Origin of the sequence: Stappia indica, from assembly GCF_001696535.1 — a bacterium.
GTDB classification, from domain to species: domain Bacteria; phylum Pseudomonadota; class Alphaproteobacteria; order Rhizobiales; family Stappiaceae; genus Stappia; species Stappia indica.
The window spans coordinates 337,428-395,098 of the sequence record NZ_MBQE01000001.1 but is presented as its reverse complement, the minus strand read 5'-3'; the positions used below and the strand labels follow the sequence as shown (position 1 = coordinate 395,098).

At 67.1% G+C, this 57,671-nt stretch carries 49 protein-coding genes (2 of these 49 cut by a window edge); 45 read left to right on the top strand and 4 right to left on the bottom strand.

What is annotated here, in order from left to right; translation table 11 throughout:
- From BBX35_RS01800 to BBX35_RS01725, 16 genes are all read left to right on the top strand, one after another.
- On the top strand, positions 1-70 hold the final stretch of the coding sequence (locus BBX35_RS01800) for an NADH-quinone oxidoreductase subunit D (protein WP_067215343.1). The gene continues 1,115 nt to the left of window position 1, outside the view; the window shows 70 of its 1,185 coding nt (coding positions 1,116-1,185); the start codon falls outside the window, past its left edge; its stop codon occupies positions 68-70.
- Positions 70-1,323 carry an NADH-quinone oxidoreductase subunit E gene (locus BBX35_RS01795; protein ID WP_067215341.1) on the top strand — a complete coding sequence of 418 codons (1,254 nt, stop codon included), beginning with the start codon at positions 70-72 and terminating at the stop codon, positions 1,321-1,323. Before BBX35_RS01800 ends, BBX35_RS01795 begins: the two co-directional genes overlap by 1 nt.
- A 15-nt stretch (positions 1,324-1,338) precedes the next feature.
- Positions 1,339-2,643, top strand: coding sequence for an NADH-quinone oxidoreductase subunit NuoF (gene nuoF, locus BBX35_RS01790; RefSeq protein ID WP_067215338.1), 1,305 nt, complete (start codon positions 1,339-1,341; stop codon positions 2,641-2,643).
- A gap of 87 nt (positions 2,644-2,730) precedes the next feature.
- Complete coding sequence (nuoG, locus tag BBX35_RS01785) at positions 2,731-4,830, top strand: NADH-quinone oxidoreductase subunit NuoG (RefSeq protein ID WP_067215337.1); 2,100 nt, start codon at positions 2,731-2,733, stop codon at positions 4,828-4,830.
- A gap of 12 nt (positions 4,831-4,842) precedes the next feature.
- Positions 4,843-5,901, top strand: a complete 1,059-nt coding sequence (gene nuoH, locus BBX35_RS01780; protein WP_088946048.1) for an NADH-quinone oxidoreductase subunit NuoH — start codon at positions 4,843-4,845, stop codon at positions 5,899-5,901.
- A 42-nt stretch (positions 5,902-5,943) separates the two neighbouring features.
- The gene (locus BBX35_RS01775) at positions 5,944-6,180 is read left to right on the top strand and encodes an NADH dehydrogenase (protein WP_067215332.1); all 237 of its coding nucleotides are present in this window, start codon (positions 5,944-5,946) and stop codon (positions 6,178-6,180) included.
- A 145-nt stretch (positions 6,181-6,325) separates the two neighbouring features.
- On the top strand, positions 6,326-6,814 hold the full coding sequence (nuoI, locus tag BBX35_RS01770) for an NADH-quinone oxidoreductase subunit NuoI (RefSeq protein WP_067215330.1): 489 nt from the start codon (positions 6,326-6,328) through the stop codon (positions 6,812-6,814).
- Positions 6,815-6,942: 128 nt separating this feature from the next.
- Complete coding sequence (locus BBX35_RS01765) at positions 6,943-7,557, top strand: NADH-quinone oxidoreductase subunit J (RefSeq protein WP_067215328.1); 615 nt, start codon at positions 6,943-6,945, stop codon at positions 7,555-7,557.
- Between the two features lie 85 nt (positions 7,558-7,642).
- Positions 7,643-7,951: an NADH-quinone oxidoreductase subunit NuoK gene (gene nuoK / locus BBX35_RS01760; protein WP_067215325.1), complete on the top strand. Its 309-nt coding sequence runs from the start codon at positions 7,643-7,645 to the stop codon at positions 7,949-7,951.
- A 7-nt stretch (positions 7,952-7,958) separates the two neighbouring features.
- Complete coding sequence (nuoL, locus tag BBX35_RS01755) at positions 7,959-9,920, top strand: NADH-quinone oxidoreductase subunit L (RefSeq protein ID WP_067215323.1); 1,962 nt, start codon at positions 7,959-7,961, stop codon at positions 9,918-9,920.
- Complete coding sequence (locus tag BBX35_RS01750) at positions 9,920-11,431, top strand: NADH-quinone oxidoreductase subunit M (RefSeq protein ID WP_067215322.1); 1,512 nt, start codon at positions 9,920-9,922, stop codon at positions 11,429-11,431. Before nuoL ends, BBX35_RS01750 begins: the two co-directional genes overlap by 1 nt.
- A 22-nt stretch (positions 11,432-11,453) precedes the next feature.
- A complete protein-coding gene (gene nuoN, locus BBX35_RS01745; RefSeq protein ID WP_067215319.1) occupies positions 11,454-12,908 on the top strand; it encodes an NADH-quinone oxidoreductase subunit NuoN in 1,455 nt (484 codons plus the stop codon).
- Positions 12,905-13,717: a biotin--[acetyl-CoA-carboxylase] ligase gene (locus BBX35_RS01740; protein ID WP_067215318.1), complete on the top strand. Its 813-nt coding sequence runs from the start codon at positions 12,905-12,907 to the stop codon at positions 13,715-13,717. Before nuoN ends, BBX35_RS01740 begins: the two co-directional genes overlap by 4 nt.
- Before the next feature lie 168 nt (positions 13,718-13,885).
- Positions 13,886-15,589: a ribonuclease J gene (locus BBX35_RS01735; RefSeq protein ID WP_067215315.1), complete on the top strand. Its 1,704-nt coding sequence runs from the start codon at positions 13,886-13,888 to the stop codon at positions 15,587-15,589.
- 119 nt (positions 15,590-15,708) lie between these two features.
- Entirely contained in the window at positions 15,709-16,113 is a 405-nt protein-coding gene (gene mce, locus BBX35_RS01730) for a methylmalonyl-CoA epimerase (protein WP_067215313.1), read from the top strand.
- A 49-nt stretch (positions 16,114-16,162) separates the two neighbouring features.
- A complete protein-coding gene (locus BBX35_RS01725) occupies positions 16,163-16,432 on the top strand; it encodes a DUF1467 family protein (protein WP_067215312.1) in 270 nt (89 codons plus the stop codon).
- Here BBX35_RS01725 and BBX35_RS01720 read toward each other — a convergent pair.
- Positions 16,378-16,722, bottom strand: coding sequence for a hypothetical protein (locus BBX35_RS01720; protein ID WP_067215309.1), 345 nt, complete (start codon positions 16,720-16,722; stop codon positions 16,378-16,380). The two genes, BBX35_RS01725 and BBX35_RS01720, sit on opposite strands and share 55 nt — an antisense overlap.
- A gap of 396 nt (positions 16,723-17,118) precedes the next feature.
- Between BBX35_RS01720 and BBX35_RS01715 the strand changes: the two genes are divergently transcribed.
- The 5 genes from BBX35_RS01715 to BBX35_RS01695 all read left to right on the top strand — a co-directional run bounded on the left by BBX35_RS01715 (position 17,119) and on the right by BBX35_RS01695 (position 24,053).
- Positions 17,119-17,781, top strand: a complete 663-nt coding sequence (locus tag BBX35_RS01715) for a protein-L-isoaspartate O-methyltransferase family protein (protein WP_067215307.1) — start codon at positions 17,119-17,121, stop codon at positions 17,779-17,781.
- A 400-nt stretch (positions 17,782-18,181) separates the two neighbouring features.
- Positions 18,182-19,564: a TolC family outer membrane protein gene (locus tag BBX35_RS01710; protein WP_083205961.1), complete on the top strand. Its 1,383-nt coding sequence runs from the start codon at positions 18,182-18,184 to the stop codon at positions 19,562-19,564.
- Positions 19,565-19,862: 298 nt separating this feature from the next.
- Complete coding sequence (locus BBX35_RS01705) at positions 19,863-20,504, top strand: PopZ family protein (protein WP_341871201.1); 642 nt, start codon at positions 19,863-19,865, stop codon at positions 20,502-20,504.
- A gap of 143 nt (positions 20,505-20,647) precedes the next feature.
- Positions 20,648-23,491 (top strand): valine--tRNA ligase, encoded by a 2,844-nt coding sequence (locus BBX35_RS01700; RefSeq protein ID WP_067215302.1) that lies wholly within the window; start codon positions 20,648-20,650, stop codon positions 23,489-23,491.
- 28 nt (positions 23,492-23,519) lie between these two features.
- Complete coding sequence (locus BBX35_RS01695; protein ID WP_067215300.1) at positions 23,520-24,053, top strand: DUF2155 domain-containing protein; 534 nt, start codon at positions 23,520-23,522, stop codon at positions 24,051-24,053.
- 31 nt (positions 24,054-24,084) lie between these two features.
- Here BBX35_RS01695 and BBX35_RS01690 read toward each other — a convergent pair whose 3' ends face one another.
- Both BBX35_RS01690 and BBX35_RS01685 read right to left on the bottom strand, forming a co-directional pair.
- Positions 24,085-25,119 carry an alpha/beta hydrolase family protein gene (locus BBX35_RS01690; protein WP_208979738.1) on the bottom strand — a complete coding sequence of 345 codons (1,035 nt, stop codon included), beginning with the start codon at positions 25,117-25,119 and terminating at the stop codon, positions 24,085-24,087.
- 132 nt (positions 25,120-25,251) lie between these two features.
- Entirely contained in the window at positions 25,252-26,148 is an 897-nt protein-coding gene (locus BBX35_RS01685) for an ATP-binding protein (RefSeq protein ID WP_067215296.1), read from the bottom strand.
- 254 nt (positions 26,149-26,402) lie between these two features.
- Here BBX35_RS01685 and yajC point away from each other — a divergent pair, with 254 nt between their 5' ends.
- The 6 genes from yajC to BBX35_RS01655 all read left to right on the top strand — a co-directional run bounded on the left by yajC (position 26,403) and on the right by BBX35_RS01655 (position 32,849).
- Entirely contained in the window at positions 26,403-26,738 is a 336-nt protein-coding gene (gene yajC / locus BBX35_RS01680) for a preprotein translocase subunit YajC (RefSeq protein WP_067218035.1), read from the top strand.
- A 77-nt stretch (positions 26,739-26,815) separates the two neighbouring features.
- Positions 26,816-28,426, top strand: coding sequence for a protein translocase subunit SecD (gene secD / locus BBX35_RS23840; protein WP_067215293.1), 1,611 nt, complete (start codon positions 26,816-26,818; stop codon positions 28,424-28,426).
- A 17-nt stretch (positions 28,427-28,443) separates the two neighbouring features.
- A complete protein-coding gene (secF, locus tag BBX35_RS23835) occupies positions 28,444-29,418 on the top strand; it encodes a protein translocase subunit SecF (RefSeq protein WP_067215291.1) in 975 nt (324 codons plus the stop codon).
- 24 nt (positions 29,419-29,442) lie between these two features.
- Entirely contained in the window at positions 29,443-29,841 is a 399-nt protein-coding gene (locus BBX35_RS01665; protein WP_067215288.1) for an Mth938-like domain-containing protein, read from the top strand.
- Positions 29,842-29,923: 82 nt separating this feature from the next.
- Positions 29,924-30,802 carry a phytoene/squalene synthase family protein gene (locus tag BBX35_RS01660; protein ID WP_067215287.1) on the top strand — a complete coding sequence of 293 codons (879 nt, stop codon included), beginning with the start codon at positions 29,924-29,926 and terminating at the stop codon, positions 30,800-30,802.
- Between the two features lie 172 nt (positions 30,803-30,974).
- On the top strand, positions 30,975-32,849 hold the full coding sequence (locus BBX35_RS01655; protein ID WP_067215284.1) for a mechanosensitive ion channel family protein: 1,875 nt from the start codon (positions 30,975-30,977) through the stop codon (positions 32,847-32,849).
- A gap of 174 nt (positions 32,850-33,023) precedes the next feature.
- Here BBX35_RS01655 and trmFO read toward each other — a convergent pair whose 3' ends face one another.
- Complete coding sequence (trmFO, locus tag BBX35_RS01650; protein WP_067215282.1) at positions 33,024-34,436, bottom strand: methylenetetrahydrofolate--tRNA-(uracil(54)-C(5))-methyltransferase (FADH(2)-oxidizing) TrmFO; 1,413 nt, start codon at positions 34,434-34,436, stop codon at positions 33,024-33,026.
- A 171-nt stretch (positions 34,437-34,607) separates the two neighbouring features.
- Between trmFO and BBX35_RS01645 the strand changes: the two genes are divergently transcribed.
- The 18 genes from BBX35_RS01645 to BBX35_RS01560 all read left to right on the top strand — a co-directional run.
- Positions 34,608-35,222 carry a hypothetical protein gene (locus BBX35_RS01645; RefSeq protein ID WP_067218033.1) on the top strand — a complete coding sequence of 205 codons (615 nt, stop codon included), beginning with the start codon at positions 34,608-34,610 and terminating at the stop codon, positions 35,220-35,222.
- 600 nt (positions 35,223-35,822) lie between these two features.
- Positions 35,823-37,151 (top strand): proline--tRNA ligase, encoded by a 1,329-nt coding sequence (proS, locus tag BBX35_RS01640; RefSeq protein WP_067215280.1) that lies wholly within the window; start codon positions 35,823-35,825, stop codon positions 37,149-37,151.
- 104 nt (positions 37,152-37,255) lie between these two features.
- Complete coding sequence (locus BBX35_RS01635; protein WP_067215278.1) at positions 37,256-38,560, top strand: lipoprotein-releasing ABC transporter permease subunit; 1,305 nt, start codon at positions 37,256-37,258, stop codon at positions 38,558-38,560.
- Positions 38,557-39,279 carry an ABC transporter ATP-binding protein gene (locus BBX35_RS01630; protein ID WP_410176306.1) on the top strand — a complete coding sequence of 241 codons (723 nt, stop codon included), beginning with the start codon at positions 38,557-38,559 and terminating at the stop codon, positions 39,277-39,279. Before BBX35_RS01635 ends, BBX35_RS01630 begins: the two co-directional genes overlap by 4 nt.
- A gap of 1,243 nt (positions 39,280-40,522) precedes the next feature.
- On the top strand, positions 40,523-43,963 hold the full coding sequence (dnaE, locus tag BBX35_RS01625; protein WP_067215273.1) for a DNA polymerase III subunit alpha: 3,441 nt from the start codon (positions 40,523-40,525) through the stop codon (positions 43,961-43,963).
- 692 nt (positions 43,964-44,655) lie between these two features.
- The gene (gene rpsB, locus BBX35_RS01620; protein ID WP_067215271.1) at positions 44,656-45,450 is read left to right on the top strand and encodes a 30S ribosomal protein S2; all 795 of its coding nucleotides are present in this window, start codon (positions 44,656-44,658) and stop codon (positions 45,448-45,450) included.
- 125 nt (positions 45,451-45,575) lie between these two features.
- The gene (gene tsf, locus BBX35_RS01615) at positions 45,576-46,499 is read left to right on the top strand and encodes a translation elongation factor Ts (RefSeq protein ID WP_067215269.1); all 924 of its coding nucleotides are present in this window, start codon (positions 45,576-45,578) and stop codon (positions 46,497-46,499) included.
- A 121-nt stretch (positions 46,500-46,620) separates the two neighbouring features.
- Complete coding sequence (gene pyrH, locus BBX35_RS01610; protein WP_067215266.1) at positions 46,621-47,340, top strand: UMP kinase; 720 nt, start codon at positions 46,621-46,623, stop codon at positions 47,338-47,340.
- A gap of 140 nt (positions 47,341-47,480) precedes the next feature.
- Complete coding sequence (gene frr / locus BBX35_RS01605) at positions 47,481-48,044, top strand: ribosome recycling factor (RefSeq protein WP_067215265.1); 564 nt, start codon at positions 47,481-47,483, stop codon at positions 48,042-48,044.
- 41 nt (positions 48,045-48,085) lie between these two features.
- Entirely contained in the window at positions 48,086-48,856 is a 771-nt protein-coding gene (locus tag BBX35_RS01600) for an isoprenyl transferase (protein ID WP_067215262.1), read from the top strand.
- Entirely contained in the window at positions 48,853-49,716 is an 864-nt protein-coding gene (locus BBX35_RS01595; RefSeq protein ID WP_067215260.1) for a phosphatidate cytidylyltransferase, read from the top strand. Before BBX35_RS01600 ends, BBX35_RS01595 begins: the two co-directional genes overlap by 4 nt.
- Before the next feature lie 25 nt (positions 49,717-49,741).
- Positions 49,742-50,962 (top strand): 1-deoxy-D-xylulose-5-phosphate reductoisomerase, encoded by a 1,221-nt coding sequence (gene dxr, locus BBX35_RS01590; RefSeq protein WP_067218030.1) that lies wholly within the window; start codon positions 49,742-49,744, stop codon positions 50,960-50,962.
- Between the two features lie 60 nt (positions 50,963-51,022).
- Positions 51,023-52,159 (top strand): RIP metalloprotease RseP, encoded by a 1,137-nt coding sequence (gene rseP / locus BBX35_RS01585; protein WP_067215258.1) that lies wholly within the window; start codon positions 51,023-51,025, stop codon positions 52,157-52,159.
- 191 nt (positions 52,160-52,350) lie between these two features.
- Positions 52,351-54,711 (top strand): outer membrane protein assembly factor BamA, encoded by a 2,361-nt coding sequence (gene bamA, locus BBX35_RS01580; RefSeq protein ID WP_067215255.1) that lies wholly within the window; start codon positions 52,351-52,353, stop codon positions 54,709-54,711.
- Positions 54,712-54,781: 70 nt separating this feature from the next.
- Complete coding sequence (gene lpxD / locus BBX35_RS01575) at positions 54,782-55,840, top strand: UDP-3-O-(3-hydroxymyristoyl)glucosamine N-acyltransferase (RefSeq protein ID WP_067215253.1); 1,059 nt, start codon at positions 54,782-54,784, stop codon at positions 55,838-55,840.
- Positions 55,841-55,882: 42 nt separating this feature from the next.
- A complete protein-coding gene (fabZ, locus tag BBX35_RS01570; RefSeq protein WP_067215250.1) occupies positions 55,883-56,347 on the top strand; it encodes a 3-hydroxyacyl-ACP dehydratase FabZ in 465 nt (154 codons plus the stop codon).
- A 7-nt stretch (positions 56,348-56,354) separates the two neighbouring features.
- The gene (gene lpxA, locus BBX35_RS01565; protein WP_067215247.1) at positions 56,355-57,164 is read left to right on the top strand and encodes an acyl-ACP--UDP-N-acetylglucosamine O-acyltransferase; all 810 of its coding nucleotides are present in this window, start codon (positions 56,355-56,357) and stop codon (positions 57,162-57,164) included.
- A 32-nt stretch (positions 57,165-57,196) separates the two neighbouring features.
- Positions 57,197-57,671, top strand: partial view of an LpxI family protein gene (locus tag BBX35_RS01560; RefSeq protein ID WP_067218028.1) — the 5' portion only. It continues 437 nt past the right edge of the window; 475 of the gene's 912 nt are visible here — the first part of the coding sequence; its start codon is at positions 57,197-57,199; its stop codon lies beyond the right edge, outside the window.

Below are 57,671 nucleotides of genomic sequence, written 5' to 3'. Positions count from 1 at the left end.
ACACCAGCTGGCCGACGTGTCGGCTGTCCTCGGCTCCCTCGATATCGTGTTCGGAGAGGTGGACCGGTAATGGCCGTTCGTCGCCTTCACCCTGAGCAGCCCGAAAGCTTCGCCTTCACGGCGGCCAATCTGGACTGGGCAAACAAGGTCATCTCGCGCTACCCGGACGGCCGCCAGGCCTCCGCGGTGATCCCGCTTCTGTGGCGGGCGCAGGAACAGCACGAGGGCTGGCTGCCCGAGCCTGCGATCCGCTATGTCGCCGAAATGCTCGGCATGCCGGATATCCGCGTGCTCGAGGTCGCGACCTTCTACACGATGTTCCAGCTGGCTCCGGTCGGCAAGAAGGCGCATATCCAGGTCTGCGGCACGACGCCGTGCCAGCTGCGCGGCTCGGAAGACCTGATCCGGGTCTGCAAGTCGAAGATCGCGGCCCATGCGCACGAACTGTCGGCCGACGGCGACTTTTCGTGGGAAGAGGTCGAGTGCCTCGGCGCCTGCGTCAACGCGCCGATGGTGCAGATCTTCAAGGACACCTACGAGGACCTGACGCCGGAGAGCCTGGAAAAGCTCATCGACGACATTTCCGCCGGGCGCGAAGTGACGCCGGGCCCGCAGAACGACCGGCGCTTCGGCGCGCCGGAGGGCGGCCCGACCACGCTGACCGGCCTGTCCGACAAGACCCGCGGCGGCGATCCGCTGCCGCATGTGGTCAAGGGCGCGGAAGCGGCTTCGCATGCCTTTGCCGGCGCCTCGATCAATGGCGGCGGCAACGACTTCAACGGCATCCCGGCTGCTGCCGAGGCCGCCGGCACGACGGCGAAGGCGCCGGCGCCGCGGGCCGGCAAGCCTGCCGATCTCGCCAAGGCCGAGGCCAAGCCCGAGACGAAGACCAAGCTGCCGGAAGCCCCGGCTGCCAGCGACCCGGGTCCGAAGCCGTCGGAGGCTGCAAAGCCGGCGGCTCCCAAACGGACCAAAGAAAGCGCCCAGGCGAGCCTCGATCTCGCCGCGGCCGAGACTTCGGCCGAGGAGACCGAGCCCGAGCTGCTGACCGGCGCGCGCGGCGGCAAGGCGGACGACCTCAAGCGGATCAAGGGCGTCGGCCCGAAGATCGAGGGCATCCTCAACGAGCTCGGCGTCTACCACTTCGACCAGATCGCCTCCTGGACAGACGAGAACAAGGCCTGGGTCGACACCCGGCTGAAGTTCAAGGGGCGTATCGATCGCGAAGACTGGATCGCACAGGCCAAGGTGCTGGCGTCCGGCGGCGAAACCGATTTCTCCAGGCGCGTCGACGGTGGCGACGTGCCCACGAGCAAGTCCTAAGGGAAGGGGATCGCGATGCTGCAGGATCAGGACCGGATCTTCACCAATATCTACGGCCTGCATGACTGGGGCCTGGATGGCGCGCGCCAGCGCGGCCATTGGGACGGCACCAAGGGCCTTATCGACAAGGGCCGCGACTGGATCATCAACGAGATGAAGACGTCGGGCCTGCGCGGGCGCGGCGGTGCGGGCTTCCCGACCGGCCTCAAGTGGTCGTTCATGCCGAAGGAGTCGGACGGTCGTCCGGCCTATCTCGTCGTGAATGCGGACGAGTCCGAGCCGGGCACCTGCAAGGACCGCGAGATCCTGCGGCATGACCCGCACACGCTGGTCGAGGGCTGCCTGATCGCCGGTTACGCGATGGGCGCCATCGCCGCCTACATCTATGTGCGCGGCGAGTTCATCCGCGAGCGCGAGCGCCTGCAGGCGGCCATCGACCAGGCCTATGAGGCCGGGCTGATCGGCAAGAACAACAAGAACGGCTACGACTTCGACATCTATGTCCACCACGGCGCCGGCGCCTATATCTGTGGCGAGGAAACCGCGCTGCTGGAAAGCCTGGAGGGCAAGAAGGGCCAACCGCGGCTGAAGCCGCCGTTCCCGGCGAATGTCGGCCTCTACGGTTGCCCGACGACGGTGAACAACGTGGAGTCCATCGCCGTTGCCCCGACCATCCTGCGCCGGGGCGCTGCGTGGTTCTCGGGCCTCGGCAAGCCGAACAATGCGGGTACCAAGCTGTTCTGCGTCTCCGGCCACGTGAACCGTCCCTGCACGGTCGAGGAAGAGATGGGCATTCCCTTCCGCGAGCTGATCGACCGCCATTGCGGCGGCATCCGTGGCGGCTGGGACAACCTGCTCGCCGTGATCCCGGGCGGCTCGTCCGTGCCGTGCGTGACGGCGGAGAACATCATCGACTGTCCGATGGACTTCGACAGCCTGCGCGGGCTGGGCTCGGGCCTCGGCACGGCGGCGGTGATCGTGATGGATCGCTCCACCGACATCATCAAGGCCATTGCCCGCCTCTCGTACTTCTACAAGCACGAGAGCTGCGGACAGTGCACGCCGTGCCGTGAGGGCACGGGCTGGATGTGGCGCGTGATGGAGCGCATGGTGGCGGGCAACGCCTCCAAGGAAGAGATCGACATGCTCTTCGACGTCACCAAGCAGGTGGAAGGCCACACGATCTGCGCCCTCGGCGACGCGGCCGCATGGCCGATCCAGGGCCTGATCCGCAACTTCCGGCCGGTGATCGAGGAACGCATCGACCAGTATGTGGCCAAGAGCCGCAAGCCGGCGCAGTCGCTGGCAGCGGCACAGTAAGGCGGCCGCAGAGATGGTCGCAGGAAACAGGACGACACGTTCGCGCGCGCCAAGGGCGCTGCGGGCAAGCCGCGAGGGCAGCAAGGCATGAACAAGACGATCTTTGTCGACGGCAAGGAGATCGAGGTTCCGCAGGACTACACGCTGCTGCAGGCTTGCGAGGCGGCGGGTGCCGAGGTGCCGCGCTTCTGTTTCCACGACCGTCTGTCGATTGCCGGCAACTGCCGCATGTGCCTCGTCGAGGTGAAGGGCGGACCGCCGAAGCCGGTGGCCTCCTGCGCCATGAACGTGCGCGACCTGCGCCCGGGGCCGAACGGCGAGCCGCCGGAGGTCTTCACCAAGACCCCGATGGTCAAGAAGGCCCGCGAGGGCGTTATGGAGTTCCTGCTGATCAACCATCCGCTCGACTGCCCGATCTGCGATCAGGGCGGCGAGTGCGACCTGCAGGACCAGGCCATGGCCTATGGCGTCGACGCGTCCCGCTATGCGGAGAACAAGCGCGCTGTCGAGGACAAGTATATCGGCCCGCTGGTGAAGACGATCATGACGCGTTGCATCCACTGCACGCGCTGCGTCCGCTTCACCACGGAAGTCTGCGGTGTCGCCGACCTCGGCCTGATCGGTCGTGGCGAGGATGCCGAGATCACCTCCTATCTGGAGAATGCGCTGTCCTCCGAGATGCAGGGCAACGTCGTCGACCTGTGCCCGGTCGGTGCGCTGACCCACAAGCCCTATGCCTTCCAGGCCCGCCCGTGGGAGCTGAAGAAGACCGAGACCATCGACGTGATGGATGCGGTCGGCTCGGCGATCCGCGTCGACACCCGCGGCCGCGAGGTCATGCGCGTGCTGCCGCGTCTCAACGAGGCGGTCAACGAGGAGTGGATCTCCGACAAGACCCGCTACATCTGGGACGGCCTGAAGACCCAGCGCCTCGACCGCCCCTATGTGCGCGTCGACGGAAAGCTGCGCCCGGCCAGCTGGGGCGAGGCGTTCGCCGCCATTGCCTCCAAGGTCAAGGCGTCGAGCCCGGAGAAGCTGGCGGCGATCGCCGGCGATCTGGCGAGCGTCGAGGAAATGTTCGCGCTGAAGAGCCTGATGACGGCGCTCGGCTCGGCGAATATCGACTGCCGCCAGGACGGGACCGCGCTCGATCCGGCGCTCGGCCGCTCCTCCTATCTGTTCAACGCGACCATCGAGGGGATCGAGGACGCGGACGCGGTGCTGATCATCGGCTCCAACCCGCGTCTCGAGGCTCCGGTGCTGAACGCGCGCATCCGCAAGCGCATGCGCATGGGCCCGCTGCCCGTCGGCGTCATCGGCCAGCAGGCCGACCTGACCTATCCGGCGACGTATCTGGGCGCCGGTGCCGAGACGCTGGCCGATCTTGCGGCCGGCAAGCACGGTTTCGCCGACGTTCTGAAGAATGCCGAGCGTCCGCTGATCATCGTCGGCCAGGGCGCGCTGTCGCGCGCTGACGGCGCGTCGGTCCTGTCGGCCGCTGCTGCGCTCGCCCGTTCGGTCGGCGCGACCGGTTCCGACTGGAACGGCTTCTCGGTGCTGCACACCGCGGCCTCGCGCGTCGGCGGCCTCGACATCGGCTTCGTGCCGGGCGAGGGCGGCAAGGGCACGGCCGAGATCCAGCAGGCGGCAGGCGAGGGCGCGATGGATGTCGTGTTCCTGCTCGGCGCCGACGAGATGGACATGAGCGCCTTCGGCTCGGCCTTCGTGGTCTATGTCGGCACCCATGGCGACCGCGGCGCACATCGCGCCGACGTGATCCTGCCGGGGGCTGCCTATACCGAGAAGTCGGGCACCTGGGTCAACACCGAGGGCCGCGTGCAGCTCGGCGACCGTGCGGCCTTCCCCCCGGGCGAGGCCCGCGAGGACTGGGCGATTCTGCGTGCGCTGTCGGCGCAGCTGGGTTCGGCGCTGCCGTTCGACTCGCTGCAGGACCTGCGCAAGGCGCTCTATGCGGCGCATCCGCTGATGGCCGGCATCGACGCCATCGAGAATGACGGCGGCGAGGGCACCGCGAAGGCGGCGGACCTCGGCGGCAAGATGGCCGGCGAGGCGTTCCAGCCGGCGATCACCGACTTCTACCTGACCAATCCGATCGCGCGGGCCTCCGCGACGATGGCCGAGTGTTCGGCCCTCGCCAAGGCACGCGCGGCAGAGGCCGCGGAGTAAACGGGGGCAATGATGGCGGACTTCTGGGCGGATTATCTCTTCCCGCTGATCATCATGGTGGCACAGAGCGTGCTGCTGCTGGTCGCACTGCTGCTGATCGTGGCCTACATCCTGTACGCGGACCGCAAGGTCTGGGCGGCGGTGCAGATCCGTCGCGGCCCGAACGTCGTCGGGCCCTGGGGCCTGCTGCAGTCGTTTGCCGACCTTCTGAAATTCGTGCTGAAGGAGCCGGTGATCCCGGCCGGCGCCAACAAGGGCCTGTTCCTGCTGGCGCCGCTGGTCACCGTGACGCTGGCGCTGACCGCCTGGGCGGTGGTGCCGGTGGCCGAAGGGTGGGTGATCGCCGACATCAATGTCGGCATCCTGTTCATCCTCGCGATCTCTTCGCTCGGCGTCTACGGCATCATCATCGGCGGCTGGGCCTCGAACTCGAAGTACCCGTTCCTGTCGGCGCTGCGCTCGGCGGCGCAGATGGTCTCCTACGAGGTGTCCATCGGCTTCGTCATCGTGACGGTGCTGCTGTGCGTCGGCTCGCTGAACCTCACGGACATCGTCCTGGCTCAGAAGACCGGCCTTGCCAGCGCGCTCGGGCTGCCGTGGCTGACCTTCCTGAACTGGTACTGGCTGCCGCTGTTCCCGATGTTCGTGATCTTCTTCATCTCGGCGCTGGCGGAGACCAACCGTCCTCCGTTCGATCTGGCCGAGGCCGAGTCCGAGCTGGTCGCCGGTTTCATGGTCGAGTACGGCTCCACGCCCTACATGATGTTCATGCTCGGCGAGTATGTGTCGATCGCGCTGATGTGTGCGCTGACGACCATCCTGTTCATGGGTGGCTGGCTGCCGCCGCTGGACGTCGCACCCTTCACCTGGGTCCCGGGCTTCGTCTGGTTCCTGCTGAAGTCGCTGTTGGTGTTCTTCATGTTCGCGATGGTCAAGGCGATGGTCCCGCGCTACCGCTACGACCAGCTGATGCGCCTCGGCTGGAAGGTGTTCTTGCCGCTGTCGCTGGCCATGGTGTTCGTCGTCGCGGTTGTGCTGATGGCCATGGGCTGGGCGCCGACCGGCGCGTAAGGGCCGGGCAGGCGAGGGCCGGGCACATAAGGAGAGGGCGGCATGTCGGTCTCGATTGCAGGACTGATCGGTGCCGCCATCGGCCTCTATGTGGGCTGGATCGACTACAAGATCGTCGTCGGCGTCCTGAGGGCGGCGGCGGAACGGCAAAAGAAGCAGAGCGGGCGTGAAAGCCTGCTCGGGCGATACATGGGCCAGCTCCAGATCCTGGTGATGGCCTTCTCGCTGGTCGGGTTTCCGGTGGTCGGGTACCTGGCAGGCAGTTCGCTCGCCGGATAGGCGGGCGGGGAATTCCGGGTCGGCGGCCAACGGGCGGCATGCCGGCACAGTTCAAGGATTTGGCCGCTCGCGGTCCGCGCCCTTGTCGGGGCTTGCGGGACCAGCGGGCGAGCCAGAGGAAAACGTAACCACGGGGCTAGACGCCATGGCACTGCAACAGGCGGCAAAATCGCTTCTGCTGAAGGAGTTCGTCTCCGCCTTCTTCCTGGCGATGCGCTACTTCTTCAAGCCGAAGCCGACGATCAACTACCCCTTCGAAAAGGGGCCGGTGAGCCCGCGGTTCCGCGGCGAGCACGCGCTGCGCCGTTATCCGAACGGCGAGGAGCGCTGCATCGCGTGCAAGCTGTGCGAGGCGATCTGTCCGGCTCAGGCGATCACCATCGAGGCCGGCCCGCGCCGCAACGACGGCACGCGGCGCACGACCCGTTACGACATCGACATGGTCAAGTGCATCTACTGCGGCTTCTGCCAGGAGGCGTGCCCGGTGGACGCGATCGTCGAGGGGCCGAACTTCGAGTTCGCCACCGAGACGCGCGAGGAGCTGTACTACGATAAGGAAAAGCTGCTGGCGAACGGCGACCGTTGGGAGCGGGAGATCGCCAGCAACATCGCCATGGACGCGCCTTATCGCTGAGGCGGCGGGAGTGGACGGCGCGCGGCCCGTGGTCTAAGACGAGGCCGCTGCGCGCCGGAAGCGCCCAATTCATCTGGAGCCGCGACGCGGCTGCGACTTAAACGGGGACGACGGGGGCACACCGCGACATGGTCCTGCAAGCCATCTTCTTCTATCTCTTCGCCGCTGTTGCGGTCGCGTCGGCCTTCATGGTCATCGCGTCCCGCAATCCGGTGCACTCCGTCCTGTTCCTGATTCTCGCCTTCTTCAACGCCGCGGGCCTGTTCATTCTGCTCGGGGCGGAGTTCCTGGCGATGCTGCTCGTCGTCGTCTATGTCGGCGCGGTGATGGTGCTGTTCCTGTTCGTGGTGATGATGCTCGACGTCGACTTCGTCGAGATGCGCCAGGGCTTCCTGCAGTACATGCCGGTGGGCGGCCTGATCGGCCTGATCCTCCTGGTCGAGCTGCTGTTCGTGCTCGGCGCCTGGGTGATATCGCCAGAGATCGCCGGAACGACGGCCGCGCCCGCGCCGCTGCCTGCGGACATGTCGAACATCCGCGCGCTCGGCGAGCTCGTCTACACCCGCTACATCCTGTTCTTCCAGACGGCCGGCCTCGTCCTGCTGGTGGCGATGATCGGCGCCATCGTGCTGACGCTGCGCCACAAGGAAGGCGTGCGGCGGCAGAACATCTCTGAGCAGGTTGGCCGCACGCGCGAAGCGTCGGTCGAGGTGCGCAAGGTCGAAACCGGCAAGGGTATCTGAGGATACCGCCGCTCACATTCACGGTGCGCGCCCGCCCGGGCCGCGCACCGCAAGGTCTCACTCGGGGGAGCATCACGAGGCGCCCATGGAAATCGGTCTGTCACACTATCTGGCGGTCGCCGCGATTCTGTTCACCATCGGAATCTTCGGCATCTTCCTGAACCGCAAGAACGTGATCGTCATCCTGATGTCGGTGGAGCTGCTTCTGCTCTCCGTCAACATCAACCTGGTCGCCTTCTCGGCGTTCCTCGGCGATCTGGTCGGGCAGGTCTTCGCGCTTCTGGTGCTGACCGTCGCGGCCGCAGAGGCGGCCATCGGCCTTGCGATCCTGGTGGTGTTCTACCGCAACCGCGGCTCGATCGCGGTTGAAGACGTCAACATGATGAAGGGGTAAGGGCAGGATGTACCAGCTTATCGTCTTTCTGCCCCTGATCGGCTTCCTGATCGCCGGCATCTTCGGCCGGGTGATCGGTGCCAAGGCCAGCGAATACGTCACCTCCGGCCTGCTGATCGTGGCCGCCATCCTGTCGTGGATCGGGTTCTTCTCCATCGGCTACGGCGAGACCGCCGTGGTCAAGGAGCCGGTGATGCGCTGGATCACGTCCGGCACGTTCGATGTCGAGTGGACGATCCGTGTCGACACGCTGACCGCCGTCATGCTGGTGGTGGTCAACTCGGTGTCCGCGCTCGTGCATGTCTACTCCATCGGCTACATGCACCACGATCCGCACCGTCCGCGCTTCTTCGCCTACCTGTCGCTGTTCACCTTCGCCATGCTGACGCTGGTGACCTCCGACAACCTGCTGCAGATGTTCTTCGGCTGGGAGGGCGTCGGTCTCGCCTCGTATCTGCTGATCGGCTTCTGGTACCAGAAGCCGTCCGCGAACGCGGCGGCGATGAAGGCCTTCGTGGTCAACCGCGTCGGCGACTTCGGCTTCATTCTCGGAATCTTTGGCGTCTTCGTGCTGTTCGGCTCTGCCGACTACGACGCGATCTTCGCCAATGCCCAGGGCTTTGCGGAAGGCGAGCCGAAGGTCGTTCTCGACTTCCTCGGCTACCAGCTGACCCAGGACGCGGCGCTGACCGTGACCTGCCTGCTGCTGTTCATGGGCGCCATGGGCAAGTCGGCGCAGTTCCTGCTGCACACCTGGCTGCCGGACGCGATGGAAGGCCCGACGCCGGTCTCCGCGCTGATCCACGCCGCGACCATGGTGACCGCGGGCGTGTTCATGGTGGCGCGCCTGTCGCCGGTCTTCGAGCTGTCGCACACCGCGCTGACCGTGGTGACGTTCTTCGGCGCGACGACGGCGTTCTTCGCGGCGACCGTCGGCCTCGTCCAGAACGACATCAAGCGCGTCATCGCCTACTCGACCTGCTCGCAGCTCGGCTACATGTTCGTCGCGCTCGGCGTCGGCGGCTATTCGATCGCGATCTTCCATCTGTTCACGCACGCCTTCTTCAAGGCGCTGTTGTTCCTCGGTGCCGGCTCGGTGATCCATGCCGTTTCGAACGAGCAGGACATGCGCAAGATGGGCGGCCTCGCAAAGCACATCCCGCTGACCTACTGGATGATGGTGATCGGCACGCTCGCGCTGACCGGCTTCCCGCTGACCGCCGGCTTCTTCTCCAAGGACGGCGTGATCGAGGCGGCCTATGTCGGCCACAACGCATTCGCCATGTACGGCTTCTGGCTGACCGTGGCGGCTGCCGGCCTGACCTCGTTCTACTCCTGGCGCCTTGCCTTCATGACCTTCCACGGCAAGCCGCGTGCCTCCGTCGACGTGATGAAGCATGTGCACGAGAGCCCGCTGGTGATGACCGTGCCGCTCATGATCCTTGCGGTCGGCGCGCTGTTCGCGGGTCTCGTCTTCGCCGGCGTCTTCATGGGCGAGGGCTACGAGGGCTTCTGGAAGGGGGCGCTGTTCACCTCCGAGGAGAACCACATCCTGCACGACATCCACGAGGTGCCGCTGTGGGTGAAGGCTTCGCCCTTCGTGATGATGGTGCTCGGCTTCGCGTTCGCCTGGCTGTTCTACATCCGCTCGCCCGAGATCCCGCGCCGCCTGGCGGAGCGTCACGACGGCCTGTACCGCTTCCTGCTGAACAAGTGGTACTTCGACGAGCTGTATGACGCGATCTTCGTCCGGCCCGCCATGTGGCTCGGCCGCCAGCTCTGGAAGAAGGGCGACATGGCGACCATCGACCGGCTCGGACCGGACGGCATCGCCGCCCGCGTCCAGGACGTCAGCTCCTGGGCCGTGCGCCTGCAGACCGGGTATCTCTATCACTACGCATTCGCCATGCTGATCGGCGTCGCCGCGCTGATCACCTGGTCCATGTTCTCCGTCGGGGGCGCTCACTGATGAGCAACTGGCCGCTTCTTTCGATCACGACCTTCCTTCCGCTGGTCGGCGTCTTCTTCATCCTGCTGGTCCGCGGCGAGGACGAGGGGGCGAAGGAGAACATGCGCCGCGTGGCGCTGATCACCACAGTGTTCACCTTCATCGTGTCGCTCTTCATCTGGGGCGGCTTCGATGCGACAAATCCCGGCTTCCAGTTCCAGGAAAGCGGGGAGTGGCTGGGCGCCAGCATCGGCTATCGCATGGGCGTCGACGGCATCTCCATGCTGTTCGTCATCCTGACCACGTTCCTGATGCCCTTCTGCATCCTCGCCAGCTGGCAGAGCGTGCAGCTGCGGGTGAAGGAATACATGATCGCCTTCCTGGTGCTGGAAACGCTGATGATCGGCGTGTTCTGCGCGCTGGATCTGGTCATGTTCTACGTGTTCTTCGAGGCCAGCCTGATCCCGATGTTCCTGATCATCGGCGTGTGGGGCGGCAAGCGGCGCGTCTATGCCAGCTACAAGTTCTTCCTCTACACGCTGCTCGGCTCGCTCCTGATGCTGATCGCGCTGATGGCGATGTACTGGAACGCCGGCACCACCGACATCCCGACCCTGATGTCGCACGGCTTCCCGGAAGGCATGCAGACCTGGCTGTGGCTGGCCTTCTTCGCCTCCTTCGCGGTGAAGATGCCGATGTGGCCGGTCCATACCTGGCTGCCGGACGCGCACGTGGAGGCCCCGACGGCCGGCTCGGTCATCCTGGCGGCGATCCTGCTGAAGATGGGCGGCTACGGCTTCCTGCGCTTCTCGCTGCCGATGTTCCCGCTGGCGAGCGAGATGTTCGCGCCGCTGGTCTTCACCCTCTCGGTGGTGGCCATCGTCTACACCTCGCTGGTGGCGCTCGCCCAGGAAGACATCAAGAAGCTGATCGCCTACTCCTCGGTGGCGCACATGGGCTACGTGACCATGGGCATCTTCACCATGACGGAGCAGGGCGTGCAGGGTGCGCTGTTCCAGATGCTCTCGCACGGCATCGTCTCCGGCGCGCTGTTCCTGTGCGTCGGCGTGATCTACGACCGCATGCACACCCGCGAGATCTCCGCCTATGGCGGCCTGGTGAACCGGATGCCGTTCTATGCGGTGGCCTTCCTGATCTTCACCATGGCCAATGTCGGCCTTCCGGGCACCAGCGGCTTCGTCGGAGAGTTCCTGACGCTGATGGGCGCGTTCCAGGTGAATACCTGGGTGGCGCTGATCGCCACCACCGGCGTCATCCTGTCGGCCGCCTATGCGCTCTTCCTCTACCGGCGCGTCGTGTTCGGCGTGCTCGACAAGGAGAGCCTGAAGTCGATCACCGACCTCACGCTTCGCGAGAAGGTGATCCTGGTTCCGATGATCATCCTGACCATCCTGTTCGGCTTCTACCCGGCGCCGATCCTGGATGCCACGGCCGCCTCCGTGGGCGCGCTCGTCACGCAATACCAGGCCGCGATCGAGGCGGCCCAGTCGACCGCCATGCTGGCGCAGTAAGGTCCCGAGGACGAAAGACGCCATGAACGCCTATTCCCAACTCCCGGATCTCTCGCCCGCGCTGCCGGAGCTGTTCCTCGCCATCGGCGCGCTGGCGCTGCTGATGATCGGCGTGTTCGGCGGCCGCAGGATCACGCCCTACGTCACCGCGCTGTCGGTCGCGCTGCTGGCGGTGGCGGCCCTGCCGCTGCTGCTGCCCGCGCAGTTCGGCATCACCGAGACGCAGAGCTTCCACGGCGCCTTCGTGCTCGACGGCTTCGCCCGCTATCTCAAACTGCTGACGCTGATCGGCTCGGGCTTCGCCATCGCCATGTCGGTGGCCTTCGCCCGCAACGAGAATTTCGAGCGGTTCGAGTATCCGGTGCTGATCGTGCTGTCGACGCTCGGCATGCTCCTGATGCTGTCGGCCAACGACCTGATCACGCTCTATCTCGGCCTCGAACTGTCCTCGCTGGCGCTCTACGTCATCGCGGCGTTCAACCGCGACAGCGTGCGCTCCACCGAGGCGGGCCTGAAGTACTTCGTCCTCGGCTCGGTGTCCTCGGGCATGCTGCTCTACGGCATGTCGCTGGTCTACGGCTTCACCGGCCAGACCGGCTTTGCGGCCATCGCCGCGGCGGTCGCTGCGCAGGGCGGCTCGTCGCTCGGCCTGATCTTCGGCCTCGTGTTCATCCTCGCCGGCCTTGCCTTCAAGATCTCGGCCGTGCCGTTCCACATGTGGACGCCGGACGTCTACGAGGGCGCGCCGACCCCGGTCACGGCGTTCTTCGCCGCCGCGCCGAAGATCGCCGCCATGGGCCTGATGACCCGTGTCGTCATCGAAGCGTTCGAGCCGGTGACCCACGACTGGCAGCAGATCGTCGTCTTCATCTCCATCGCCTCGATGGCGCTCGGCGCCTTCGCCGCGATCGGCCAGAAGAACATCAAGCGCCTGATGGCCTATTCGTCCATCGGCCACATGGGCTTTGCGCTGGTCGGCCTTGCCGCCGGCTCCAAGGCCGGTGTCGAAGGCGTCATGATCTACATGACCGCCTATCTGGCGATGACGCTGGGTGCCTTCGCCTGCATCCTGTCGATGCGGCGCAAGGACGGCATGGTCGAGGAGATTTCCGATCTCGCCGGCCTGTCGCGCACCAACCTGCCGATGGCGGTGCTGCTCGGCATCCTGATGTTCTCGCTGGCCGGCATTCCGCCCTTCGTCGGCTTCTTCGCCAAGTTCTACGTGTTCCTGGCGGCGGTCGAGGCGGGTCTCTATCCGCTGGCGGTGATCGGCATGCTGGCCTCGGTGGTCGGTGCCTACTATTACCTGCGCATCTGCAAGGTGATGTTCTTCGATGAGCCGGCGCGCCAGTTCCTGCCGATGCCGGTGGAGCTGAAGTTCACCCTCGGCCTGTCCTCGGCCTTCGTGGTGTTCTTCGTGGTCTTTGCCGGCTCCATCGTCGAAATGGCCGGCACTGCGGCGGGGACGCTGTTCTGAGCACGCTCGCCTTCGACGGCCGGGTCCGCGAGGTTCCCGGCGTCGCTGGATACCGCGTTGCCGCTCACGCGGAACTGGGATCGACCAACAGCGCCGCCCTTGCAGCGGCCGGAGAGGGCGATCCGGGCAATCTGTGGATCGTCGCCGGCCGCCAGACTTCCGGGCGCGGCCGGCGCGCCCGCCCTTGGGTTTCCGAACCCGGCAACCTATATGCCTCTCTGTTGACCATCGATCCGGTGCCGCCCGTGCGGATCGGCCAGTTCCCGCTGGTCGCCGCGCTTGCCCTTGCCGATGCCGTCGACACGATGACCGGCACCTACGGCCTCGTGCGGCTGAAATGGCCGAACGACCTGCTGGTGGACGGCGCCAAGATCTCCGGCATCCTGCTGGAGGCCACCATGCTTGCCGACGGTCGGCGCGCGGTGGTATGCGGCTTCGGGCTTAACCTTTCGCATCATCCGGACCTTCCGGACTACAGGGCTGCGAACCTGGCGGGCCTCGGCTTTCAGGTGACGCCGGACCGGGCCTTCGCGGCGCTCGCCGCCAGCATCGCGCAGCAGATGACGCGCTGGCGCGAGGCGCCGTTCTCGCAGGTGCTGGACGACTGGCGCCGCCGTGCGGTCGGCATCGGCGCGCCGATCCGGGTGCGGCTCGAGGACCGCGAACTGAACGGAATTTTCGCCGGGCTCGACCCGGAAGGGCGGCTGGTGCTGGAGACCGGCGACACGAGGCAGACCATCGCCGCGGGCGATGTCTTCTTCGATGGCGCGGCCCTTGGCGCCTCCGCCCCCGGCAAGACCGCCGGCTGACGACGAGATTGCAGGCGGGCATGTCGCGGATGCCCTGCCGGTGACCACAAACGCGACGCGAGGCTGTCCGCATGCGGCGGACGGCCCTTATTGGCATTCGAGATGACCGGGCCGCAGCAGGATCCGCGAGGATCGCTGCTGCCTGTCCGGTCGATACAGGAGCATTCAATGGCCACCAGAAAAAGAGCCGGCGGCAAGGGCAAGGGCTCGGGCGAAAACGAGCTCGTATTCGTCGCGCTCGGCGGCCTCGGCGAGATCGGCATGAACATGGCGCTCTACGGTTACGGCCCGGAGCACGACCGACGCTGGCTGATGGTCGATTGCGGCGTCACCTTCGCCGGGCCGGACCTTCCCGGCGTCGACATCGTCGTCCCCGACATCCGTTTCATCGAGGAAGAGCTGGACCGGCTCGACGGCATCGTCATAACCCACGCGCACGAGGACCATTACGGCGCCATCGTGCATCTGTGGCCGCGGCTCAAGGCGCCGCTCTACATGACGCCGTTCACTGCCGGCTTGCTGGAGGCCAAGGCGGCCGGCGAGCCGGGCGTCGGCAAGATCCCGGTGACGGTGGTCGAGCAGGGCGCCCGCGTCGAGATCGGCCCGTTCGAGGTCGAGTTCGTCGCCATGTCGCACTCGATCCCCGAGCCTTGCGCGCTGGCGATCCGCAGCCCGGCCGGCACTGTGCTGCATTCGGGCGACTGGAAGATCGACCCGACGCCGGGCATCGGCAAGCCGATCGACACCCAGCGGCTCGCCGAAATCGGCGACGAGGGCGTGCTGGCGCTGATCTGCGACAGCACCAATGCCCCGCGCGAAGGCTCCAGCCCGAGCGAGGCGGACGTTGCCAAGGGACTCGCCACGGTCATTCGCAAGGCCAAGCGCCGCGTTGCGGTGACCACCTTCGCCTCCAACGTGGCGCGCATCCGCTCGGTCGCGCTGGCCGCGAAGGAGGCCGAACGCGACGTCGTGGTGATGGGCCGCTCCATGCAGCGGACCATCGAGGTCTGCCGCGAGCTCGGCTATCTCGACGACATTCCCGCCTTCCTGTCGGAGGATGCCTATGGCTACCTGCCGCCGGAGCGCGTCGTGCTGCTCTTGACCGGCAGCCAGGGCGAGGAGAGGGCGGCGCTCGCCCGCATCGCCGCCGGCGACCACCGCAATGTCGCGCTGTCGAAGGGCGACATGGTGATCTTCTCCTCCCGCACCATTCCCGGAAACGAGAAGGCGGTCGGCAGCATCATCAACAAGCTGGCCGAGTCCGAGGTCGACATCGTCACAGACCGCGACGCCTTGGTGCACGTGTCCGGCCATCCGCGCCAGGACGAGCTGCTGCAGCTCTATGATCTGCTGAAGCCGCAGGCCCTGATCCCGGCGCATGGCGAGGCGATGCATCTGAAGGCGCATCGCGACCTGGCGGTCCGTCACGGCATCAAGGATACGCTGATCGCCCGCAACGGCGACATTGTGCGACTTGGAACCGGCAAGCTGACGGTGGTCGACGAAGTGCCGGTCGGCATCACGGTCAAGGACGGCCTTCTCTACGGCGATGTCGAGGAGATGGGCGTCAACGAGCGGCGCAAGCTCTCCTTTGCCGGGGCGATGACCGTGTGCGTCGTCATCGACGCCAAGGGCATGGTGATCGGAGAGCCGATGGTGTCGATGTTCGGCCTGCCGGAGACCGACCGCGAGGGCGACGACCTCGAGGATATCGTCATCGACGAGGTGATGTCGGCGCTGGACAGCATTCCGAAGAACCGGCGCCGGGACGACGATCTCGTCGCCGAGGCGGCACGGCGGGCGGCGCGCGCTGCGGTGCGCGACTGCTGGGGCAAGAAGCCGCTGACCGAGGCGCTGGTCCAGCGCGTGTGACCAAATGACGGGTGGCGGGCGCGCCCGCCATGCGTCATGACTTCGGGTCGTGATTGGCGGATAGTGACTGGCGCACCGGGCGGATCGCCCCGGTCGCCGTTTCTTGAGGAGGGAAGCTGATGATCGGACGCCTGAACCATGTGGCCATCGCCGTGCCGGACCTTGAGGCCGCAACGGCGACCTATCGCGACACGCTGGGGGCGCGGGTTTCGCAGCCCCAGCCGGAGCCGGACCATGGCGTCACCGTCGTCTTCATCGAGCTGCCCAACACCAAGATCGAGCTGCTGGAAGCGCTCGGCGAGAATTCGCCGATCAATGCCTTCCTGGAGCGCAACCCGTCGGGGGGCATCCATCACGTGTGCTACGAGGTGGAGGACATCCTTGCCGCCCGCGACCGGCTGGTCGAGACGGGCGCGCGGGTGCTGGGCACGGGCGAGCCGAAGATCGGCGCGCACGGAAAGCCGGTGCTGTTCCTGCACCCGAAGGATTTCAACGGCACCCTGGTGGAGCTGGAGCAGGTCTGACGACCTGCTTTTCGTCTGCGTGCAACGTTCTCGTTAAAAAGGCAAAGCGGTGTCTCTCGTTTCCTCGGTCGCGATCTATTTCGTCATCTGGTGGATCATCCTCTTCGCGATCCTGCCCATCGGCGTGGTGACGCAGGAAGAGGGCGGCGAGGTGATTCCCGGCACCGAATCCAGCGCGCCCCAGCGGCCGCAGCTGCTCAAGAAGGCGCTGATCACCACGCTCGTCGCGGCCGTGGTGTTCGCCGGGGTCTACTGGCTGAAGGTCTATTCCGGGCTGACGCTGGACGATCTGCCGTTCAAGCCGCCCAGCAGCCGCTGACGCCGGCGCGGTCGCTGGCGCGTCAGCCGCTTGGCCGGCCGGGGCGCTGCGGGACTGTCGTCCAGCGCGATGGCGATCGCCAGTTCCTGCTCGCAGTCGGAGATGAACTGCGCCTTCTGCTCTCCCGTAAGCAGGGAGAGGTCGTCGCTGCCGAACCGGCGCCCGGCGAGCCCGCGGGCCAGCGTCATCTGGTCATAGCGCCCCAGCTTCATCAGCAGCTGGTCGAAGCGCCAGTCGACGGACCAGCCGGACTGGGCCGGTGTCTTATCGTTCGGATCGCCAAACAGCATTGCACACTCCCTTGGCAGGCCGATGCCGCTGTTTTCCGCCGTCGATGCCTTGCGCCATCGGCACCGTCTGGCTGCCGGTGCCTTGCCTGTGGCCGCCATCGCCGGCGCCCGGTGTCGTCTCGTCGCCGGCGGCGGTCCGCCACCGGTGGTCTTGCGTGAGCGCACCGGCAATCGCCTGCCATCCCGTCACCCCCGAGCCGATCCTTCAATGCACGCCGTGATTGCATCGTTATCTCACCATTCGGACCTTGCGGGGACTTGCGCATGCGTGCGGCTTGTCAGGCGCGCCGGACCCCGGTAAGGAACCGGATGAGGGTTTGCAGGTCCGCCTTGCGGACCGGCGCAAGACCGGGCCGGGGGGTGCCGGACCGGAGCAAGAACGCAAAGAGGCGTGCAATGGGCGATTACGAGCAGGTCCGCACCCACATGGTGGACAACCAGCTGCGGACCAACGACGTCACGGACCTGAGGGTGCTGGACGCGATGGAAAGCGTGCCGCGGGAGCGGTTCGTGCCGACCCCCAAGCGCTGCATCGCCTATAGCGACCAGGACATCGTCGTGGCGAGCGGGGAGACCAGCCGCTACCTGATGAAGCCGCATGTCTTCGGCAAGCTGGTGCAGCTCGCCGCCGTCAAGCCGGGCGAAGTGGTCCTGTGCGTGGGCTGCGGCACCGGCTACAGCGTCGCCGTCTTCGCGCAGCTGGCCGGCTCCGTCGTCGGCATCGAGTCGGATCCGCAGATCGCGGCCGCCGCATCGGAGCTGCTGGTGGAGCTCGGCATCGAGAACGCGGCGGTGATCGAAGGCGATCTCGCCAAGGGCGGCGCGTCCGAGGGGCCGTATGACGTGATCTTCGTCGACGGCGCCGTCGAGGTGCTGCCGGCGTCGCTGACGGCGCAGCTCAAGGACGGCGGCCGGCTGGTCGTCGTGCGCGGTCTCGGCGGTGCGGGCCAGGCCGAGCTCTATGTGCGCTCGGGCGATGCGGTGTCCGGCCGCTTCGCCTTCAACGCCTCGGCGCATCTGCTGCCGGGCTTCGAGCGCCCGAAGGAATTCGTCTTCTGACGGTTTTCCCAAGCTTTTTCGCAGTTTCAGAGGCCGCGCCGGACCGCCATCCGCGCGGCCTCTTGCGTTTCCCCGACGTGACTTTCGGGCACAGGTGTTGCCGAGAGGTCGCAGCCGGTTCCGAATGCGAGCGCCGTTACCTTTGAAAGGTTGTGTCGCGACCGGCGGGAGATAACAGTACCGGAGCCGTGGACTGTCCGTTGGAGGACGGGCAACCGGCATGGCGCAGCGGAACCGTCCGAAGCGCTGACCAAGGGATCAAAAAGCGGCGGGCGCCCCTGGGGCGGACCGGAAAACCGCGGATCCGCACAGGCAGGATCATGGGTCACAGGGACCCGCGTCAAACAGAAGTCGGCCGCCGGTGATTCTGCCGAAGCGGCTGCTCCGGAGTTGTACAGGGGTGTTCAAGGTGAAGCGGACGGGTTCATGGCTCTTTGCGACCGCGCTTGCGGTGGCGGTCGCTGGCGTGCCCGCGACGGGACGCGCGCAGTCGATCGACCAGGCGTTGGCTCAGGCCTATTCCGACAATCCCACGCTGAATGCGGCCCGCGCGGCGCTGCGCTCGGTCAATGAGTCGGTGCCGCAGGCGCTGTCGGGCTGGCGCCCGCAGATCTTCGGCCGCATCGATGTGGGCTCGCAATATTCCCGGACCGATCCGGGCCGCTCGAATTACGGCAACACGGCCTCCGTCGGCCTGTCTCTGTCGCAGGCGCTGTTCCGCGGCTTCCGCACGGTGAACTCGGTTCGCCAGGCCGAGGCCGTGGTGCGGGCCGAGCGCGAGAGCCTGCGGGCGACCGAGCAGGCGGTGATGCTGGATGCGGCGACGGCCTATATGGACGTCATCAGCACCACGGCCATCGTGTCGCTGCGGCGCAGCAGCCTTGCCTTCCTCTCGGAACAGGTGCGCGCGGCGCAGGACCGGTTCGAGGTGGGCGAGGGCACGCGCACCGACGTGTCGCAGGCCCGGGCGCGCTATTCCGAGGCCCAGTCGGACCTCAACCTGGCGATGGCCAACGTCAATACGGCGCGGGCCATCTATCGCCAGGTCGTCGGCTCGGATCCGAAGTCGCTGTCGGCGCGCACGTCGATCTACGGCCGGCTGCCGCGCTCGCTGCAGGAGGCGCTGAACCTCAGCGCGGCGAACCATCCGTCGATCCTTGCGGCACAGCATCTCGTCGATGCCGGCACGTTCGGCGTGAAGACCATCGAGGGCGAGCTGCTGCCGACCGTGACCGTCGAGGCCGACCTGCAGCGCCAGTGGCGCCCGCCGTCCTCGCGGACCACCGACACGGTCGACAGCGCCAGCATCTTCGGCCGCGTGTCGATCCCGATCTACCAGGGCGGCGCCGTGTCCTCCCGCGTGCGTCAGGCGAAGGAGGATCTCGGCCAGACCCAGATCCAGCTCGACGTCGCCCGCGACCAGATCCGCGCCAATGTCGTCTCGGCCTGGGGCCAGTATCAGGCGGCGCAGGCCTCGATCCAGGCCGGCGAGGATGCCGTTGCCGCCAATCAGCTGGCGCTGGAAGGCGTCATCGAGGAGCAGCGCGTCGGTCAGCGCACGACGCTCGACGTGCTGAACGCCCAGTTCGACCTGGTCAACAGCCGCGTCAGCCTGATCAGCGCGCAGCGCAACCGCACGGTCGCCGCCTATGCCCTGATCTCGGCCGCCGGCCGGCTGACCTCCGACCAGATCGGCCTTGCCGTGGCGCGCTACGACGAGACGGCGCACTACAAGAAGGTGCGCAACAGCTGGTACGGCCTGAAGACGCCGGACGGGCGCTGAGCGAAAGCCCGGTCGTCCATCCGTCTCGAAAAGACCGCTCCTGAGGTTTCAGGGGCGGTTTTTCGTGCATAACGGCCCGAATCGGGGAATTGTTGGGCCGTTCGGGCCTGTCGGGCGGCGGTGAAGCGCCGTGTTGCGTTTCCCCCGGCGGCTTAACACGGTATAGTTTTTCGTGACCGACTCGGCAGTTCCGCCAAGGGCTGCCGATGGTCAGAAGCTTTCCGGCCCCGGGCCGGACGCAGAGTTTTCGAGTGCGGGGATCGGTATGGCCAACGCCAGTCAAGCTCAAGAACCTTCAATGGAAGAAATCCTGGCGTCCATTCGCCGGATCATTTCCGATGAAGACACGTCTGCAGGCGGGAAGGCAGCGGCCGAGCCGGAAGAGGCGATGCCCGCCGCCGGCGAGGAGATGTCGCAGGACGATCTCGACAAGCTGTTCGATTCCGCCGGCGACGACGAGATCGAGGTGGAGATCGACGAGCCCGTGGTCGCCAAGGCCGAGGTCGAGGTGGAGGTCGAGGCCGACACCGACGACGTGCTGGAGCTGACCGAGGACCAGGCCGTCGAGGCCGACGACGAGATCGACGCCTTCGACATGGTCGAGGGATTGGGAACCGACGACGACGAGGCCGGCGACGTCGCCTTCGTCGATCAGGAGCCCGAGCCTGCGCCCGCACCCAAGGACGCCCCGCGTGCGGCGCCCCGTGCGTCCGCTGCGCCGGAGGGCGACGATCTGCTGTCGCCGGATGCCAACCAGGCGGTCCAGGCAGCGTTCCACAATCTCGCCGGAACCATCCTGTCCAACAATGCCCGCACGCTGGAGGATCTCGTCAAGGAGATGCTGCGGCCGATGCTGAAGGGCTGGCTCGACGAGAACCTGCCGCCGCTGGTCGAGCGGCTGGTACGTCAGGAGATCGAGCGGGTATCGCGCGGGCGTTGACGCCACGCACGCCTCCGCTCGAAACGCCGCCCACCGGGCGGCGTTTTCGTTTGCGGCGCCGCTCCCGCCACCGCGCGAGTGTTGACTTGGCGCCGCGCCAGCGAGTAACCACGCGATCAGTTCTCAAATCCCCGGGAAAACCGATGCTCGACAAGACCTACGACGCTGCCACAGTCGAACCCAGGATCGCCAAGACCTGGGACGAGGCGGATGCCTTCAAGGCGGGAGCCGGCGCCGAGCCGGGCGCGGCGTCCTATTCGATCGTCATCCCGCCGCCCAACGTCACGGGCTCCCTGCACATGGGCCACGCGCTCAACAACACGCTGCAGGACATCCTCATCCGTTTCGAGCGCATGCGCGGACGCGACGTGCTGTGGCAGCCGGGCATGGACCATGCCGGCATCGCCACGCAGATGGTCGTCGAGCGCCAGCTGGCCGAGCGCCAGGAGCCGGGCCGCCGCGACATGGGCCGCGAGGCCTTCGTCGAGCGCGTGTGGGACTGGAAGGCCGAATCCGGCGGCATGATCCTCAACCAGCTCAAGCGGCTGGGGGCCTCGTGCGACTGGTCGCGCGAGCGCTTCACGATGGACGAGGGCCTGTCCCGCGCCGTGCTGGAGGTCTTCATCAGCCTCTATCGCGACGGCCTGATCTACAAGGACAAGCGGCTGGTCAACTGGGACCCGAAGCTCCTGACCGCGATCTCGGACCTCGAGGTCGAGCAGATCGAGATCAAGGGCAATCTCTGGCACTTCCGTTATCCGCTGGAGGGCGGCGAGACGTTCCAGGCGCCGGTCGCCTGGGACGAGGATGGCAACCCGACCGAGTTCGAGACGCGCGACTACATCACCGTCGCCACGACCCGGCCGGAGACCATGCTCGGCGACACGGCGGTTGCCGTGAACCCGGAAGACCCGCGCTACAAGGGCCTGATCGGCAAGCATGTGGTGCTGCCGCTGGTCGGCCGCCGCATTCCCATCGTCGCCGACGACTATGCCGATCCGGATGCCGGCTCGGGCGCCGTCAAGATCACTCCGGCGCACGACTTCAACGATTTCGAGGTCGGCCGTCGCCACGACCTGCCGATGATCTCCGTTCTCGACCGCGAGGCGAAGGTTCGCCTTGCCGAAAACCCGGAGTTCCTGGAGGGCGTCGCGCACAGCGCCGAGCTCACCGAGACGATCTCGGCCTATGAGGGCTGCGACCGCTTCGACGTGCGCAAGCGTCTCGTCGCGCGCATGGAGGAGCTTGGCCTGCTCGACCGGATCGAGCCGCACACGCACATGGTCCCGCATGGCGACCGCGGCGGCGTGCCGATCGAGCCGCTCCTGACCGACCAGTGGTATGTCGATGCCAAGACGCTGGCCCAGCCGGCGATCGCCAGCGTGCGCGAGGGCCGGACCAACTTCGTTCCGCGCAACTGGGACAAGACCTATTACGAGTGGATGGAGAACATCCAGCCCTGGTGCATCTCGCGCCAGCTGTGGTGGGGTCACCGCATCCCGGCCTGGTACGGCCCGGACGGCAAGATCTTCGTCGAGCGCAGCGAGGACGAGGCGCTGGAGGCGGCGCGCGCGCATTACGCCCGCGACGTCGAGGTCCTCGAGATGGAAGCCGCGCTCGCCCGCTGGGATGCCGGCGGGGAGGGCGCGGTTGCGCTCTACCGCGACGAGGACGTGCTCGACACCTGGTTCTCCTCGGCGCTGTGGCCGTTCTCCACGCTCGGCTGGCCGGACAAGACACCGGAGCTCGCCAACTACTACCCGACGAGCGTCCTGATCACCGGCTTCGACATCATCTTCTTCTGGGTCGCCCGAATGATGATGTTCGGCGATCACTACATGAAGACCGAGCCCTTCCACACGGTCTACATCCACGCCCTGGTCCGCGACGAGAAGGGCCAGAAGATGTCGAAGTCGAAGGGCAACGTCATCGATCCGCTGGCGCTGGTCGACGAGTACGGCGCCGATGCGCTGCGCTTCACGCTGGCGGCGATGGCGGCGCAGGGCCGCGACATCAAGCTGGCGACGGGCCGCGTTGCCGGCTACCGCAACTTCGTCACCAAGCTGTGGAACGCCGCCCGCTTCGTCGAGATGAACGGCGGCAAGCGGCCGGCCGGCTTCGATCCGGTCGGCGTGCGCGAGACGGTCAACCGCTGGATCGTCACCGAGACCGGGCGCTGCGTCGCCGAGGTGACCGAGGCGCTCGAGGGCTTCCGCTTCAACGAGGCGGCCGGCGCGGCTTACCGCTTCGTCTGGAACACCTATTGCGACTGGTATCTGGAGCTGGCCAAGCCGATCTTCGGCGAGGGCAGCGAGGAGGCCCGCGAGGAAACCCGCGCCACCGCCGCCTGGGTGCTCGACGAGGTCCTCAAGATCCTGCATCCGTTCATGCCGTTCATGACCGAAGAGCTGTGGGCGCGCACCGTCGAGGGCGATGCAGAGGCCGCACGCGAGAAGCTGCTCGTCCACACTCGCTGGCCGGTTTCGGCCGGCGGCGACCAGTCCTCGGCTTCCGAGATCAACTGGCTGGTGGACCTGATCACCTCGATCCGCTCGGTGCGTGCCGAAATGAACGTGCCGGCCGGCGCCCGTGTGCCGCTGGTCGTCACCGGCGCTGGCGAGGTCACCCGCCAGCGGCTCGCCACCCACGAGGCGGCACTGCTGCGGCTGGCGCGGGCCGAGAGCGTGTCGCTCGCCGACGTGCCGCCGCGCGGTTCGGTGCAGATTGTCAGTGGAGAGGCGGTCTTCTGCCTTCCTCTTGCCGATTTCATCGATCTTGGTGCCGAGGCGGCTCGGCTTGCCAAGGAGGAAGCCCGGCTGGACGGCGAGATCGCCCGGATCGACAAGAAGCTCGGCAATCCGGCTTTCGTCGCCAAGGCGCCGGAAGAGATCGTCGTCGCGGAACAGGAAAAGCGGGCGGAACTCGTTGAGTTGCGCGACAAGGTCGTGGAGGCGCGCAAGCGTCTTGCCGATCTGTCGCATGCGTGATCCGGCAAGCTGAGCGAGGGAAGTGCGGATGAAGCTGGCTGCGGAGTTGCGGAGCTTCCTGCCTGGTGTGGCGGGCGCGGCGATGGTGCTGATGACGGGCCTGTCGCCGGCCCTTGCCGAAAAGATCGAGAACCCGGTTGCCGTGTTCTCCGGTCTCGACAAGATCACCGGCCGCATCATTAGCTTCGACGTCTATATCGGCGAGACGGTGCAGTTCGGCGCGCTGCAGGTGACCCCGCGCGAGTGCAACACCCGGCCCGAGACCGAGGCGCCGCAGACGACGGCCTTCGTCGAGGTGGACGAGATCACGCTGAACAACGAGGTCCGGCGGATCTTTACCGGGTGGATGTTCGCGGCGAGCCCCGGCCTGCACGCGGTCGAGCACGCCGTCTACGACGTGTGGCTGACCGACTGCAAGCAGTCCTCTACCGTCGCCCCGCCGCCCAACTACAGCGGCCCGCCGATCTCGGCGGAGGCGGCCGCCGGCGAGGACCCGCTGGCCGGCACCAAGCCGGAGCTCGGCCCCGAGCAGGTGCTTCCGCGGCTGAAGCCGCCGATGTGACCGGCAGGCGCGGATGCGGGCCCGTACGGCCTCAGTTCGCGCCTTGCGCCGTCTCCACGATCCAGTCTCCGACAAGCGGAATGGCGCCTTTCGCGTAGGCCTTGCGGCCGAGCAGCAGGAAGGCGCCTTTTGCGTACCAGGGCATCTGGTCGGCGAGCTGGTAGCCGAAGAGGCTCGACCTCAACAGCCCGTGCGTCGCGCCGGGCAGCACCTCGACGCGGTGGTGCGGCGAAGAAGGGAGCAGCCGCCGGTAGTCGCCCGCATTTGCCTGCGGGTCGACATTGAGATCTTCGGCTCCCCACACGGCCAGGAACGGCGCATCCACTTGCGCGATGGCGTCGCTCGCGTCCGCATGGCGGTTGCGCCGGATGAAGGCGAGGCGCTCCACCGACGTCCCCATCGCCCTTGCCGCGTCCGCCTCGGGCAGCGTGCCGGCGGCGAGGGCGGAGAACATCTCTTCCTCGCTTCGGTCGGTCTCGATCAGGTGCTGCGCGATCTCTTCCGGCGTGCGCCCTTCGGCCTCCAGCCGGCGCGCGGTGAAATAGTCGCCCTGCCGCTGCCAGCTGACCGCCCCGCCCACCAGAACGAAGAACGCCGGTTTGGGGCCGTCTTGCGCGGCCACGGCCGGTAGCACCCATCCCGCCTGCGAGAAGCCGAGAAAGCCGATGCGCCCGCGCGCCTGCGGCAGGGCCTGCGCGACCGCCGTCCACGCGGCGCGGGCTTCCTCGCTGCGGTCCGGCATCGACTGCGCCAGCCAGTCGCCGCTGCTGGCGCCGATGCCCGGCTTGTCCCAGGAGTAGACGGCGATGCCGCGGTCGAGCAGCGCGTTGACGAGCGGAAGATAGCCGCCGTTCGACCAGCGGTCCTGCGGTCCGTCGCCATGCACCAGCAGGGCCACCGCCTGCGGGCGCTCTTCCGCGCCATCCGGCAGGACCAGGGTTCCGGACAGCGTCGCGCCGCCTGCCGTGAACGTCAGCTCTCGTTGGCTGCGTCCGTCCAGATCGAAGTCGGAAAGGCCCGAAAGCAGGGCGAGGCCTGCGGCGACCAGAACCAGAAGGGCAAGCATCGCGAGGGCGATGCGCCTGCGGTTCGTTCTTGCCGGCTTGTGCATCCCGTCCCCTTTGTTCCGCCGTCCGTTTCGGGCAGGTGGGGACGGGATGACTTCTGTTCAACCTGCGGTTTTGCGCAAAGCCTGCCGTCAGGCGAGGCTGCGGCCCAGCCGGCCGGCCAGGTCCTGGATGAACTGGAAGGCGACGCGGCCCGAGCGGCTGCCGCGGGTGGTCGACCATTCCAGCGCCTCGGCGCGCAAGGCCGCCGGGTCGTAGTCGAGGCCGTAATGCGTCACGTAGCCGTCGATCATCGCCAGGAACTCGTCCTGACTGCACTTGTGGAAGCCGAGCCACAGGCCGAAGCGGTCCGACAGGGAGACCTTCTCCTCCACCGCTTCGCCGGGATTGATCGCGGTCGAGCGCTCGTTCTCGATCATGTCGCGCGGCAACAGGTGGCGGCGGTTGGAGGTGGCGTAGAACAGCACCGTGTCCGGCCGCCCCTCGATGCCGCCGTCGAGCGCGGCCTTCAGCGATTTGTAGGAGGCATCGCCGCTGTCGAAGCTGAGATCGTCGCAATAGACGATGGTGCGGTGGCCGCCGGCCTTCACCAGCTTCATCAGGGCGGGCAGGCTCTCGATGTCCTCGCGGTGGATCTCGATCAGCTTCAGCCGGTCGGGCACGCCGCGGCTCGCCAACTCGGCGTTGACATGGGCATGGGTCGCCTTGACCAGCGACGATTTGCCCATGCCGCGCGCGCCCCACAGCAGGACGTTGTTGGCGGCAAAGCCGCTGGCGAAGCGCATGGTGTTGTCGACCAGCTGGTCGCGCGCCCGGTCGACGCCCTGCAGCAGGCCGATGTCCACCCGGTTGACCTTCGCAACCGGCTCCAGGGTGCCCGTGTCGGCCTGCCAGACGAAGGCGTCCGCGGCAGTGAAGTCGGGGGCAGGGCGGGCCGGCGGCACCGCGCGGGAAATCAGCTCGATCAGCGTGTCGAGGCGGCTGGCGAGATCGTCTGCCTGGGTCTTGTAGTGCTGTGCGGGATCCATATCTGTGCCGTGGGTCTTTTGTGATGGGGCCTGCCGGGTCAAGATGTCCGGCAGCAGAAGTGCGGGGGGAATTTCCTAGCACGGTCGAAGGCCGCGCCAAAGCCGGGAAAACACCGGCGGAAGCGGGCCTGGAACCGCTCGGTTCGTCTTGCAAAGACCGGCGCGACTTGTATAGTCCGCGCGACTTTCATTCAGGAGCCGGCCTCGTGGAGTGATCGCGAAAACGCGATACACGGGCGGCAAGGGAGATGTACATGCTGATTTCGCCCGCCTATGCGCAGGGAGCCGGCGCCGGTGGCTCGACCGACCTTCTGATGTCGTTCCTGCCGTTCGTGCTCATCTTCGTGATCATGTACTTCCTGATCATCCGTCCGCAGCGCCAGCGCATGAAGCAGCACCAGGAGATGGTCTCGAACCTGCGCCGCGGCGACACGGTCGTCACCGCCGGCGGGCTGATCGGCAAGGTCTCCAAGGTGGTGGACGACGGCGAAGTGCAGCTGGAACTCGCCGAAGGGCTCAAGGTGCGCGCCGTGCGCAGCATGATCACGGAAGTCCGGTCCAAGTCCGAGCCCGTCAAGGACAACGGCTGACCTTTCGGGTCTAACCTTTTCCCAGTTCGGCGGATCGTCATCGGGCGGTCCGCCGTAACACCAGAAACGGCAACGTCATGCTCTATTTCGCACGCTGGAAGGTCACGCTGATCGTCCTCGTCATTCTCGCCGGGGTGATCACCACTCTGCCGAACTTCCTGTCGCCTGCGGCCTTGCGCGCGTTGCCGGACTGGTTGCCCTCCCGCCAGATCGTCCTGGGTCTGGACCTTCAGGGCGGCGCCTATCTCCTCTACGAGGTGGACCGCGCCGACTATGTGCAGAAGCGGCTGAAGACGCTGGAAGGCGACATCCGCCAGAAGCTGCGTGACGAGCCGCGCATCGGCTATACGGGCCTCGGCGTGCAGGGCAACGGCGTGCAGGTGCGCATCCGCGACACCGCGCGGCTGGCCGATGCCCGCACCCGGCTGAGCGAGCTGACCAACCCGCTGGTGACCAACCTGTTCGGCGGCCAGACCGTCAACGAGTTCGCCATCGACGTGGCCGACGACGGCCTGGTGCGCTTCACCTATACCGACGAGGGTCTGACGCAGCGCATCAGCACCATCGTGCAGCAGTCGATCGAGGTGATTCGACTGCGCCTCGACGAGTTCGGCACGACGGAGCCGAGCATCCAGCGCCAGGGCGAGGACCGCATCCTGGTGGAAGCGCCGGGCGAGGGCGATCCCCAGCGCCTGAAGGAGCTGATCGGCCAGACCGCGCAGCTGACCTTCCACATGGTCGACCAGTCGATGGCGCCGGAACAGGCTCTGCAGAGCCGCCCGCCGGTCGGCACCGTCGTCATGTATTCGATGGACGATCCTCCGACCCCGTATCTGCTCGACGAAACCCCGCTGCTGACCGGCGAGGATCTGGTGGACGCGCAGGTGTCCTTCGATTCGCGCAGCAACGAGCCGGTGGTCAACTTCCGCTTCAACACCTCGGGCGCGCGCACCTTCTCGGTCGCCACCCAGCGCAATGTCGGCCGGCCCTTCGCCATCGTGCTCGACAACGAGGTGATCTCCGCCCCGGTGATCCGCGAGCCGATCACCGGCGGTTCGGGCCAGATTTCCGGCAGCTTCACCGTGGAGAGCGCCAACGATCTCGCCGTGCTGCTGCGCGCCGGCGCGCTGCCGGCCAAGCTGTCGGTGGTGGAGGAGCGCTCCATCGGTCCGGGCCTCGGCCAGGACTCGGTCGATGCCGGCCGTATCGCCGCGCTGATCGGCGGCGCGCTGGTGATCGTGTTCATGATCCTCGCCTATGGCCGCTTCGGCGTCATCGCCGACATGGCACTGATCACGAACGTCGCGATGATCTTCGGCGCCCTGACCACGCTTCAGGCGACGCTGACGCTTCCGGGCATCGCCGGCATCGTGCTCACCATCGGCATGGCGGTCGACGCCAACGTGCTCATCTTCGAGCGCATCCGTGAGGAATTGCGGGCCGGGCGGTCCGCCATCAGCGCCATCGACGCGGGCTATTCGCGGGCGCTGGGAACCATCCTCGACGCCAACATCACGACGCTCATTGCGGCGCTCATCCTCTTCCAGCTCGGCTCGGGCCCGATCCGCGGCTTCGCCGTGACGCTGGCCATCGGCATCTTCACGACGGTCTTCTCGGCCTTCACGGTGTCGCGCCTGCTCGTGTCCTTGTGGGTGCGCTGGAAGCGCCCGAGCAAACTGACGCTCTGAGCGCCGGGAGAAAAACCATGCTCTTGAAGATTGTCCCGGAAAACACCCACATCGCCTTCATGCGGTTCAGGACGGTGTCCTATCCGCTGTCGGCGATCATGTTCCTCGCCTCGATCGCGCTGTTCTTCTCGGTCGGCCTGAACTTCGGCATCGACTTCCGCGGCGGCACCGTTTTCGAGATGAAGACGATGGAATCGCCGGCCGACATCTCGTCGATCCGCACCCAGCTCGGCACGCTCAACCTCGGCGACGTCCAGGTGCAGCAGTTCGGCGGCCCGGACGAGGTGCTGGTGCGCGTGCAGCAGCCCGAGGGCGGCGAGATGGCGCAGCAGGCGGTCGTGTCGCTGGTGCGCGAAAGCTTCGCCGAAAGCGTCGAGTTCCGCCGTGTCGAGGTCGTCGGCCCGCGCGTCTCCGGCGAGTTGGCGCAGGCCGGCCTGATCGCCGTCGTCGCCTCGCTGCTGGTCATCCTGTTCTACATCTGGTTCCGCTTCGAATGGCATTTCGCCGTCGGTGCGATCCTGACGACGATCAACGACATCGTCGTCACCATAGGCCTGTTCGTGGTGCTGCAGCTCGACTTCTCGCTGTCGAGCATCGCGGCGATCCTGACGATCATCGGCTATTCGCTGAACGACACCGTCGTCGTCTACGACCGCGTGCGCGAGAACCTGCGCAAGTACAAGAAGCAGCCGCTGCCCGAGCTTCTCGACCGCTCGATCAACGAGATGCTGTCGCGCACGGTGATGACCTCGCTGACGACGCTTTTGGCGCTTGCCGCGCTCTACTTCTTCGGCGGCGAGGTGATCCGTTCGTTCACGCTGGCGATGATCTTCGGCGTGGTGATCGGCACCTATTCGTCGGTCTTCCTGGCCGCGCCCTTCCTCATCCTGCTGAACCTGCGCCCGTCGAGCATTGCCGGCGAGGACGGGGACACGCCGGACGGCGGCGAGGGCAAGGCGCCCGCGGGCGGCTCGTCGGCCGCCTCCGCCTGATCGCCGGGCAGGGGAGTTCCGCACATGGCCGGCCGCGGACAGGGCATCGTCATTCGCGACGCGCACTTTCCCGGCCGCGCGCCGATCGAGGCCTATGGCAATGGCGGCTTCCGCTTCGCCGGCATGTCGCATCGGGGCTCGATCCTGTGCGTTCCCAGCGGCATCTACGGCTTTGCGGACCTCGCGCCGAAGCAGCTCGACCGGCAGGCGCTGGAGCGGGTCTTCGAGGAGGTCGCGGATATCGAGGTGCTGCTGGTCGGCACCGGGGCGGATCTCGTGCCGATGACCGCGGACCTGCGCTCGGCGGCACGCGAAGCCGGCATCATGGCCGACCCGATGTCCACCGGCGCGGCAGTCAGGACCTACAATGTGCTTCTCTCCGAGGACCGGGCGGTCGCCGCAGTCCTGCTGGCGGTGGACTGACCGGTCCCGTTCGGCCGCCGTCCCGCATTCTTCTGCCCGTTCCGGGCTCCCCATTTCCTGTTTGCGCGCTAGGTGTCCCTGAATGTGGGCCAAGGATGGCACGGGGGACGGCCATTGCCTCTCGCTCGTGCGCAAGTTCGACTTCGACCGTTACCTGTCGCTGCTCTACACCGGTGGAGCGGCGCGGGACGGGCTTGCCGCGCTCTATGCGTTCAACATGGAGATCGCGCGGGCGCGCGAGATCGTCTCCGATCCGATGCCGGGCGAGATCCGCTTCCAGTGGTGGCGAGATACGCTGGAGGCGCCGGCCGGCGCCGACGTCGACCAGCACCCGGTCGCGGGCGCCATCCGGCAGACCATTGCCGCCAATTCCCTGCCGCTCGCGCCCTTCGTCAACCTGATCGATGCGCGCGTCTTCGATCTCTACGACGACCCGATGCCGACGCTCGGTGATCTGGAGGGCTATGCCGGCGAAACGTCGTCGGTGCTGATCCAGCTGGCTGCGATGATCCTGTGCCAGGGGCGCGATCCGGGCACGGCGGAGGCGGCCGGCCATGCGGGTGTCGCCTATGCCATCACCGGGTTGCTGCGTGCCTTGCCCTGGCATGCGCGCCGCCGCCAGCTTTACCTTCCGGGGGATGTGCTCGACGCGCATGGCGTCGACCGGGAACAGGTCTTCGCGGGCAAGACGACCCCGGCGCTGAAAGCCGCCGTCGCCGATCTGGTCGCCATCGCCCGCCGGCATCTCGACGAGCTGCGCCAGCGGATCGGCGACGTGCCGCGCGAGGCGATCCCCGCCTTCCTGCCGGTCTGCCTGACCGAGCCGCTGCTGTCGCGGATCGAGAAGCGCGGCGAGGATCCGCTGAACACGGTCGTCGACCTGTCGCCGCTCTCCAAGCACTGGATCCTGTGGCGTTCCTGGCACCGCGCGCGCAAGGGCTGCCGCAGGTCCATCGCCTGACCGGAAGAGCGAGCTCGCAGCTCCCTTAACATCGACTTCAGCTTTGTCACCCAAGCTCGCTGCCTGTTTTGGAAAATTGGCGGTGCTCGGATTGGGTAGGGAAAAGACTTTGCGAAGCGGTCTCGACGGATTTCGGTCGGCGGGCAGGCGCGGTTTTCGCTGGCTGGCCGCGTTGCTCCTGCTGATTGCCCTCGGCGGCGCCGCGCAGGCACAGGACGCAGGGACGCAGGCTTCGCCCCAGACGCAGGCCCTGCAGCAAGGCGCTGCGGGCGAGGCCGACGAGAATTCGTCCCGCGAGCTGGAGCGCGAAGTCCGCAGCCGCATTCCCGATCTGCAGCGCCTGTTCCGCGACTATCCCATCGCACCGCCCGACACCTCCAGCCCGCGCGCCACGCTGGAGAGTTTCCTCCTGCTGATGCACGAGGCCGACCGGCTGTGGCTCGACGTGCGCAGCGACTATCAGGCCAGCGGCAACTTCTTCCTGTCCGGCGAGCAGCAACGGCAGCTCGACATCGTGCGGATGTTCATCGACAAGGCCAGCGAGGTCTTCGATCTTTCGGACATCCCGCAGACCGCACGCGCCAGCAGCGCGGTGGAAATCACGCTGCAGTTCCAGGAGATCCTCGACCGCATCTACCTGCCCGAGTTGGAGGACGTTCCGGGGGCTGCGGCCGGCACGTTCCTGGATGCGCAGGAGGCTGCCAGCCTGCCGGCGCGCTGGACGCTGCCCGGCACCGATCTCGTCATCGCCGAGGCGGGAACCGAAAAGGGCGAGGTCCGCTATCTGGTATCCCGCCAGACCGTCGCCCGGATCCCCGACGACTACGAGGCGGTGAAGCAGTTTCCCTCGCGCGCCGATACCGGCGAGGATCTCTACGCCCATTACATCTACACGCCGGGCAATCTCGTCGCGCCGCGCTGGTACGCTCTCGTTCTCGCCGGGCCGGACTGGCTTCGCGGCGAGTTCGCCAACCAGGCCATCTGGCAGTGGATCGCGCTGGTGCTGTTGGCCGGCCTTGCCGTTTCCGTGCCGGTCGGTCTGCATCGCTGGAACCGCTGGCGGGCGGTTCCGGTGTCCGATGCGCGCCGCCGCCTGCGGCGCATGCAGTATCCGCTGAGCCTGTTCCTGACGGCCTTCGCCTTCCGGTATCTCATCGAGCATCAGGTGAACATCACCGGCGATGCACTGATCGTGGTCGGCGCCATCTGCGAGGCGGTGCAGTGGGCGAGCATCGCCTGGTTCGCCTATCAGGCCGTCGACCTTCTGGCGAGCTGGGTGATGAAGAACCCGGCGGTTCCGGCCGCGAGCCTCGATTCCAGCCTGCTGCTGTCGGCCTTCCGCCTGTTCGGCTTCGCGCTTGCCGTGGTCCTGCTCGGCTATGGCGCCACCCGCATCGGCATTCCGGTCTACGGCGTCATCGCCGGCCTCGGCGTCGGCGGCCTGGCCGTTGCGCTGGCCGCCCAGCCGACGCTGGAAAACCTCATCGGCGGGGTGATCCTCTATGCCGACCGGATGGTGCGGGTGGGCGAATATTGCGAGTTCGAAGGGCTTGCCGGCACCGTCGAGGCCATCGGCATCCGCTCCACGCGCATTCGCGCGCTCGACCGTACGCTGATCACCGTCTCGAACTCCGATCTGGCCAAGCGCAAGATCGTCAACTTCAGCCGGCGCGACCGCCTGCTGTTCCGCCACACGATCGGCCTGCGCTACGAGACCGACGCGGCGGTCATGCTCTCCGTCATCGAGGCGATCCGCGCCTATCTGATCGGCCATCCACGGGTGATGGACCAGGTGGCGCTGCGGGTCACGTTCGTCGGCTTCGGCGCCTACTCGCTCGACATCGAGCTGTTCACCTATGTCTCGACGGCCGACCGGGTCGAGTTCCTCCTGATCCAGGAAGAGCTGCTGGTGGAGATCGGCAGCATCGTGCGGGCGCATGGCTCCAATTTCGCGATCCCCGCGAACGTCACCTATGTCGGCCGGGACGGCGGGCTTCCCAAGGCCGGGGCGCAGTCTTCCGAGCTATCGGCGCAAGAGCACGCCTGAAACGGAACCGGCGGCCCGAGGGCCGCCGGTCTGCTGCTATACGCGTTGTATTTTGCGCGGACGCTTCCGCCTATTCGGCGGCGTCGCGCGTGGCGCTCTGTTTTGTGCGCGCCGCTTGTCGCCTATTCGGCGGCGTCGCGCGGCATGCCCTGTTTTGTGCGCGCCGCCTGTCGCCTATTCGGCGGCGTCGCGCACGGGTACAGTCCCGGCGATCCAGCGGCCGAAGTCCGCGCGGGCGCGGCGGGTCATCGCCAGCTTCTTCGCCCGGGTCTTGTCCTTGCCCTTCAGCCGGCGGCCGTCCTCGTCGGTCTTCGGCGCCTCGATGGGCGGGAACAGGCCGAAATTCACGTTCATAGGCTGGAACGAGCGCGGGCCCGGCTCGTCGCGCAGGATGTGCCCGCCGGTGATGTGGCCGAGCAGCGCGCCCATGGCCGTCGTCTCCGGCGGCGGCGGGCAGGCCTCGCCCAGCCGCTCGGCCGCCGCGAAGAGCCCCGCCATGCAGCCGACGCTCGCCGATTCCACATAGCCCTCGCAGCCCGTCACCTGGCCGGCGAAGCGCAGCGCCGGGCGGCTCTTCAGCCGCAGCGTGCCGTCCAGCAGCTTCGGCGAGTTCAGGAACGTGTTGCGGTGCAGGCCGCCGAGCCGCGCGAACACCGCATCCTCCAGCCCCGGGATCATCCGGAACACTTCCAGCTGTGCCCCGTGCTTCAGCTTCGTCTGGAAGCCGACCATGTTGTAGAGCGTGCCGAGGGCATTGTCCTGGCGCAGTTGGACCACCGCATAGGGCTTCTGGTCGGGCTTGTGCGCGTTGGTCAGGCCCATCGGCTTCATCGGCCCGTGGCGCAGGGTTTCGCGGCCGCGCTCGGCCATCACCTCGATGGGCAGACAGCCGTCGAAATAGGGCGTGTTCTCCTCCCACTCCTTAAACTCCGCCTTGGGGGCGGCGATCAGGGCGTCGATAAAAGCCTCGTACTGCGCCTTGTCCATCGGGCAGTTGATGTAGTCCTTGCCCGAGCCGCCGGGGCCGGGCTTGTCGTAGCGCGACTGGAACCAGCAGGTGTCGAGGTCGACGCTGTCGAAATGCAGGATCGGCGCGATGGCGTCGAAGAAGGCGAGGGCGTCTTCGCCGGTCGCCTCGAGAATCGCCTGCGACAGGGCAGGCGAGGTCAGCGGCCCGGTGGCGACGATGACGCTGTCCCAGTCTTCCGGCGGCAGGCCGGCGATTTCCTCGCGCTGGATGGTGATGAGCGGATGGGCCTCGAGCGCCGCGGTGACGGCGGCGGCAAAGCCGTCGCGGTCGACGGCGAGCGCCCCGCCGGCCGGCACCTGGTGCGCATCGGCGCTGGCCATGATCAGCGAGCCGGCATCGCGCAGCTCCGCATGCAGCAACCCGACCGCGTTCTGCTCGGCATCGTCCGAGCGGAACGAGTTGGAGCAGACCAACTCGGCAAGGTCCTGGGTCTTGTGCGCATCGGTGCCGCGCACCGGGCGCATCTCGTGCAGCACCACCGGCACGCCGCGCCGGGCGAGCTGCCAGGCTGCCTCCGAACCGGCAAGGCCACCGCCGATGACATGAACTGGCTGCATCTCGATTTACTCTCCGCGCTGTCGTTCCCGGCGGCAGATGCCGTCCGGGCGTGTCCATTTGATGGCTGACTTACCGCGTCCCCTTCCATCAGGCAAACGCAGGAAGGATAACAGAAGGGACAAGGGCCGGGGGAACGCATGATTCGGTACGTGAAGGCGGAACGGCGGGGCATGGCGCCGCGTGGCACGGTGTGGCTTGCGCTCGGCTGCCTGGTGCTGGCCGGCTGCGCCGGACAGGCCTCCGGCAATATCGGCGGCTGGTACTCGGCGCGCGGCGGCGTCGCCCCCTCGGGCACCCGCATCTATGTCTGCCATGCCTTCGGCTGCGCGCTGAAGACGCCGTTCGATTTCTCGCCTGCCCATATGCGCCGCCTCAAGGCGATCCTGGCCAAGGGGCGCAAGTCGCCGGCGGCCGAGCGCGCCGCCATCGCAGAAGCCATCGCCTGGTCGGAAAAGACCATCGGCCCGGTCGTCGGCTCGGACAAGGATGTCGGCGGCTACGACCTGCACAATGCCGGCGTGCCCGGTCAGATGGACTGCATCGACGAGGCGACCAACACCACCAGCGTGCTGAGCATCGCCGCCCGCGCCGGTTATCTCGCCCATCACGAGGTGGCGAGCCCCGTGGCGCGCGGCTTCTTCCTCGACGGCCGCTATCCGCACGCGACCGCGGTGGTGCGCGAGACAAAGGGCGGTGCGGCCTTCGCGGTCGATTCCTGGCCGGAAGACAATGGCGTCAAGCCGGTGATCATGCCGCTGGATGCCTGGTTCGCCGAGCGCAGCTGACGCCGCCTCGCGATTTTCCGCAGGGTGATCGCCACTCTTTCCCGCAAGTCTCTCTGCAAGTTCTGCAGGCAGCGCTTTCGCTTTTTTCCAGGCGAAAGCGGCATCAGGCTCATGCGCCTTCTGTAGAGAGACAGTATAGTTTCAGCTTGAACGGGAGTAGAAAAGAAAAAAGCAAGGCACAAGGCCTTGCTTTTTAGGTTTCGCGTATCGCACCTTCGTTCGCCAAAGGCAAAAAAGATCTGTTTCGGCGGGCAGCAGTCAGTTACGACGCGCCAGAAGGCTCTTCCTCCCAAGACTCAGACCGCGATGTCTGTTTTTTAGCAAAGTAAGCCTTGCAGCTTCTTGCCTTGTTATGAGAACGGACCATAGCGCATCGTTATCCCCTTGTCACCATTTTGTGCAAGAGCAGCCCAATTTTTTTGCGGGGAGGGGGTTGAACTCGCGCACTCGCAAACGGGTCGCGCGATTTTCGCGGTTTCCCGCCACCTTCGCGGCTGGCGGGACTTGTGTTTTCCCGGCGCATGCGCTTTCACTGCGCAAACTTCAGGCGTCGCACTCGCGCGCCGTTCCTGCCAGCCAAGAAGTCCGAGAAGCACGCCGATGCGCCTGTCCCGCACCTTTCTTCCCATCCTCAAGGAAACGCCGAAGGAGGCGGAGATCGTCTCGCACCGGCTGATGCTGCGCGCGGGTCTGATCCGTCAGGAAGCGGCCGGCATCTATGCCTGGTTGCCGTTCGGCCTGCGGGTCCTGCGCAAGATCGAGCAGATCGTGCGCGAGGAGCAGAACCGGGCCGGCGCGCAGGAACTCCTGATGCCGACGATCCAGCCGGCCGACCTGTGGCGCGAGAGCGGGCGCTACGATGCCTATGGCAAGGAGATGCTGCGCATTGCCGACCGGCACGAGCGCGAGATGCTGTACGGGCCGACCAACGAGGAGATGATCACCGACATCTTCCGGGCCTCGGTGCGGTCCTACAAGGACCTGCCGATGAACCTCTACCACATCCAGTGGAAGTTCCGCGACGAGGTGCGCCCGCGTTTCGGCATCATGCGCGGCCGCGAGTTCCTGATGAAGGACGCCTATTCCTTCGATCTGGACAAGGAAGGCGCGCGCCATGCCTACAACCGCATGTTCGTCGCCTATCTGCGCACCTTCGCCCGCATGGGCCTGCAGGCGATCCCGATGCGCGCCGATACCGGCCCGATCGGCGGCGACATGAGCCACGAGTTCATCATCCTCGCCTCCACCGGCGAGAGCGAGGTGTTCTGCGACAAGGCGATCCTCGACCTGCCGATCCCGGGCGAGGACACCGACTTCGACAGCGACCTGACGCCGGTCATCGACGCCTGGACGACGCCTTACGCGGCGACCGACGAGATGCACGACGCCGGCGCCTACGAGGCGGTCGCGGAAGATGCGCGCATGTCGGCGCGCGGCATCGAGGTCGGCCATATCTTCTATTTCGGCACCAAGTATTCCGAGCCGATGGGGGCGAAGGTCGCCGGTCCGGACGGTGTCGAGGTGCCGGTGCACATGGGCTCCTACGGCGTCGGCGTGTCGCGTCTTTTGGGCGCCATCATCGAAGCGCATCACGACGAGGCGGGAATCAAGTGGCCGGCTTCGGTCGCCCCGTTCCATGTCGGCCTGATCAACCTGAAGCCGGGCGATGCGGAGTCCGATGCGGCCTGCGCCGATCTCGAGCGCCAGCTGACGGCCGCCGGCATCGAGGTGCTTGTGGATGACGTCGACACTCGTGCGGGGGCGAAGTTCGCGACAATGGACCTCATCGGCCTGCCGTGGCAGCTTATCGTCGGTCCGCGCGGCCTCAAGGAGGGCGTGGTCGAGATCAAGAACCGGGCAAGCGGCGAGCGCAGCACGGTTTCGCCACAGGAGGCTGTCACTCGTCTCGTCGGCGAGCTGGCGTCCTGACCAGGGGCCGGCCCTGCGGGGGCGGCATCCCTTCGGGTGGCGGGCGCTCCGCCGCCGGACGCGACTGCCCGGGCAAGGTCGCCCGGTCATGACTGGCACAGGGAATGGGAATGAACGCAGCCGCAAAGCCTGGGGCCGGGTCGGCAAAGTCCGTCGACACGCCGGCCTTCGCCCGGTTCGAATGGATGCTGGCGGGGCGGTATCTCCGCTCGCGGCGCCGCGAGACGTTCATCTCCGTCATCGCCGGTTTCTCCTTTCTCGGCATCACCTTGGGCGTTGCGACGCTGATCATCGTCATGGCGGTGATGAACGGCTTCCGCGGCGAGCTGCTGTCCAAGATCCTCGGCATCAACGGCCATTTGCTGGTGCAGCCCATCGGCAGCGAGCTGGACGACTATGATGCGGTCGCCGCCCGGATCGAGAATCTCGAGGGCGTCACCTTCACGCTGCCCTTCGTCGAGGGGCAGGCGCTGATTTCCGGTCCCTCCGGCGCCTTCGGCGCCTTGGTGCGCGGCGTGCGCGAGCCGGATCTGGTCAAGTTGCCGCTGGTCGCCAGCACGGTCAGCGTCGGCACGCTGGAGGGCTTCGACACCGCCGGCGGCCTTGCCATCGGTACGCGCATGGCCCGCCAGCTCGGCGTCACCGTCGGCGATACGGTCACGCTGGTCGTGCCGCGCGGCAATGTCACCGCGCTCGGCGTCACTCCGCGGGTCAAGGGCTATCCGGTGCGCGCGATCTTCGAGATCGGCATGTCGGAATATGACGGCACCATCGCCTTCATGCCGCTGGAGGAGGCGCAGCTCTTCTTCAACCAGGAGGGCATCGTCACCGGCATCGAGGTCTTCACTGACGATCCCGACAGCGTCGGGCCGATGCGCACCGCCGTCGAGGAGGGGGCGGGACGGCCTGCCTTCGTCAGCGACTGGCGCGCGCGCAACATGACCTTCTTCTCCGCGCTCGAGGTCGAGCGCAACGTGATGTTCCTGATCCTCACCCTGATCGTGCTGGTGGCGGCGCTCAACATCATTTCCGGCATGACCATGCTGGTGAAGGACAAGGGCCGCGACATCGCCATCCTGCGCACCATGGGCGCCACGCGCGGCACCATCCTGCGCGTGTTCCTGATCACCGGCGCCAGCATCGGCGTCGTCGGCACGCTGGCCGGCTTCCTGCTCGGCTTCGTCGTCTGCCTCAATGTCGAGAGCATCCGCCAGGGCATTTCCTGGCTGACCAGCACCGAGCTGTTCTCGCCCGAGCTCTATTTCCTCAGCCGCCTGCCGGCCGACATGGATACGGGCGAGACCTTCACCGTCGTCGTCATGGCGATGGTGCTGTCGCTGCTGGCGACCCTCTATCCCGCCTGGCGGGCCGCCAGGCTCGACCCGGTCGAGGCGCTGAGATACGAATGACCATGGCTCCCGAACAGGATCAGGCCCGGACCGACGCACTCGGCGACCTGCCGCTGGTGCTTGCCGGCATCAACCGCAGCTTTCGCGAGGGCGAGGGGCAGCTCGACATTCTGGTCGACGCCAACCTTGCGCTGCATCCGGGCGAGCTGGTCGCGCTGGTCGCGCCCTCCGGCGCCGGCAAGTCGACCCTGCTGCACATCGCCGGCTTGCTCGAGCGGCCCGACAGCGGCGAGGTCTATGTCGGCGGGCGGCCCTGCGGCAGCATGGAAGACGCCGACCGCACGCGCATGCGCCGTACCGAGCTCGGCTTCGTCTACCAGTTCCACCATCTGTTGCCCGAGTTCACGGCGCTGGAAAACCTCGTCATCCCGCAGCTGATCCGCGGGCTCGACAAGCGCGAGGCCGAGGAGCGGGCGAGCCAGTTGCTCGACTACATGCGCCTCGGCAACCGGGCGAGCCATCGCCCGTCCGAGCTTTCGGGCGGCGAGCAGCAGCGCGTCGCCATTGCCCGCGCCGTCGCCAATGCGCCGCGCGTTCTGCTGGCCGACGAGCCGACCGGCAACCTCGATCCGGGCACCTCCAGCTACGTGTTCGATGCGCTGGTGGCGCTGGTGCGCGCCTCTGGCCTTGCCGCGCTGATCGCCACCCACAACATGGAGCTGGCGGGCCGCATGGACCGCCGCATCACCCTGCGCGACCAGCAGATCATCGAGCTCTGACGCCCGTTACCCAGATCCCTCCGCGGTCACCCCATCCTCTGCCGTCACCCCGGCCAAACGCAGCGCGTGCCGGGGCCTGTTGGCTTCCAGAGCGGTGGTGAGGACACGCCGACGCGCACCCACACTCGGTCTGTCGTCCCGGTTTCGGCGCAGCCGAAGACCGGGATCCAGTAACCCCAGATCGTGCGGCCCGAGCCGTGACGTTGCCGCGAGTGACCCTCGCCGAGGGGGCATCCACTTTCGCAAACCTGCCCGCCCGGGCGGATACTGGATACCTGCCTTCGCAGGTATGACAGCCGAGAGGATGGCGACGCGCTCCCGCCTCATGCCCGCCGAGGGTGCCAATGGTTCCCGGTTCTGCGCTTCGCTTGACCCGGATGACGACCTGAGAGAGAGGCGCGACCCCGCATCCCCTCTGCCGTCAATTCGATCCCTCCGCCGTCACCCCGGACGAGCATCGCGAGATCCGGGGCCTATTGGCTTCCAGAGCGGTGGCGAGGACACGCCGACGCGCGCCCATGCTCAGCCTGTCGTCCCGGTTTCGGCGCAGCCGAAGATCGGGAACCAGTAACCACGAACGGTTCGGCTCAGATCTCGGCGTTGCCGCGAGCGCCTCTCTCCGAGGGGCATCCGCTTTCGTAAACCCACACGACCCGGCGGATACTGGATGCCTGCCTTCGCAGGCATGACAGCCGAGGGTGGGGGGGACGCCTCCCGCTCATCCCTGCCGATGGTTGCTCCTGCCTCCTGGCTCCGCCCACCGATCCTGCACCCGGTTTAACCGTGCGCTAACCATGAGTCGTGCCGTCGGAATGACGGGGGTTGCAAAAAGAACAAAACGTGAACATACTCGAATTATCGAGAGTTCACCGAGAGTTCCGGGGCAAGGGAGGCTACCATGTTCGATGAGTTCCGCGACAGTTTTCAGGATCTGGCCGCATTGGCGGCGCTGACCCTGTTCGGCACCACGATGCTGCTCTGGAGCAGCGCCATTGCCGAGCTGCTGACCGCCTGACCATCCGACAGGCTTGCCGTCCGCCGGCGGGTCTCGCCGGCCCGCCGATTGGCGGTGCATGGCGTGCCCATATCTGGGGACCGGCGGGCGCAACGGGTCGACATCGGGGAGCGGACGGGGAACACTGTCCGCTCGACCACAGGCGGCCGCCTTTCCCGATCGCGCAACAGCCCTGATCGCGTGCGCGCCGCTTGTCCTTTTCGGCAGGCAGCAACGGCGAGCATCAAGATGAGCGATCCCGGCTTCGTCCATCTCAGGGTCCATTCGGCCTATTCGCTTCTGGAAGGCGCGCTGCCGATCGGCAAGCTCGTCGGGCTTGCCAGTGGCGACGGCCAGCCGGCGCTCGCCATCACCGACACCTCCAATCTCTTCGGCGCGCTGGAATTCTCCGACAAGGCCTGGGGCGCCGGCATCCAGCCGATCACCGGCGTGCAGCTTGCCGTCGATTTCGGCGACGGCGGCGTGCGCAAGGGGCGGGGCACCGAGCATCTCGGCGATGTGGTCCTGCTCGCCGCGACGGACGAGGGCTACGGCAATCTGATGGACGTGGTCAGCCGCGCCTATCTCGACACCGACCCGTCCATGCGCGCGCACATCCCGATCTCGCGGCTGGAAGACGGCTCGGCCGGCGTCATCCTGCTCACCGGCGGTGTCGGCGGGCCGATCGGCCAGGCGCTGGTCGCCGGGGAACCGGACAAGGCCCGCGCCCGCCTGGAGCGGTTGGCGGCAGCCTTCGGCGACCGCCTTTATGTGGAGCTGCAGCGCCACGACATGCCGGAGGAGATCGCCAGCGAGGCCGAGACCATTCGGCTCGCCTACGATCTCGGCCTGCCGCTCGTCGCCACCAACGAGCCGTTCTTCGCCACCGCCGACGATTACGAGGCGCATGACGCGCTGATCGCGATCTCGGAAGGCCGGGTGATCATCGAGGACGACCGCCGCCGTCTGACGCCGGAGCATCGCTTTAAGACGCGCGCGGAAATGATTGAACTGTTTGCGGATTTGCCGGAGGCAACCGCCAATACGGTGGAGATCGCCCGGCGCTGCCATGCCCGGCCGATGAAGCGTTCGCCGATCCTGCCGCAGTTCGCCGGCGCCTCCGCAGATCCGGAAGCCGCCTTCATCGCCGAGGTCGAGGAGCTGCGCCGCCAGGCGCGCGAAGGTCTGACCGGCCGGCTCGAGGCGCATGGCCTTGCCGACGGCGTCAGCGAGCAGGACTACTGGGATCGGCTCGACTACGAGCTCGGCGTCATCGAGCGCATGCGCTTTCCCGGCTACTTCCTGATCGTTGCCGATTTCATCAAGTGGGCGAAGGCGCAGGATATCCCGGTCGGGCCGGGCCGTGGTTCGGGTGCGGGCTCTCTGGTCGCATGGTCTCTGACCATTACCGACCTTGATCCAATGCGTTACGCGCTTCTGTTCGAGCGATTTCTTAATCCCGAGCGCGTGTCGATGCCGGACTTCGACATCGACTTCTGCCAGAACCGGCGCGAAGAGGTCATCCGCTACGTGCAGCGCAAGTACGGGCGCGAGCAGGTGGCGCAGATCATCACCTTCGGTACGCTGCAGGCGCGCGCCGTGCTGCGCGACGTCGGCCGCGTGCTGCAGATGCCCTACGGCCAGGTCGACCGCCTGTCGAAGATGGTGCCGGCGGTGCCGGGCCAGCCGATCACGCTGGAACAGGCGATCCGCGACGAGCCGCGCCTGCAGGAGGCGCAGCGCGAGGAGGAGACGGTCGCGCGTCTGCTCGCCATGGCGCAGAAGCTGGAGGGGCTTTACCGCCACGCCTCGACCCACGCTGCCGGCGTCGTCATCGGCGACCGGCCGCTGGAGCAGCTGGTGCCGCTCTACCGCGACCCGCGCTCCGACATGCCGGTTGCCCAGTTCAACATGAAGTGGGTCGAGCAGGCGGGGCTCGTGAAGTTCGACTTCCTCGGCCTGAAGACGCTGACGGTGATCGACACGGCGGTGAAGCTGATCGCCGACAAGGGCATCGCCGTCGACATGGCCGGCCTGCCGATGGACGACCCGGCCACCTACCGGCTGCTTGCGGCCGGCGAGACGGTCGGCGTGTTCCAGCTGGAAAGCCAGGGCATGCGCCGGGCCATCGCCGGCATGAAGCCGGACCGGTTCGAGGACATCATCGCGCTGGTGGCGCTGTACCGTCCCGGCCCGATGGACAACATCCCGGTCTACAATGCGGTCAAGCATGGCGAGCAGGAGCCGGACTATCTGCATCCGCTGCTCGAGCCGATCCTGAAGGAGACGAACGGCATCATCGTCTACCAGGAGCAGGTGATGCAGATCGCCCAGGTGCTCTCGGGCTACTCGCTCGGCGAAGCCGACCTGCTGCGCCGCGCCATGGGCAAGAAGATCGCCGCGGAGATGGAGGTGCAGCGCGCCCGCTTCGTCGAGGGCGCGGTCGAGCGCGGCGTCGACAAGGGGCAGGCGGGCACGATCTTCGACCTGGTCGCCAAGTTCGCGAACTACGGCTTCAACAAGTCGCACGCCGCCGCCTATGCGCTTGTCTCCTACCAGACGGCCTGGCTGAAGGCGAACCACCCGGTCGAGTTCATGGCCGCGTCGATGACGCTCGATCTCGGCAACACCGACAAGCTCAGCGACTTCTGCGTCGAGGCGCGGCGCATGGGCATCAAGGTGCTGCCGCCGTCGATCAACCGCTCCGGCGTGCATTTCACCGTCGAGGGCGAGAAGATCCGCTACGCCATGGGCGCGATCAAGGGCGTCGGTGAGGGGGTGATGGAGCACATCATCACCGTGCGCGAGGAACGCCCGTTCTCCAGCCTCGGCAATTTCTCCTCGCGGGTGAACGCGCGCCAGCTCAACAAGCGGACGCTGGAAAGCCTCGTCAATGCCGGCGCCTTCGACGAGCTGGAACCCAACCGCGCGCGGCTCGTCGCCGGTCTCGACCGCATCATCGGCGTCGCCCAGCGGACCGACGAGGAAAAGAGCAGCGGCCAGAACGACATGTTCGGCGGCGGCGAGGAGGGCGAGGAGGTGCATCTGCCCGACGCGCAGGCCTGGCTGCCGGAGGAGCAGCTGCAGCGCGAGCAGGCGGCCATCGGCTTCTATCTCTCCGCCCATCCGCTCGATGCCTATCGCCCGCTGCTGGAGCGCATGCGCGTGCAGATGTGGAGCGAGTTCTCGCAGGCGGTGAAGCAGGGCGCCTCCGCTGGGCGTCTCGCCGGCACGGTGCTGGCGCGCCAGGAGCGCAAGACCCGCTCGGGCAACCGCATGGGTATCGTCCGCCTGTCCGATCCTTCCGGCCAGTTCGAAGCGCTGCTGTTTTCCGAGGCGCTGGCACAGTTCCGCGACGCGCTGGAGCCGGGCGTCTCGGTGGTGCTTCTGGTCGGGGCGGACATGCGCGACGACGAGCCGAGCCTGCGCATCCAGTCGGTGCGCCCGCTGGAGGAAGAGGCCTCGCGCGTGCAGAAGAGCCTCACCGTCTTCCTGCGCAACGAGCAGGCCGTGTCGCGGCTGTCGCGGCACCTCGGCGACCGGGGCGACGGCGAAGTCAGCGTCGTGGTGCTGTGCGGCGACGGCAACCGCGAGGTCGAGGTCAAGCTGCCGGGCGGCTACCGCCTGACGCCGCAGATGGCCGGCGCGGTCAAGACCATCCCCGGCGTCGTCGAGGTGCAGCTGGCCTGACCGGTTCGGGCAGGGGGCGGGCAGGGGCGGCAGCGACACGCCGGCAGTGGCCCCACGCTTCTCTCCCCCCCTTGAGGGGGAGATGTCGGCGAAGCCGACAGAGGGGTTAAGCAGCGGTTGCGAGGCGCGCCGGCGCGTGCTCACTCACTGCCTGTCGTCCCGGTTTCGGCGCAGCCGAAGACCGGGATCCAGTAAACGCGAGCGGTTCGACTGAATCCTCGACGCTGCTGCAGAAAGGCCGGAGGCTGCCGCCTTCGTGCCACTACACGCCCAGGCGGATACTGGATACCTGCCTTCGCAGGTATGACAGCCCGAGACAATGGCGCGCCGTCGAGATGCGAACGGCTCTCTCCTGCGCACCTGCTGCCCGCCGGCCGTCTCCTTCATCCTCCCGCACGTGGCGCAGCCGCGACCCGGGACCGGCAAGCCAGGCGAGCTGTCGGACACGCGCCCGCCGCGACTCACGCGTCTCCGGAACAGCACCGCACGCTCCCGCGAGCCGCATCTTTTCGCGGCGGGCGAGGCAAAAGGCGGGCCGGCAGGGCTTGTCTTGTTGCGCGCGTGTCAGTATAAGGCGCGCATTCCACACGCAGGGTCGGTTTTCGTCACGGACGGGGTCCATCCGGTGTCGGTGCTTGAGCACTGTCACACCCTGCGGAGGTACAACCGGAAAATCAAGGAGTTGCAAGGCCATGGCCCTGCCCGATTTCACGATGCGCCAGCTGCTGGAAGCCGGTGTCCACTTCGGCCACCAGAAGCACCGCTGGAACCCCAAGATGGGGAACTACATTTTCGGCGTGCGCAACAACATCCACATCCTGGATCTCGCCCAGACCGTGCCGCTGCTGCACCAGGCGCTGAAGACCGTGTCCGACACGGTTGCCGCCGGCGGCCGCGTGCTGCTGGTCGGCACCAAGCGTCAGGCCCAGGAGTCGGTTGCCGACGCGGCCCGCCGTTCGGCCCAGTACCATGTCAACGCCCGCTGGCTCGGCGGCATGCTGACCAACTGGAAGACCATCTCCCAGTCGATCCAGCGCCTGCGCAAGCTTGAAGAGACCCTCGGCAACCCGAGCGGCCTCACCAAGAAGGAGCGCCTGTTCATGGACCGCGAGCGCGAGAAGCTCGAGCGGAACCTGGGCGGCATCAAGGACATGGGCGGCCTGCCGGACCTGATCTTCGTGATCGACACCAACCGCGAGGCCATCGCCATCCAGGAAGCCAAGCGTCTTGGCATCCCGGTCGCCGCGATCGTCGACAGCAACTGCGATCCGGACGGCATCGACTTCCCGGTTCCGGGCAATGACGACGCCGGCCGTGCGATCACCCTGTACTGCGACCTGATCGCGCGCGCTGCCATCGACGGCATTTCCCGTGCCCAGGGCGGCATGGGCATCGACGTCGGCGCTGCCGAGGAGGCTCCGGTGGAGCCGGCTCTGGAAGCTGCCGAGGCGGCTCCCGCGGAAGCGTCCGCAGAAGCCCAGGCCTGACGGGATAGACCCGGGCCGGCGGAGACCTTCCGCCGGCTGCCGCCTTTTCGGCGGCGCCTGTCATCATTCTTAAGTATGGCCTCGGCTACAGCTGCCGGGGTGACAACCCGTCAACGAGGCAATCTATGACCATTACCGCTGCGATGGTGAAGGAGCTCCGCGAGAAGACCGGCGCGGGCATGATGGACTGCAAGGCAGCCCTCACCGAAAACAACGGCGACATGGAAGCGGCCATCGACTGGCTGCGGACCAAGGGTCTGGCCAAGGCCGCCAAGAAGGCCGGCCGCGTGGCCGCCGAGGGACTGGTCGGCGTCGCCGCCGAGGGCACCAAGGCTGCCGTCGTCGAGCTGAACTCCGAGACCGACTTCGTCGCCCGTAACGATGCGTTCCAGGCGCTGGTTTCCGGCACCGCAAAGGCGGCCCTGTCGGTCGGCGGCGATGTCGAGGCTCTCGGCAACGCGACCTTCCCGGGCTCGTCCAAGACCGTCTCCGATTCGATCAAGGACGCGATCGCGACCATCGGCGAGAACATGTCGCTGCGCCGCGCCGCCGTCCTGTCGGTGTCGGCCGGTGTCGTCGCGACCTATGTCCACAGCGCGATCGCCGACAACCTCGGCAAGATCGGCGTGCTGGTGGCGCTGGAGTCCGAGGGCGATGCAGCCGAGCTCGCAGCCTTCGGCCGCAAGGTCGCCATGCATGTTGCCGCGACCAACCCGCTGTCGCTGAGCGTCGAGGACCTCGATCCGGAGGTCGTGGAGCGCGAGCGCCAGATCTTCGCCGAGCAGGCACGCGAGTCGGGCAAGCCGGAAAACATTATCGAGAAGATGGTCGAGGGCCGTCTGCGCAAGTTCTACGAGGAAGTCACCCTCGTGAAGCAGGCGTTCGTGATCGATCCGGACAAGACCGTCGAGCAGGCCGTTGAGGCGTGCGGCAAGGAGCTGGGCAAGCCGGTGAAGCTGGTCGGCTTCGTGCGCTATGCGCTCGGCGAAGGCATCGAGAAAGAAGAGACCGATTTCGCCGCGGAAGTCGCGGCGGCCGTCGGCAACTAAGTCCAGAAGGGCGCCGGTCATTCCGGCGCCCTTCTTCTATGCGCGCAAGCCCGTCCGACGGATCGGCTTGCGTTTTCGTGTCTACTGACGACACACTGCCCTGATCACGACGAGAAGAACAATGACGGGAAAACTCCGCTGGCGACGCGTGCTGGTCAAGCTCTCGGGCGAGGCGCTGATGGGCTCGCAGGACTTCGGCATCGACCCTGAGACGGTCGGCCGGGTGGCAAAGGAAATTGCCGAGGCGGTCTCGCTCGGCGCCCAGGTCGGCGTCGTCGTCGGCGGCGGCAACATCTTCCGCGGCGTGGCCATCGCGGCCAAGGGCGGCAACCGCGTCACCGGCGACCACATGGGCATGCTGGCCACGGTCATGAACTCGCTGACGCTGGCCGACGCCCTGCGCCGTCTCGGCGTTCCGGCGCGCGTGCTCTCCGCCGTTCCGGTGCCCTCGATCTGCGAGACCTTCACCCAGCGCGGCGCCGAGCGCTACATGGAAGACGGCGACGTGATCGTCTTCGCCGGCGGCACGGGCAACCCCTTCTTCACCACCGACAGCGGCGCGGCGCTGCGCGCGGCCGAGATGCGCTGCGACGCCTTCCTGAAGGGCACCAGCGTCGACGGCGTCTATTCGGACGACCCGAAGAAGGTGCCGGATGCCGAGCGCTACGACACGCTGACTCCCGGCGAGGTGCTCGGCCGCGACCTGAAGGTGATGGACGCGACCGCCATCGCGCTGGCCCGCGACAATGCCATTCCGGTCATCGTGTTCTCGATTCGCACGCCCGGCGCGCTGGTCGACGTGATGAACGGCTCCGGCCGCTACACGGTGATCGCCGACTAGCAGAGCCCGCCGGGCGGCGTGGCATCCCTTGCAAAAGCGCTTGCAGGGCTTGCCTTTGCCGCCGCCGTCATGGAAATAAGACGCCAAGGGTTTCGAGCCTCCCGGTTTCACGGGAAGATGCTTCAATAAGAGAGGACAAGATGGCGGACCAGGGTATCGATTTTGGCGACCTCGAGCGTCGTATGAACGGCGCCATCGGCGTGCTGAAGACGGATCTCGCCGGCCTTCGCACCGGCCGCGCCTCTGCCAACATGATGGATCCGATCACGGTGAACGCCTACGGGTCCGAAATGCCGATCAATCAGGTGGCGACGGTGAGCGTGCCCGAGCCGCGCATGATCTCCGTGCAGGTGTGGGACAAGTCGATGGTCGGCGCCGTCGAGCGCGCCATCCGCGAATCCAACCTCGGCCTGAACCCGGTCGTCGACGGCACCACGCTGCGCTTGCCGATCCCGGAGCTCAACGAGGAGCGCCGCAAGGACCTGATCAAGATCGCGCACAAGTATGCCGAGCAGTCCAAGGTCGCCGTGCGCCATGTGCGCCGCGACGGCATGGACACGCTGAAGAAGCTGGAGAAGGACGGCTCGATCAGCGAGGACGACAGCCGCGTTCACGCCGACAAGGTCCAGAAGATGACCGACGAGATGATCGCGGAAATCGATTCCATGCTGGCGAAGAAGGAACAAGAAATCTCCCAGATCTGACCCCAGGATCGCGGTTTGATCCAAGTGGCGGGGAGCATGAGATGACGGTGACGGCTGGCCTTGACGTGTCCGCCCCGGCCGAAGCCGGGGAGCGGATCGTTGTGCCGCGGCATGTCGCCGTGATCATGGACGGTAACGGTCGCTGGGCGGTCTCTCGCGGACTGCCCCGCACCGAAGGGCACAGGGCCGGCGTCTCGGCCCTGCGGCGCACCGTCAAGCACGCCGCCCGGCGCGGCGTCGAGGTGCTGACGATCTTCTCCTTCTCCTCGGAGAACTGGAGCCGGCCGGCCGCCGAGGTCGGCTTCCTGATGGCGCTGCTGGAGCGCTTCGTGCGGCGCGACCTGGCCGAAATCCACCGCGAGAACGTGCGGGTGCGGATGATCGGCGAGCGCAGCGGCCTCGAGCGCTCGATCCTGGGCCTGATCGAGGAGGGCGAGCAGCTCACCCGCGACAACACCGGCATGGTCCTCGTCGTCGCCTTCAACTACGGCGCCCGCAACGAGATGGTGCGTGCCATGCGCGCTCTCGCCGAGGATGCCGCCGCCGGGCGTATCGCGCCCGCCGACATCGACGAGGCGGCGATTTCCGCGCGGCTCGACACGGCGAGCCTGCCCGATCCCGATCTCGTCATCCGCACCAGTGGCGAGCAGCGGCTCTCCAACTTCCTGTTGTGGCAGTCCGCCTACAGCGAATTCTATTTTCCCGACCTGCACTGGCCGGACTTCGACGAGGCGGCGTTCGACCGCGCGCTCGAAGCCTATTCGGCCCGCGAGCGCAGGTTCGGAGGCCTCTCGGCGAAAGCTGCCCGATGACCGGCGGGGCCGCGGGGGGAGGCAGGCCCAGGGCGACCGAGCTGAAGCTGCGGGTGGTTTCGGCCCTGCTGCTGGCTCCGGCCGTGCTTGCCATCACCTGGCTCGGCGGCTGGTTCTTCGCCGCCGGCGCGGCGCTCTGCTCGGCGATTCTCCTGCAGGAATGGACGGTCATCGTCCAGGCCCGCCGCGAAGCCGCGGCCATCGTCGTTTCCGGTCTCGGCATCGCCGTCATGCTGGTCGCCGCAGCGCTCGGCCTCGTGCCGCTGGCGCTGGGGCTCGCCTTCTCCTTCGCCGCGCTGCTGTGGGTCTGGGGGCAGGTCTCGCGCAAGCCCGCCATCGGCTGGATGGGCACCGGCGTGCTCTATGCCGGCCTGACCGGCGTGGCGCTCATCGCCTTCCGGCTCGGCGCCGAAGGCTTCGTGATGATCCTGTTCCTGTTCGCCGTCGTATGGGCGACGGACATCCTGGCCTATTTCGTCGGCCGGCGGGTCGGCGGACCCAAGCTGTGGCCGCGCGTGTCGCCGAAGAAGACCTGGAGCGGTGCGCTCGGCGGACTGGCCGCCTCGCTTCTCGTCGGTGCCGTCATGGGCGCTCTTGTGGGGCGCGTGCCGGTGTCGCTCTGGATCGTGTCGGCCGGCATCCTGTCGGTCTTCTCGCAGGCCGGCGACCTGCTGGAATCGGCCCTGAAGCGCCGCTTCGGGGTCAAGGATTCCGGCCATATCATTCCCGGTCACGGCGGGGTCATGGACCGGGTCGACGGACTGACGGGGGCCGGCATTCTCGGCTACCTGGTCGCGGCCGTCCTTGCCGGCTCGCTGGTCGATCCGGTCGGTGCGGTGATCGCCCTGCAGGGATATTGAGAGCTTGAAGGTGCAACTCGGCAGCATGGAGACCGCCGCGAGCGGGCAGGGGGCTGGTGCGGGCGTGGCCGCGGAGCCGCAGCGCCTGACCGTGCTCGGCGCGACCGGCTCCATCGGTAGCTCGACGCTCGACCTCGTTGCCCGCAACCGCGAGCGGTTTCAGGTGGTGGCGCTCACCGCCAACGACCGCGCCGAAGAGCTGGCGCGCGCCGCCATCGAGGTCGGCGCCGAGCATGCGGTGGTCGCGGACCCGGCCGCCTACCCGCGGCTGAAGGACGCGCTTGCCGGCACCGGCATCACCGCTGCGGCCGGGCCGCAGGCGGTGCGCGAGGCGGCCGCGCGGCCGGCCGACATGGTGATCGCGGCCATCGTCGGGGCGGCGGGGCTGGAGCCGACCATCGCGGCGGCGTCGCGCGGCACCACCATCGGCCTTGCCAACAAGGAATGCCTCGTTTGCGCCGGCGATCTTTTCATGGCGGCGGCGCGGGCTGCGTCCGCCACCATCCTGCCGGTCGATTCCGAGCACAATGCCGTGTTCCAGGTGCTGGAGCGCGGCAATATCGATCAGGTGGAAAAGCTGACGCTGACGGCCTCCGGCGGCCCGTTCCGCACCCTGTCGCTGGAGGAGATGCGCCATGTGTCGCCCGAGGCGGCGCTGCGCCATCCCAACTGGAGCATGGGCGCGCGCATTTCCATCGACAGCGCGACGATGATGAACAAGGGCTTCGAGATCATCGAGGCCTTTCACCTGTTTCCGCTGGGGCCGGACCAGCTCGACGTGCTGGTCCATCCGCAATCCGTGGTGCACGGCATGGTGCAGTATCGCGACGGTTCGCTGCTCGCCCAGCTCGGCGCGCCGGACATGCGCACGCCCATCGCCCACTGTCTCGCCTGGCCGCGCCGCATGGCGACGCCGGCGCAGCGCCTTGATCTCGCCGCATTGGCAACGCTCAGCTTCGAGGCACCGGATCCGGCGCGGTTCCCGGCCCTGCGTATTGCTCGCGAGGCGATGATCGCGGGCACGGCTGCGACGGCCGCTCTCAATGCTGCAGACGAAATCGCCGTCAGGGCCTTTCTGGATCGCGGGATCGGATTTCTCGCGATCGCGGCGACGGTGGAGAGGGTGCTGGAGCGCATGGCCGCGGCCGGCGACCTTGCCGAGCCGTCCTGCGTCGAGGACGTGCTGCGCATCGACGGTGTCGCCCGCGCGATGGCGCAAGAGGCGATTGCCGCACAGGCGGGCTGAGCCCCGCGAACGGGTTGTTAATATGCAGGGACGAAACTGCCGGTCCGGCAAGGAGATGACATGGAACTGATCGGATCGCTGTTCGGGTCTTTCGCAGGCTACGCCCTGCCGTTCCTGTTCGTGCTCACCGTGGTCGTGTTCTTCCACGAGCTCGGCCACTTCCTGGTGGCGCGCTGGTGCGGCGTGCGGGTGCAGGCCTTTTCGGTCGGCTTCGGGCCGGAGCTGTTCGGCCGCTACGACCGCCACGGCACGCGCTGGAAGCTCTCGGCGATCCCGCTCGGCGGCTATGTCAAGTTCGCGGGCGACGAGAACGAGGCCAGCGTTCCCGATCAGGAGGCGCTTGCCCGCATGAGCGCGGAAGAGCGCGCCGGCGCCTTCCAGACCAAGCCGGTTTCGCGCCGCGCGGCCATCGTCGCTGCAGGCCCCATCGCCAATTTCATTCTCGCCATCGTCATCTTCGCCATGTTGTTCGGCCTGCTCGGCCGGCAGGAGATCTCGCCGCGCGTCGATGCTGTCCAGCCCGACAGCGCTGCCCAGGCCGCCGGCCTGATGGAGGGCGACCTCGTGCTGGCCATCGACGGCCAGCCGATCCAGACCTTCTCCGACATGCAGCGCATCGTCAGCGTCAGCGCCGACCTGCCGCTGTCGATGCTGGTCGACCGTGGCGGCCAGCAGCTCACCGTCGAGGTGACGCCGCAGCGGCGCGAGATCACCGACCGCTTCGGCAATGTCCAGTCGGTCGGCCTGCTCGGCGTCAGCCGCAGCGCCAGCGAAGAGGACGTGGTAACGCGCCGCTTCGGCCCGGTCGAGGCCGTTGTCGAGGGCAGCCGCGAGACCTGGTTCGTGGTCACGCGCACCGCCGGCTATCTCGCCGGCATCGTCACGGGGCGCGAATCCGCCGACCAGCTCGGCGGGCCGATCCGCGTGGCGCAGATTTCCGGGCAGGTGGCGACGCTCGGCTTCGGCGCGCTGCTCAACCTGACGGCCGTGCTGTCGATCAGCATCGGCCTTCTCAACCTGCTGCCCATCCCCATGCTCGACGGCGGACACCTGCTGTTCTACGCCGCCGAGGCGTTGCGGGGTAAGCCGCTCAGCGAGCGGGCGCAGGAATACGGCTTCCGCATCGGGATCGCCATCGTGCTGTTCCTGATGGTGTTTGCGACGTGGAATGACGTGCTTCACCTGACCTCCCTTTAGCGGGATGGGATAAGAAGCGTGTCGAAGGTGCAACGATCCGGCGGGAAACGGATTTTGGCGAGTTTGGGCGGTTGCGTCCGGTCCAAAAGCCTGTAAAACGACTGACGGATATAGAGAATCTCGACTGCCATGTCCGTTGCCCCGGGCGACGTCTCAAGGACATGGCGGAAAAGCGAAGGCGAAACGTCCTTATGCAGCGTGTGCAGAACCTGACGAGAACGATCCTGGTTGCGGCCGTGATGAGCGGTGTCGCGCCGATCATGCCGTGGAGCTTTGCCGGCCTTGGTGCCGATGAGGCGTCCGCTGCGGTGGTCAGCCGGATCGTCGTCCGCGGCAACACCCGTATCGAGGCTTCGACCGTCGAAAGCTATCTGACGATCCGGCCCGGCCGGGCCTTCGGACCGGCGGAGATCGACGAGTCGCTGAAGACCCTCTATGCGACCGGCCTGTTCGAGGACGTGGCGATCAACCAGCAGGGCGGGTCCCTGGTGGTGACCGTGACCGAGAACCCGATGGTCAACCGCATCTCGTTCGAGGGCAATCGCCGTCTCGACGACAAGACGCTGTCCGGCGTCGTGCGGACCGAGGAGCGGTCGATGCTGACCCGCGCCAAGGTGCAGTCTGACGTCCAGAACGTGCTCGAGGCCTATCGGCGCTCCGGTCGCTACCGTGCGACCGTCGAGCCCAAGATCATCAGCCGTTCGAACAACCGCGTCGATCTCGTGTTCGAGATCAACGAGGGCGACCGTACCGGCATCGAGCGCATCACCTTCATCGGCAACACCAAGTTCAGCGACGGGCGTCTCGCCGACGTGATCCGCACCCGCGAGAGCGGGTTGCTGAGCTTCCTGCGCACCACCGATTCCTTCGATCCCGACCGTCTCGATGCGGATCAGGAGCTGCTGCGCCAGTTCTACTACCGTCACGGCTATGCGGACTTCCGGATCGTCTCGGCCGTTGCCGACCTCGACCGCGAAGAGAACGTCTTCTACGTCACCTTCACGGTGGAAGAGGGCGAGCAGTACACCTATGGCGACATCGATCTGCAGACCACGCTGACCGACGTCGATCCCGAGGAGCTGCGCCGCAAGATCCGCACCAGCGCCGGCGACACCTATTCCTCGCTCGAGGTCGAGAAGACCCTCGAGGACATGACGCTCGACGTCTCGCGCCAGGGCTATGCCTTCGCGCAGATCCGTCCGCGCGCCACCCGCGATTACGAGAACCGCAAGATCTCGCTGACCTACTTCGTCGAGGAAGGCCCGCGCGTCTATGTCGAGCGGATCAACATCCGCGGCAACGACCGGACCCGCGAATACGTCATTCGCCGCGAGTTCGACATCGCCGAAGGCGATGCCTTCAACCGCGTGCTGCTCGACAAGGCCGAGCGCCGGCTGAAGGATCTGCAGTTCTTCAAGGACGTCCGCATCACCACCTCGCGCGGCAGCTCGCCGGACCGCATCGTGGTCAATGTGGATATCGAGGAGCAGCCCACCGGTGAGATCGGCTTCGGCGTCGGTTACTCGACCGCCGACGGCGTCATCGGCGACATCACGCTGCAGGAGCGCAACTTCCTCGGTCGCGGCCAGTTCATCCGCGCCAAGGTCGGCGCCGGCGCCTCGAACCAGGTCTACGAGTTCGCGTTCACCGAGCCGTATTTCCTCGGCCGCCGCATCTCGCTGTCGCTCGATGTCTATCGCCGCAATTTCGAGGCGAACGACTACCGCAGCTACGACAGCAAGACGACCGGTGGTTCGGTGTCCTTCGGCCTGCCGCTGCGCGACGACGAGCTGCGCCTGAACCTGATCTACCGGATCTTCGACGAGGATCTGACGTGGAACCGGCCGCAGGATCTCTCCGGCGGTCTGCAGTCCTCGCTGGGCCGCAACCTGACCTCGTCCATCGGCTACTCGCTGGTCTACGACACCCGTGACAGCAAGCGCGATCCGCGCGATGGTTTCTACTTCGCGTTCAGCCAGGAGTTCGCCGGCGTCGGCGGCGACAGCCGCTACCTGTCGACCACGGTCGATGCCCGCGCCTACAAGGAGCTCCTGCCGGAGTGGGGTGTCATCGGTATCCTGCGCACCGGCGGTGGTTACCTGAACGGTCTCGGCCAGAACCTGCGCTCCTCGGAGCAGTACCAGCACAGCGACACCTGGCTGCGCGGCTTCGAGATGCAGGGCATCGGCCCGCGCGACTCGCGCACCGGCAACTCGCTGGGTGGCCGCTGGTACGTCCATGCCAACGCGGAAGCGGAGTTCCCGATCCTCGGCCTGCCGCGCGAGCTCGGCCTGTCCGGCGCGGTCTTCACCGACTTCGGCGCCCTGTGGGACTCCGATCCGGCGGTCAACAACTGCGTGGTCGCCGGCTGCGGCCCGGCTACCCCCGCCACCGTCCAGTCGAACGGCTTCTCGCCGCGTGTCTCGGCCGGTTTCGGCATCAAGTGGGCCTCGCCCTTCGGTCCGATCCGCGCCGACTTCGCCTGGCCGATCATCAAGGAAACCGGCGACCGGACCCAGTTCTTCCGCATCGGTGGTGGCACGCGCTTCTGATCCGGCGGACAGTTCACGATTTCAAGACCGGCCGCCGACATTCGGCGGCCGGATTCATTATGGGAAGACGATGAGCGACCCCTGTTTCTTTGCCCCGTTCGAGCCCGTAGCCCTTGCGACCGTGGCGGAATGGGTGACGGGAGACCTGCCGCGCGGCGGTGGGGAGGTGCAGGTGTCCGGCGTCGCGCCGCTCGAGGATGCCTCGTCCGGCGATATCGTCTTCTTCGACAATCCCAAATATCTGCCGGTTCTGGCGACCACCTCGGCGACCGCCTGCATCGTTGCCCGCAAGCATGCGGACAAGGTGCCAGAGGGCGTCGTGCCGCTCGTCGCCGACCAGCCCTACAAGGCCTGGGCCCAGCTGCTCGCCCGGCTCTATCCCGCCTCCATGCGCCCCGTCGCGCTGGAGGGCACGGCATCCGGCATCTCGCCGCATGCGCGCATCGATGCCTCTGCGCGGCTCGAGGCCGGCGTCGTCGTCGAGGCGGGTGCGGTGGTCGGGCCGGAGGCGGAAATCGGCAGCGGCACGCGGATCCAGGCCAATGCGGTGATCGGCGCGGGTGTGCGCATCGGGCGCGACTGCACGGTCGGCGCCAATGCGGTGCTGCAGCACACGCTGGTCGGCGACCGGGTGATCCTGCATCCGGGCGTGTGCACGGGCCAGGACGGCTTCGGCTTCGCCATGGGGCCGGGCGGTCACCTCAAGGTGCCGCAGATCGGCCGGGTGATCATCCAGAACGATGTGGAGATCGGCGCCAACACGACGGTCGATCGCGGGGCCAACCGCGACACGATCATCGGCGAGGGCACCAAGATCGACAACCAGGTCCAGATCGGCCACAACGTGGTGATCGGACGGCATTGCGTGATCGTCTCGCAGGTCGGCATTTCCGGCAGCGCGACGCTGGAGGACTATGTCGCGCTCGGCGGGCAGACCGGCGTGCGCGGCCATGTCACCATCGGCATGGGTGCGCAGATTGCCGCCGTCAGCGTGGTCGAGGCCGATGTGCCGGCGGGCGCGCGCTATGGCGGCGTTCCGGCCAAGCCGGTAAAGGTGTGGTTCCGCGAGATCATGACGCTGGCAAAGCTCGCCGAGCGGGGAGCCGGTTCCGCGCGGGACAAGGATTGAGGTTTCGAACCGGACTGGGTCTGGTTGCCTGGGGATAGAAGAATGAGCGAAGGCGAAAAGAAAGAACTGGGTAGCGCCGACATCATGCGGATCCTGGAGCTGTTGCCCCACCGCTACCCCTTCCTGATGGTAGACCGGATCGTCGACATGGACGGGGACAACTCCGCCGTCGGCATCAAGAACGTCACCGCCAACGAGCCGCATTTCATGGGGCATTTCCCCAACCAGCCGGTGATGCCGGGCGTGCTGATCATCGAGGGCATGGCCCAGACGGCGGGCGCGCTCTGCGTCTATTCGCGCGGCCAGTCGGACACGCCGAAGCTCGTCTACTTCATGACCATCGACAAGGTGAAGTTCCGCAAGCCGGTGCTGCCGGGCGACCAGCTTCGCTACCAGATGACCAAGATCCGCAACCGCACGAACATCTGGAAGTTCGAGGGCATTGCGACGGTCGACGGCGTCAAGGTCGCCGAGGCCGAGATCAGCGCCATGCTGGTCGACCACTGAGGCACGCATGATGGCAGCTCACTCCGCAATCCACCCATCCGCGGTCGTCGAGGACGGCGCCAGGCTCGGCGAGGGCGTGTCCATCGGGCCGTTCTGCCATGTCGGGCCGCAGGCCGTGCTGGGCGACGGCGTGGTGCTGAAATCGCATGTGGTCGTGGCCGGGCGCACGAGCGTCGGGGCGCGGACGCAGATCTTTCCCTTCGCCTCGGTCGGGCACCAGGCGCAGGATCTCAAGTATCGCGGCGAGGACGCAACGCTCACCGTCGGCACCGACTGCATCATCCGCGAGGGCGTGACGCTCAATCCGGGGACGGAGGGCGGCGGCCTGGAGACGGTGATCGGCAATCGCTGCGCCTTTCTCGCCAACTCGCATGTCGGTCACGATTCCCGTCTCGGCGACGGCGTGATCCTGTCGAACAACGTGATGATCGCCGGCCATGTCACGGTCGGCAACAACGTCATCTTCGGCGGCGGCGCGGCGGCGATCCAGTTCACCCGCGTCGGCGACCATGCCTTCGTCGGCGGGCTTGCCGGCCTTGAGAACGACCTCATTCCCTTCGGCATGGTGATGGGCAACCGCGCCCGGCTGATGGGGCTGAACCTCGTCGGCCTCAAGCGGCACGGCTTCTCGCGCGAGGACATCCACGCCCTGCGCAATGCCTACAAGGACTTGTTCGAGAGCTCCGAGGGCACGCTGCGCCAGCGCGCGGAACAGGTGGCGGCCGCCTATGAGGGCGTTGCCCTGGTCCGCCGCGTCACGGATTTCATCCTGGTCGAGACCGACCGCCGCTTCTGCACGCCGGCCCAGGACGGGTGATCCGCCTGTCGGCGCCGGCCGGGGACGGGGCCATGCACGACGCATCCGACACAGCCACGACGAACGGCAGCGACGGCGCTGTCGCGGTCATCTGCGGCGGCGGCAAGCTGCCGGCGGAGGTGCTGCGCGCGGCCAGCGACCGCGGCCGGCGGGTCGTCGCCATCGCTATCAAGGGCGAGGCGGACCCGTCCGTCGAGGCCTTCTCGCCCGTCCATCTCGGCTGGGGCCAGATCGGCAAGCTTGCCAGCCATCTGGAGCGGGAAAAGGTGCGCGATCTGGTGATGATCGGCAGCATCACCCGCCGGCCGGAGCTGCGCGAGATCGTCAGCGATCTCGGCACCATGCGCCGGCTGCCGAAGATCATCGCCTCGCTGGCCGGCGGCGACGATTCCCTGCTCAAGAAGGTCATCCGCTTTTTCGAGGCCGAAGGCTTCCGCGTCGTCGGGGCCCATGAGGTTGCCCCGCAGCTGCTTGCCCAGCCCGGTTGCATGGCCGGCACGCCGCCGA

Bases quoted from the DNA above. Each gene is read 5' to 3' on its own strand.
- BBX35_RS01795 (WP_067215341.1), top strand. From the start codon at position 70: ATGGCCGTTCGTCGCCTTCACCCTGAGCAGCCCGAAAGCTTCGCCTTC.
- nuoF (WP_067215338.1), top strand. From the start codon at position 1,339: ATGCTGCAGGATCAGGACCGGATCTTCACCAATATCTACGGCCTGCAT.
- nuoG (WP_067215337.1), top strand. From the start codon at position 2,731: ATGAACAAGACGATCTTTGTCGACGGCAAGGAGATCGAGGTTCCGCAG.
- nuoH (WP_088946048.1), top strand. From the start codon at position 4,843: ATGGCGGACTTCTGGGCGGATTATCTCTTCCCGCTGATCATCATGGTG.
- BBX35_RS01775 (WP_067215332.1), top strand. From the start codon at position 5,944: ATGTCGGTCTCGATTGCAGGACTGATCGGTGCCGCCATCGGCCTCTAT.
- nuoI (WP_067215330.1), top strand. From the start codon at position 6,326: ATGGCACTGCAACAGGCGGCAAAATCGCTTCTGCTGAAGGAGTTCGTC.
- BBX35_RS01765 (WP_067215328.1), top strand. From the start codon at position 6,943: ATGGTCCTGCAAGCCATCTTCTTCTATCTCTTCGCCGCTGTTGCGGTC.
- nuoK (WP_067215325.1), top strand. From the start codon at position 7,643: ATGGAAATCGGTCTGTCACACTATCTGGCGGTCGCCGCGATTCTGTTC.
- nuoL (WP_067215323.1), top strand. From the start codon at position 7,959: ATGTACCAGCTTATCGTCTTTCTGCCCCTGATCGGCTTCCTGATCGCC.
- BBX35_RS01750 (WP_067215322.1), top strand. From the start codon at position 9,920: ATGAGCAACTGGCCGCTTCTTTCGATCACGACCTTCCTTCCGCTGGTC.
- nuoN (WP_067215319.1), top strand. From the start codon at position 11,454: ATGAACGCCTATTCCCAACTCCCGGATCTCTCGCCCGCGCTGCCGGAG.
- BBX35_RS01735 (WP_067215315.1), top strand. From the start codon at position 13,886: ATGGCCACCAGAAAAAGAGCCGGCGGCAAGGGCAAGGGCTCGGGCGAA.
- mce (WP_067215313.1), top strand. From the start codon at position 15,709: ATGATCGGACGCCTGAACCATGTGGCCATCGCCGTGCCGGACCTTGAG.
- BBX35_RS01720 (WP_067215309.1), bottom strand. From the start codon at position 16,722: ATGCTGTTTGGCGATCCGAACGATAAGACACCGGCCCAGTCCGGCTGG.
- BBX35_RS01715 (WP_067215307.1), top strand. From the start codon at position 17,119: ATGGGCGATTACGAGCAGGTCCGCACCCACATGGTGGACAACCAGCTG.
- BBX35_RS01705 (WP_341871201.1), top strand. From the start codon at position 19,863: ATGGAAGAAATCCTGGCGTCCATTCGCCGGATCATTTCCGATGAAGAC.
- BBX35_RS01700 (WP_067215302.1), top strand. From the start codon at position 20,648: ATGCTCGACAAGACCTACGACGCTGCCACAGTCGAACCCAGGATCGCC.
- BBX35_RS01695 (WP_067215300.1), top strand. From the start codon at position 23,520: ATGAAGCTGGCTGCGGAGTTGCGGAGCTTCCTGCCTGGTGTGGCGGGC.
- BBX35_RS01690 (WP_208979738.1), bottom strand. From the start codon at position 25,119: ATGCTTGCCCTTCTGGTTCTGGTCGCCGCAGGCCTCGCCCTGCTTTCG.
- BBX35_RS01685 (WP_067215296.1), bottom strand. From the start codon at position 26,148: ATGGATCCCGCACAGCACTACAAGACCCAGGCAGACGATCTCGCCAGC.
- yajC (WP_067218035.1), top strand. From the start codon at position 26,403: ATGCTGATTTCGCCCGCCTATGCGCAGGGAGCCGGCGCCGGTGGCTCG.
- secD (WP_067215293.1), top strand. From the start codon at position 26,816: ATGCTCTATTTCGCACGCTGGAAGGTCACGCTGATCGTCCTCGTCATT.
- secF (WP_067215291.1), top strand. From the start codon at position 28,444: ATGCTCTTGAAGATTGTCCCGGAAAACACCCACATCGCCTTCATGCGG.
- BBX35_RS01665 (WP_067215288.1), top strand. From the start codon at position 29,443: ATGGCCGGCCGCGGACAGGGCATCGTCATTCGCGACGCGCACTTTCCC.
- BBX35_RS01660 (WP_067215287.1), top strand. From the start codon at position 29,924: ATGTGGGCCAAGGATGGCACGGGGGACGGCCATTGCCTCTCGCTCGTG.
- trmFO (WP_067215282.1), bottom strand. From the start codon at position 34,436: ATGCAGCCAGTTCATGTCATCGGCGGTGGCCTTGCCGGTTCGGAGGCA.
- BBX35_RS01645 (WP_067218033.1), top strand. From the start codon at position 34,608: ATGGCGCCGCGTGGCACGGTGTGGCTTGCGCTCGGCTGCCTGGTGCTG.
- proS (WP_067215280.1), top strand. From the start codon at position 35,823: ATGCGCCTGTCCCGCACCTTTCTTCCCATCCTCAAGGAAACGCCGAAG.
- BBX35_RS01635 (WP_067215278.1), top strand. From the start codon at position 37,256: ATGGGAATGAACGCAGCCGCAAAGCCTGGGGCCGGGTCGGCAAAGTCC.
- BBX35_RS01630 (WP_410176306.1), top strand. From the start codon at position 38,557: ATGACCATGGCTCCCGAACAGGATCAGGCCCGGACCGACGCACTCGGC.
- dnaE (WP_067215273.1), top strand. From the start codon at position 40,523: ATGAGCGATCCCGGCTTCGTCCATCTCAGGGTCCATTCGGCCTATTCG.
- rpsB (WP_067215271.1), top strand. From the start codon at position 44,656: ATGGCCCTGCCCGATTTCACGATGCGCCAGCTGCTGGAAGCCGGTGTC.
- tsf (WP_067215269.1), top strand. From the start codon at position 45,576: ATGACCATTACCGCTGCGATGGTGAAGGAGCTCCGCGAGAAGACCGGC.
- pyrH (WP_067215266.1), top strand. From the start codon at position 46,621: ATGACGGGAAAACTCCGCTGGCGACGCGTGCTGGTCAAGCTCTCGGGC.
- frr (WP_067215265.1), top strand. From the start codon at position 47,481: ATGGCGGACCAGGGTATCGATTTTGGCGACCTCGAGCGTCGTATGAAC.
- BBX35_RS01600 (WP_067215262.1), top strand. From the start codon at position 48,086: ATGACGGTGACGGCTGGCCTTGACGTGTCCGCCCCGGCCGAAGCCGGG.
- BBX35_RS01595 (WP_067215260.1), top strand. From the start codon at position 48,853: ATGACCGGCGGGGCCGCGGGGGGAGGCAGGCCCAGGGCGACCGAGCTG.
- dxr (WP_067218030.1), top strand. From the start codon at position 49,742: ATGGAGACCGCCGCGAGCGGGCAGGGGGCTGGTGCGGGCGTGGCCGCG.
- rseP (WP_067215258.1), top strand. From the start codon at position 51,023: ATGGAACTGATCGGATCGCTGTTCGGGTCTTTCGCAGGCTACGCCCTG.
- bamA (WP_067215255.1), top strand. From the start codon at position 52,351: ATGCAGCGTGTGCAGAACCTGACGAGAACGATCCTGGTTGCGGCCGTG.
- lpxD (WP_067215253.1), top strand. From the start codon at position 54,782: ATGAGCGACCCCTGTTTCTTTGCCCCGTTCGAGCCCGTAGCCCTTGCG.
- fabZ (WP_067215250.1), top strand. From the start codon at position 55,883: ATGAGCGAAGGCGAAAAGAAAGAACTGGGTAGCGCCGACATCATGCGG.
- lpxA (WP_067215247.1), top strand. From the start codon at position 56,355: ATGATGGCAGCTCACTCCGCAATCCACCCATCCGCGGTCGTCGAGGAC.